The sequence below is a fragment of the Streptomyces tibetensis genome (assembly GCF_040647715.1).
In the GTDB taxonomy this organism is placed as follows: domain Bacteria; phylum Actinomycetota; class Actinomycetes; order Streptomycetales; family Streptomycetaceae; genus Streptomyces; species Streptomyces tibetensis_A.
The window spans coordinates 398504-453771 of sequence record NZ_JBEZCR010000001.1; the positions used below are offsets into that span (position 1 = coordinate 398504).

Annotated in this window: 57 protein-coding genes (2 of these 57 running past the window's edge); 24 read left to right on the forward strand and 33 right to left on the reverse strand. The window is 71.4% G+C overall.

Features of this window, described 5'->3' with window-relative positions; all coding sequences use genetic code 11:
* Positions 1-1041, reverse strand: partial view of a glycine--tRNA ligase gene (locus AB0B29_RS01785; RefSeq protein WP_362232584.1) — the 5' portion only. 342 nt of this gene lie to the left of the window's left edge; only the first 1041 of its 1383 coding nucleotides appear in the window; it begins with the start codon at positions 1039-1041; its stop codon lies off the left edge, out of view.
* 228 nt (positions 1042-1269) lie between these two features.
* Between AB0B29_RS01785 and AB0B29_RS01790 the strand changes: the two genes are divergently transcribed.
* Genes AB0B29_RS01790 through AB0B29_RS01805 form a run of 4 tightly spaced genes read left to right on the forward strand, consistent with a single transcriptional unit; the run spans position 1270 to position 4394 of the window.
* On the forward strand, positions 1270-2229 hold the full coding sequence (locus AB0B29_RS01790; RefSeq protein ID WP_362232586.1) for a metal ABC transporter substrate-binding protein: 960 nt from the start codon (positions 1270-1272) through the stop codon (positions 2227-2229).
* A gap of 20 nt (positions 2230-2249) precedes the next feature.
* A complete protein-coding gene (locus AB0B29_RS01795; protein ID WP_362232589.1) occupies positions 2250-3017 on the forward strand; it encodes a metal ABC transporter ATP-binding protein in 768 nt (255 codons plus the stop codon).
* A complete protein-coding gene (locus AB0B29_RS01800; protein WP_362232592.1) occupies positions 3017-3916 on the forward strand; it encodes a metal ABC transporter permease in 900 nt (299 codons plus the stop codon). Before AB0B29_RS01795 ends, AB0B29_RS01800 begins: the two co-directional genes overlap by 1 nt.
* A gap of 58 nt (positions 3917-3974) precedes the next feature.
* The gene (locus AB0B29_RS01805) at positions 3975-4394 is read left to right on the forward strand and encodes a Fur family transcriptional regulator (RefSeq protein ID WP_362232594.1); all 420 of its coding nucleotides are present in this window, start codon (positions 3975-3977) and stop codon (positions 4392-4394) included.
* A 95-nt stretch (positions 4395-4489) separates the two neighbouring features.
* Here the strand turns inward: AB0B29_RS01805 and AB0B29_RS01810 are convergent, their stop codons facing one another.
* The 5 genes from AB0B29_RS01810 to AB0B29_RS01830 form a co-directional block, all read right to left on the reverse strand.
* Positions 4490-4762: a hypothetical protein gene (locus AB0B29_RS01810; RefSeq protein WP_362232597.1), complete on the reverse strand. Its 273-nt coding sequence runs from the start codon at positions 4760-4762 to the stop codon at positions 4490-4492.
* 147 nt (positions 4763-4909) lie between these two features.
* Positions 4910-5743 carry an isoprenyl transferase gene (locus tag AB0B29_RS01815; protein ID WP_362232599.1) on the reverse strand — a complete coding sequence of 278 codons (834 nt, stop codon included), beginning with the start codon at positions 5741-5743 and terminating at the stop codon, positions 4910-4912.
* Between the two features lie 112 nt (positions 5744-5855).
* Positions 5856-6602 (reverse strand): DNA repair protein RecO, encoded by a 747-nt coding sequence (gene recO / locus AB0B29_RS01820; RefSeq protein WP_003990109.1) that lies wholly within the window; start codon positions 6600-6602, stop codon positions 5856-5858.
* Between the two features lie 26 nt (positions 6603-6628).
* On the reverse strand, positions 6629-6844 hold the full coding sequence (locus tag AB0B29_RS01825) for a hypothetical protein (protein ID WP_030836519.1): 216 nt from the start codon (positions 6842-6844) through the stop codon (positions 6629-6631).
* Positions 6841-7047, reverse strand: coding sequence for a hypothetical protein (locus AB0B29_RS01830; protein WP_362232601.1), 207 nt, complete (start codon positions 7045-7047; stop codon positions 6841-6843). The genes AB0B29_RS01825 and AB0B29_RS01830 overlap by 4 nt, the downstream gene beginning before the upstream one ends.
* Positions 7048-7163: 116 nt before the next feature.
* On the opposite strand from AB0B29_RS01830, the gene AB0B29_RS01835 reads away from it, so the two are divergent.
* The 4 genes from AB0B29_RS01835 to AB0B29_RS01850 all read left to right on the forward strand — a co-directional run bounded on the left by AB0B29_RS01835 (position 7164) and on the right by AB0B29_RS01850 (position 10621).
* Positions 7164-7994: a helix-turn-helix domain-containing protein gene (locus AB0B29_RS01835; RefSeq protein WP_362232604.1), complete on the forward strand. Its 831-nt coding sequence runs from the start codon at positions 7164-7166 to the stop codon at positions 7992-7994.
* Positions 7976-8209 carry a DUF397 domain-containing protein gene (locus tag AB0B29_RS01840; protein WP_362232607.1) on the forward strand — a complete coding sequence of 78 codons (234 nt, stop codon included), beginning with the start codon at positions 7976-7978 and terminating at the stop codon, positions 8207-8209. Before AB0B29_RS01835 ends, AB0B29_RS01840 begins: the two co-directional genes overlap by 19 nt.
* Positions 8210-8446: 237 nt before the next feature.
* Positions 8447-8899 (forward strand): GNAT family N-acetyltransferase, encoded by a 453-nt coding sequence (locus AB0B29_RS01845; protein WP_362233878.1) that lies wholly within the window; start codon positions 8447-8449, stop codon positions 8897-8899.
* Between the two features lie 234 nt (positions 8900-9133).
* On the forward strand, positions 9134-10621 hold the full coding sequence (locus AB0B29_RS01850) for an alpha/beta hydrolase (protein WP_362232610.1): 1488 nt from the start codon (positions 9134-9136) through the stop codon (positions 10619-10621).
* Between the two features lie 67 nt (positions 10622-10688).
* Here AB0B29_RS01850 and AB0B29_RS01855 read toward each other — a convergent pair whose 3' ends face one another.
* Positions 10689-11126 (reverse strand): protein-tyrosine phosphatase family protein, encoded by a 438-nt coding sequence (locus AB0B29_RS01855; protein ID WP_362232613.1) that lies wholly within the window; start codon positions 11124-11126, stop codon positions 10689-10691.
* A 298-nt stretch (positions 11127-11424) separates the two neighbouring features.
* Here AB0B29_RS01855 and AB0B29_RS01860 point away from each other — a divergent pair, with 298 nt between their 5' ends.
* The 6 genes from AB0B29_RS01860 (at position 11425) to AB0B29_RS01885 (ending at position 18519) form a co-directional block, all read left to right on the forward strand.
* Entirely contained in the window at positions 11425-13053 is a 1629-nt protein-coding gene (locus tag AB0B29_RS01860; protein WP_362232616.1) for an ABC transporter substrate-binding protein, read from the forward strand.
* A 4-nt stretch (positions 13054-13057) separates the two neighbouring features.
* Positions 13058-14020 carry an ABC transporter permease gene (locus AB0B29_RS01865; protein ID WP_362232619.1) on the forward strand — a complete coding sequence of 321 codons (963 nt, stop codon included), beginning with the start codon at positions 13058-13060 and terminating at the stop codon, positions 14018-14020.
* On the forward strand, positions 14017-15990 hold the full coding sequence (locus AB0B29_RS01870) for a dipeptide/oligopeptide/nickel ABC transporter permease/ATP-binding protein (RefSeq protein WP_362232622.1): 1974 nt from the start codon (positions 14017-14019) through the stop codon (positions 15988-15990). The genes AB0B29_RS01865 and AB0B29_RS01870 overlap by 4 nt, the downstream gene beginning before the upstream one ends.
* Positions 15991-16040: 50 nt before the next feature.
* Positions 16041-17060: an ABC transporter ATP-binding protein gene (locus AB0B29_RS01875; protein ID WP_362232625.1), complete on the forward strand. Its 1020-nt coding sequence runs from the start codon at positions 16041-16043 to the stop codon at positions 17058-17060.
* Positions 17057-17989: a dihydrodipicolinate synthase family protein gene (locus tag AB0B29_RS01880; RefSeq protein WP_362232628.1), complete on the forward strand. Its 933-nt coding sequence runs from the start codon at positions 17057-17059 to the stop codon at positions 17987-17989. The genes AB0B29_RS01875 and AB0B29_RS01880 overlap by 4 nt, the downstream gene beginning before the upstream one ends.
* 140 nt (positions 17990-18129) lie before the next feature.
* On the forward strand, positions 18130-18519 hold the full coding sequence (locus AB0B29_RS01885) for a VOC family protein (protein WP_362232631.1): 390 nt from the start codon (positions 18130-18132) through the stop codon (positions 18517-18519).
* A 71-nt stretch (positions 18520-18590) separates the two neighbouring features.
* Here AB0B29_RS01885 and AB0B29_RS01890 read toward each other — a convergent pair whose 3' ends face one another.
* Both AB0B29_RS01890 and leuA read right to left on the reverse strand, forming a co-directional pair.
* A complete protein-coding gene (locus tag AB0B29_RS01890; protein ID WP_362232634.1) occupies positions 18591-19286 on the reverse strand; it encodes a TerB family tellurite resistance protein in 696 nt (231 codons plus the stop codon).
* A 211-nt stretch (positions 19287-19497) separates the two neighbouring features.
* Complete coding sequence (leuA, locus tag AB0B29_RS01895) at positions 19498-21219, reverse strand: 2-isopropylmalate synthase (RefSeq protein ID WP_362232637.1); 1722 nt, start codon at positions 21217-21219, stop codon at positions 19498-19500.
* A gap of 335 nt (positions 21220-21554) precedes the next feature.
* Here leuA and AB0B29_RS01900 point away from each other — a divergent pair, with 335 nt between their 5' ends.
* The 3 genes from AB0B29_RS01900 to AB0B29_RS01910 all read left to right on the forward strand — a co-directional run bounded on the left by AB0B29_RS01900 (position 21555) and on the right by AB0B29_RS01910 (position 24374).
* Complete coding sequence (locus AB0B29_RS01900; RefSeq protein ID WP_362232640.1) at positions 21555-22616, forward strand: M4 family metallopeptidase; 1062 nt, start codon at positions 21555-21557, stop codon at positions 22614-22616.
* Between the two features lie 20 nt (positions 22617-22636).
* Positions 22637-22903, forward strand: coding sequence for a protealysin inhibitor emfourin (locus AB0B29_RS01905; RefSeq protein WP_362232642.1), 267 nt, complete (start codon positions 22637-22639; stop codon positions 22901-22903).
* 136 nt (positions 22904-23039) lie between these two features.
* Positions 23040-24374: a GH1 family beta-glucosidase gene (locus AB0B29_RS01910; RefSeq protein WP_436845767.1), complete on the forward strand. Its 1335-nt coding sequence runs from the start codon at positions 23040-23042 to the stop codon at positions 24372-24374.
* On the opposite strand, the gene AB0B29_RS01915 is transcribed toward AB0B29_RS01910, so the two are convergent.
* Genes AB0B29_RS01915 through AB0B29_RS01925 form a run of 3 tightly spaced genes read right to left on the reverse strand, consistent with a single transcriptional unit; the run spans position 24364 to position 26346 of the window.
* On the reverse strand, positions 24364-25176 hold the full coding sequence (locus AB0B29_RS01915; RefSeq protein ID WP_362232648.1) for an SAM-dependent methyltransferase: 813 nt from the start codon (positions 25174-25176) through the stop codon (positions 24364-24366). The genes AB0B29_RS01910 and AB0B29_RS01915 overlap by 11 nt on opposite strands.
* Before the next feature lie 49 nt (positions 25177-25225).
* Positions 25226-25477 carry a DUF397 domain-containing protein gene (locus AB0B29_RS01920; protein WP_104780661.1) on the reverse strand — a complete coding sequence of 84 codons (252 nt, stop codon included), beginning with the start codon at positions 25475-25477 and terminating at the stop codon, positions 25226-25228.
* Positions 25474-26346, reverse strand: coding sequence for a helix-turn-helix domain-containing protein (locus AB0B29_RS01925; RefSeq protein WP_362232650.1), 873 nt, complete (start codon positions 26344-26346; stop codon positions 25474-25476). The genes AB0B29_RS01920 and AB0B29_RS01925 overlap by 4 nt, the downstream gene beginning before the upstream one ends.
* Before the next feature lie 248 nt (positions 26347-26594).
* Between AB0B29_RS01925 and AB0B29_RS01930 the strand changes: the two genes are divergently transcribed.
* Complete coding sequence (locus AB0B29_RS01930; protein WP_362232653.1) at positions 26595-27041, forward strand: ATP-binding protein; 447 nt, start codon at positions 26595-26597, stop codon at positions 27039-27041.
* A 79-nt stretch (positions 27042-27120) separates the two neighbouring features.
* On the opposite strand, the gene era is transcribed toward AB0B29_RS01930, so the two are convergent.
* Positions 27121-28083, reverse strand: coding sequence for a GTPase Era (gene era, locus AB0B29_RS01935; RefSeq protein ID WP_362037733.1), 963 nt, complete (start codon positions 28081-28083; stop codon positions 27121-27123).
* Positions 28084-28236: 153 nt separating this feature from the next.
* Here era and AB0B29_RS01940 point away from each other — a divergent pair, with 153 nt between their 5' ends.
* Together AB0B29_RS01940 and AB0B29_RS01945 are read left to right on the forward strand one after the other, a co-directional pair.
* Positions 28237-29547 (forward strand): ammonium transporter, encoded by a 1311-nt coding sequence (locus AB0B29_RS01940; RefSeq protein ID WP_362232657.1) that lies wholly within the window; start codon positions 28237-28239, stop codon positions 29545-29547.
* On the forward strand, positions 29544-29882 hold the full coding sequence (locus AB0B29_RS01945; RefSeq protein ID WP_362232660.1) for a P-II family nitrogen regulator: 339 nt from the start codon (positions 29544-29546) through the stop codon (positions 29880-29882). The genes AB0B29_RS01940 and AB0B29_RS01945 overlap by 4 nt, the downstream gene beginning before the upstream one ends.
* A 25-nt stretch (positions 29883-29907) precedes the next feature.
* Here the strand turns inward: AB0B29_RS01945 and AB0B29_RS01950 are convergent, their stop codons facing one another.
* The 8 genes from AB0B29_RS01950 to AB0B29_RS01985 all read right to left on the reverse strand — a co-directional run bounded on the left by AB0B29_RS01950 (position 29908) and on the right by AB0B29_RS01985 (position 37082).
* Positions 29908-30384, reverse strand: coding sequence for a hypothetical protein (locus AB0B29_RS01950; protein WP_362232663.1), 477 nt, complete (start codon positions 30382-30384; stop codon positions 29908-29910).
* A 173-nt stretch (positions 30385-30557) separates the two neighbouring features.
* Positions 30558-30911, reverse strand: a complete 354-nt coding sequence (locus AB0B29_RS01955; RefSeq protein ID WP_362232665.1) for a cytidine deaminase — start codon at positions 30909-30911, stop codon at positions 30558-30560.
* A 37-nt stretch (positions 30912-30948) separates the two neighbouring features.
* On the reverse strand, positions 30949-31308 hold the full coding sequence (locus AB0B29_RS01960) for an MmcQ/YjbR family DNA-binding protein (RefSeq protein ID WP_362232668.1): 360 nt from the start codon (positions 31306-31308) through the stop codon (positions 30949-30951).
* Positions 31305-32612: a hemolysin family protein gene (locus AB0B29_RS01965; protein WP_362232671.1), complete on the reverse strand. Its 1308-nt coding sequence runs from the start codon at positions 32610-32612 to the stop codon at positions 31305-31307. The genes AB0B29_RS01960 and AB0B29_RS01965 overlap by 4 nt, the downstream gene beginning before the upstream one ends.
* A 9-nt stretch (positions 32613-32621) precedes the next feature.
* Positions 32622-33119 carry an rRNA maturation RNase YbeY gene (gene ybeY, locus AB0B29_RS01970; protein WP_362232673.1) on the reverse strand — a complete coding sequence of 166 codons (498 nt, stop codon included), beginning with the start codon at positions 33117-33119 and terminating at the stop codon, positions 32622-32624.
* A gap of 14 nt (positions 33120-33133) precedes the next feature.
* On the reverse strand, positions 33134-34201 hold the full coding sequence (locus AB0B29_RS01975; RefSeq protein WP_362232676.1) for a PhoH family protein: 1068 nt from the start codon (positions 34199-34201) through the stop codon (positions 33134-33136).
* A gap of 319 nt (positions 34202-34520) precedes the next feature.
* Positions 34521-35657, reverse strand: a complete 1137-nt coding sequence (locus tag AB0B29_RS01980) for a carbohydrate kinase family protein (RefSeq protein ID WP_362232679.1) — start codon at positions 35655-35657, stop codon at positions 34521-34523.
* 135 nt (positions 35658-35792) lie between these two features.
* Positions 35793-37082 carry a glucarate dehydratase family protein gene (locus AB0B29_RS01985; protein ID WP_362232681.1) on the reverse strand — a complete coding sequence of 430 codons (1290 nt, stop codon included), beginning with the start codon at positions 37080-37082 and terminating at the stop codon, positions 35793-35795.
* Between the two features lie 95 nt (positions 37083-37177).
* Here AB0B29_RS01985 and AB0B29_RS01990 point away from each other — a divergent pair, with 95 nt between their 5' ends.
* Complete coding sequence (locus AB0B29_RS01990) at positions 37178-37960, forward strand: IclR family transcriptional regulator (RefSeq protein ID WP_362232684.1); 783 nt, start codon at positions 37178-37180, stop codon at positions 37958-37960.
* A gap of 225 nt (positions 37961-38185) precedes the next feature.
* Entirely contained in the window at positions 38186-39499 is a 1314-nt protein-coding gene (locus AB0B29_RS01995) for an MFS transporter (protein ID WP_362232686.1), read from the forward strand.
* 12 nt (positions 39500-39511) lie between these two features.
* Here the strand turns inward: AB0B29_RS01995 and AB0B29_RS02000 are convergent, their stop codons facing one another.
* The 10 genes from AB0B29_RS02000 to hrcA all read right to left on the reverse strand — a co-directional run bounded on the left by AB0B29_RS02000 (position 39512) and on the right by hrcA (position 51084).
* Entirely contained in the window at positions 39512-40504 is a 993-nt protein-coding gene (locus tag AB0B29_RS02000) for an adenosine deaminase (RefSeq protein WP_362232688.1), read from the reverse strand.
* A gap of 20 nt (positions 40505-40524) precedes the next feature.
* Positions 40525-41430 carry a ribonuclease Z gene (locus AB0B29_RS02005; RefSeq protein ID WP_362232691.1) on the reverse strand — a complete coding sequence of 302 codons (906 nt, stop codon included), beginning with the start codon at positions 41428-41430 and terminating at the stop codon, positions 40525-40527.
* A 6-nt stretch (positions 41431-41436) separates the two neighbouring features.
* Positions 41437-41790 (reverse strand): histidine triad nucleotide-binding protein, encoded by a 354-nt coding sequence (locus AB0B29_RS02010; RefSeq protein WP_362232694.1) that lies wholly within the window; start codon positions 41788-41790, stop codon positions 41437-41439.
* A 93-nt stretch (positions 41791-41883) separates the two neighbouring features.
* Complete coding sequence (locus AB0B29_RS02015; RefSeq protein WP_362232697.1) at positions 41884-42558, reverse strand: hypothetical protein; 675 nt, start codon at positions 42556-42558, stop codon at positions 41884-41886.
* A gap of 273 nt (positions 42559-42831) precedes the next feature.
* Complete coding sequence (locus tag AB0B29_RS02020) at positions 42832-46059, reverse strand: S41 family peptidase (protein ID WP_362232700.1); 3228 nt, start codon at positions 46057-46059, stop codon at positions 42832-42834.
* Positions 46060-46104: 45 nt separating this feature from the next.
* Positions 46105-46650 (reverse strand): hypothetical protein, encoded by a 546-nt coding sequence (locus AB0B29_RS02025; RefSeq protein WP_362232702.1) that lies wholly within the window; start codon positions 46648-46650, stop codon positions 46105-46107.
* Between the two features lie 255 nt (positions 46651-46905).
* Positions 46906-47646, reverse strand: coding sequence for a 16S rRNA (uracil(1498)-N(3))-methyltransferase (locus AB0B29_RS02030; RefSeq protein WP_362232705.1), 741 nt, complete (start codon positions 47644-47646; stop codon positions 46906-46908).
* Positions 47643-48716: a nitronate monooxygenase gene (locus AB0B29_RS02035; RefSeq protein ID WP_362232708.1), complete on the reverse strand. Its 1074-nt coding sequence runs from the start codon at positions 48714-48716 to the stop codon at positions 47643-47645. The genes AB0B29_RS02030 and AB0B29_RS02035 overlap by 4 nt, the downstream gene beginning before the upstream one ends.
* A 212-nt stretch (positions 48717-48928) precedes the next feature.
* Positions 48929-50068 (reverse strand): molecular chaperone DnaJ, encoded by a 1140-nt coding sequence (gene dnaJ / locus AB0B29_RS02040; RefSeq protein ID WP_362232711.1) that lies wholly within the window; start codon positions 50066-50068, stop codon positions 48929-48931.
* Positions 50068-51084: a heat-inducible transcriptional repressor HrcA gene (gene hrcA / locus AB0B29_RS02045; RefSeq protein WP_033306349.1), complete on the reverse strand. Its 1017-nt coding sequence runs from the start codon at positions 51082-51084 to the stop codon at positions 50068-50070. The genes dnaJ and hrcA overlap by 1 nt, the downstream gene beginning before the upstream one ends.
* 172 nt (positions 51085-51256) lie before the next feature.
* Here hrcA and AB0B29_RS02050 point away from each other — a divergent pair, with 172 nt between their 5' ends.
* Together AB0B29_RS02050 and AB0B29_RS02055 are read left to right on the forward strand one after the other, a co-directional pair.
* A complete protein-coding gene (locus AB0B29_RS02050) occupies positions 51257-51988 on the forward strand; it encodes an MBL fold metallo-hydrolase (protein WP_362232713.1) in 732 nt (243 codons plus the stop codon).
* Positions 51989-52019: 31 nt separating this feature from the next.
* Positions 52020-52823, forward strand: a complete 804-nt coding sequence (locus tag AB0B29_RS02055) for a DUF3097 domain-containing protein (RefSeq protein WP_362232715.1) — start codon at positions 52020-52022, stop codon at positions 52821-52823.
* 148 nt (positions 52824-52971) lie between these two features.
* On the opposite strand, the gene hemW is transcribed toward AB0B29_RS02055, so the two are convergent.
* Together hemW and AB0B29_RS02065 are read right to left on the reverse strand one after the other, a co-directional pair.
* Positions 52972-54204 carry a radical SAM family heme chaperone HemW gene (gene hemW / locus AB0B29_RS02060; protein WP_362232718.1) on the reverse strand — a complete coding sequence of 411 codons (1233 nt, stop codon included), beginning with the start codon at positions 54202-54204 and terminating at the stop codon, positions 52972-52974.
* A gap of 27 nt (positions 54205-54231) precedes the next feature.
* Positions 54232-55268: the final stretch of a SpoIIE family protein phosphatase gene (locus AB0B29_RS02065; RefSeq protein ID WP_362232721.1), read on the reverse strand. Its footprint extends 1267 nt past the window's final position; only the last 1037 of its 2304 coding nucleotides appear in the window; its start codon lies beyond the right edge, outside the window; its stop codon occupies positions 54232-54234.

The following is a 55268-nucleotide window of genomic DNA, read 5'->3' on the forward strand; positions in this document are numbered from 1 at the left end:
CTTGGCGTTGGGGGCCTCGTCCTCGATGTAGGCGTCCAGGAGGAACGCCAGCATCGCGCGGCCGACACCGGCCGCGGGCTCGATGACGTAGGGGGTCCAGCGCTCGCCGGCCTCCTGGTCGAAGTAGGTGAGGTCCTGGCCGGAGGCCTTGGAGTGAGCGCCGAGGTCGTAGTCCGTGCGGTTGGCGACACCCTCGAGCTCGCCCCACTCACTGCCGCCGAAGGAGAAGCGGTACTCGATGTCGGCGGTGCGCTTGGAGTAGTGGGAGAGCTTCTCCTTCGGGTGCTCGTACCACCGCATGTTCTCCTCGCGCAGGCCGAGACCGGTGTACCAGTTCCAGCGCTGCTCCATCCAGTACTCCTGCCACTTCTCGTCCTCGCCCGGCTTGACGAAGAACTCCATCTCCATCTGCTCGAACTCGCGGGTGCGGAAGATGAAGTTGCCGGGCGTGATCTCGTTGCGGAAGGACTTGCCCATCTGGGCGATGCCGAACGGCGGCTTGCGGCGCGAGGTGGTCTGCACCTGGGAGAAGTTGGTGAAGATGCCCTGGGCGGTCTCGGGACGCAGGTAGGCGACGGAGCCGGAGTCCTGCGTGGGGCCGAGGTGGGTGGACAGCAGGCCCGAGAACTGCTTGGGCTCGGTGAACTGGCCCTTGTTGCCGCAGTTGGGGCAGTTGATGTCGGTCAGGCCGTTCTCCGGGGCGCGGCCCTTCTTCTCCTCGTAGGCCTCCTCCAGGTGGTCCGCGCGGAACCGCTTGTGGCAGGAGGTGCACTCGGTCAGCGGGTCCGTGAAGGTGGCGACGTGACCGGAGGCGACCCAGACCTCGGGGGCCAGGATCACGGACGAGTCGATGCCCACGACGTCCTCGCGCGACGTCACCATGTAGCGCCACCACTGGCGCTTGAGGTTCTCCTTGAGCTCGACACCCAGGGGGCCGTAGTCCCAAGCGGCGCGCTGACCGCCGTAGATCTCACTGCAGGGGAATACGAAGCCACGGCGCTTGCTCAGGCTGACGATGGTGTCGATCTTGTCGGCGGCCACGGTGCTCTCTTCATTACGACGACTGTTACTGGCGGGGGCGGCGCGGAAGCGGCTCGACGAGGGGTGGTGGTCGGGAGACGGGCGGGCGGAGCGAGTTGCTTCCAGCGAATGCTTCAGGTTACCGGCGGGGACGCCCCCTCAATCAAATCGCTCCCCCTTCAAGGACCTCAAGGCCCTGCTCGGACGCTTTGTTGACAACGGTTTCCATATTTGTTGAAAATGAGTGTCATGAACGTACGACGACGCCTCATACCCGCCGCCGCGGCCGCCTCTCTCGGCCTCGGCGCCCTGACCGCCTGCTCCAGCGACAGCGCGGCGACGGGCAACACGGACAAGTTCGACGTCGTCGCCTCGTTCTACCCCATGGCGTTCCTCGCCCAGCAGATCGGCGGCGACCACGCGAACGTCACCAGCCTGACCGAGCCCGGCCAGGAGCCGCACGACCTGGAGATCAGCACCAAGCAGCGCGCGCAGCTGGAGGAGGCCGACGCGGCGCTCTACCTCAAGGGCCTCCAGCCCGCCGTCGACGAGGCCGTCGGCCAGACCGGCATCAAGACCAAGATCGACGCGGCCACGCTGACCCACCTCGAGGACCACGGCACCGGCGGCCACACCCACGAGGGCGAGGAAGGCCACTCCGAGGAGCACTCCGAGGAGGACGAGCACGGCCGCGACCCGCACGTCTGGCTCGACCCGGTGAAGTACGCCGAGATCGCCCAGGGCGTCGGCAAGGCCTTCGAGAAGGCCGACCCGGACCACGCGGCCGACTACAAGAAGAACACCCAGGCCCTGGTCACGAAGCTGAACGCGCTGAACAGCGACTTCGAGAACGGCCTGAAGGACACGAAGACCAAGGTCTTCTTCACCAACCACGCCGCCTTCGGCTACCTCGCCGAGCGCTACGGCCTCACCCAGGAGGCCATCTCCGGCGTCGACCCCGACAGCGAGCCCAGCGGCGCCCGGGTCCGGGAGCTCCAGCAGGAGGCGAAGGCCGACGGCGTCACCACCGTCTTCTACGAGACACTGGTCTCCGACAAGACCGCGAAGACCCTGGCCCGCGACGCGAAGCTGAAGACGGACGTCCTCGACCCGCTCGAGGGCATCACCGACACGTCCCGCGGCGACGACTACTTCCAGGTCATGGAATCCAACCTCAAGGCCCTGCAGACGGCCCTGGGAGCCAAGTGATCGACCCATCGGAGGACGGTATGACCGAGCCCGTCGTATCCCTGCGCGGCGTCCGCGCGGACCTGGGCTCGCGCCCCGTGCTGCGCGGCATCGACCTCACCGTGCACCGCGGCGAGGTCGTCGCGCTGCTCGGCGCGAACGGCTCGGGCAAGTCCACGGCCGTGCGCAGCGTCATCGGCCAGGTACAGACCGGCGCCGGCGCCATCGAGCTGTTCGGCACGGACCGCAGGCGGTTCCGCGACTGGCACCGCGTGGGCTACGTCCCACAGCGCACCACGGCCGCCGGCGGGGTGCCCGCCACGGTGACCGAGGTGGTCTCCTCCGGCCGCCTGTCCCGGGCCCGCTTCGGCGTGCTGCGCAAGGCCGACCACGCGGCCGTACGACGCGCCCTGGACCTCGTCGGCATGGCCGACCGGGCCAAGGACCCGGTCGACGCCCTCTCCGGCGGCCAGCACCAGCGCGTCCTGATCGCCCGCGCGCTCGCCTCCGAACCCGAGCTGCTGATCATGGACGAGCCGATGGCCGGGGTCGACCTCGCCAGCCAGGAGGTCCTCGCCGACACCCTCACCGAGCAGGTCTCCCAGGGCGCGACCGTGCTGCTCGTGCTGCACGAACTGGGCCCGCTGGAGCCGCTGATCGACCGGGCGGTCGTGCTGCGCGACGGCTGCGTCGTCCACGACGGGCCGCCCCCGAAGGCCGTCGGCCAGCACGCCCTGCCCGGCCACGACCACGTACACCCGCACGCACCCGCGGGCGCCGAACCGATCCGCACGGGACTGCTGAGCTGATGGACTTCCTCGACTACGCCTTCATGCAGCGGGCCCTGCTCGCCGCCGTCCTCGTCGGCATCACCGCCCCCGCGGTGGGCATCTACCTGGTCCAGCGCCGTCAGGCCCTGATGGGCGACGGCATCGGCCACGTGGCGATGACCGGCGTCGGCCTGGGCTTCCTGCTGACCTGGTCCCCGGTGTGGATGGCGACCCTGGTCTCCGTCCTCGGCGCGGTCCTCATGGAGCTGATCCGCTGGTACGGCAAGACCCGCGGCGACATCGCCCTCGCGATGCTGTTCTACGGCGGCATGGCCGGCGGTGTGATGTTCATCAACCTCGCGCCGACGGGCTCCAACGCCAACCTGACGTCGTACCTGTTCGGCTCCCTGTCGACGGTGTCCCAGTCGGACGTCACGGCGATCTGCCTCCTGGCCGCGTTCGTCGTCCTGGTCACCCTCGGCCTGCGGCGGCAGCTGTTCGCGGTCAGCCAGGACGAGGAGTTCGCCCGGGTGACGGGGCTGCCGGTGCGCGTGCTGAACCTGCTGACGGCCGTCACCGCGGCCGTCACGGTGACGGTGGCGATGCGGGTGGTCGGGCTGCTCCTGGTCAGTGCGCTGATGGTGGTGCCCGTCGCGGCCGCCCAGCAGATCGCCCGCAGCTTCGCCGCCACGTTCGTGATCGCCGTCGCCATCGGCGTGAGCGTGACGATCGGCGGCACCGTCACCTCGTACTACCAGGACGTGCCGCCCGGCGCGACGATCGTGCTGCTGACCATCGGCGCGTTCATCGCCCTGACGGCGCTCGCGGCACCGCTGGCCCGCCGCGCCCGGGCCCGGGCGGCAGCGGACGGCGCGGCCGACCCCGGAGACTGCACGATCCCGGGCAGCCGCCGGGCGACCGACGAAGTCGGCGTCTGACCGCCGTCACCCCGGGCTGGCACAATGGCCCGGGCAAGGCAGACGTGAGGAGGCAACGGTGACGACCGCTGGACCGTCCGTGAAGGGCCGCGCCACCAAGCAGCGGGCCGCTGTGGCGGCGGCCCTGCAGGAGGTCGACGAGTTCCGCAGCGCGCAGGAACTGCACGACATGCTCAAGCACAAGGGCGACTCGGTCGGGCTCACCACGGTCTACCGCACGCTGCAGTCCCTCGCGGACGCCGGTGAGGTCGACGTCCTGCGCACGGCCGACGGCGAGTCGGTGTACCGGCGTTGCTCCACGGACGACCATCACCATCACCTCGTGTGCCGTGGCTGTGGGAAAGCCGTCGAGGTGGAGGGGCCGGCTGTGGAGAAGTGGGCCGAGTCCATCGCCGCGGAGCACGGGTATGTGAACGTGGCTCATACGGTGGAGATTTTCGGGACCTGCGCGGAGTGCGCTGCGGCGCCTGGCGGATGAGCGGGAGATCGCCGTGGGGGGTGCGTCCGGTCCCGACTGCGGGTGCGATGTGGTTGCTCGCGCAGTTCCCCGCGCCCCTTTCAGGGGCGTGACCGTCAAGCCCGGTTGAAGCAGCGCTCCAGTTCCTTGAGGTCGTAGAACTTGCTGACCTCGGCCGGCTGGATGTCGGCGGCGACGGCGAGCATGTACGCGGACAGCGTCCACTGCGCCGCGGAGACGGTCGTGTCCAGCTCGTCGGAGATCCCGGGGATGGCCAGGTTGAGCGCGAAGAAGTCCAGCTGGATGCAGAACAGGGCCAGCGAGGACGCGATGAAGATCCCAGCCCGTTGCGGGGCCCGGCGGGGTGCGCTGACGGCGGTGGAACCCATGCCACCAGCACATCGCCGCCCTGGCCCGACTGCCACCGGAAGGCCGCCCGGCCTCTGCCCGGCAGGCTGAGGCCACCGGGCCCTGCCCGCCAGGGCTGAGGCCACCGGCCCTGCCCGCCAGGGCTGAGGCCGCCGGGCCCCTGCCTGCTACGGCTGGTCGCCCTCCATGGCGAGCAGCTCCTCGTTGGGGATCGCACCGCCGAAGCGGCGGTCCCGCGAGGCGAACTCCAGGCAGGCCCGCCACAGGTCGCGCCGGTCGAAGTCCGGCCACAGCACGTCCTGGAAGACCATCTCGGCGTAGGCGCTCTGCCAGATCAGGTAGTTGGAGGTGCGCTGCTCACCGCTGGGCCGCAGGAACAGGTCCACGTCCGGCATGTCCGGGTAGTACATGTACTTCGCGAAGGTCTTCTCGTTGACCTTCGACGGGTCGAGCTTGCCGGCCTTCACATCCGCCGCCAGCGCCTGCGCCGCGTCGGCGATCTCGGCCCGCCCGCCGTAGTTCATGCAGAAGTACAGCGTGAGCTTGTCGTTGCCCTTGGTCTGCTCCTGGGCGACCTGGAGCTCCTTGGCCACCGAACGCCACAGCTTCGGCATGCGCCCGACCCAGCGCACCCGGATGCCCAGTTCGTCGAGCTGGTCCCGGGTCTTGCGGATGAAGTCCCGGTTGAAGTTCATCAGGAAGCGCACCTCGTCGGGCGAGCGCTTCCAGTTCTCGGTGGAGAAGGCGTACAGGGAGATGGCACCCACGCCCATCTCGATGGCCCCCTGGAGCACGTCCAGCACGCGCTCGGCGCCGACCTTGTGCCCCTCGGTGCGCGGCAGGCCCCGGTCCTTGGCCCAGCGCCCGTTGCCGTCCATGACGATCGCCACATGCTGCGGTACGAACTCCCCGGGAATCTTCGGGGGCCGCGCGCCGGACGGGTGCGGCTCCGGCGTCCTGTACTCCCGGCGCTGGCGCCCCAGGATCCCGCGTACGGCCATGTGTTTCTCGTCTCCTCGTGCTCGCTGTTTCTGTGCTGCTCTGCTTCTGTGCTGCTCTGGCTCGGGCTGCCCTGTTTTTGCCTCGGGCTGCCCTGTGTTTGCGCTGCTCGGGCTACTTCTCGACGTAGCGCAGGGAACGCAGCCCGCGCTCCATGTGCCAGTGCAGATACGCGGACACCAGCCCGCTGCCCTCCCGGACGTAGCGCGCCTCGCACGCGTCCGCTGTCTCCCAGTCTCCCGTCAGCAGGGCGCCGAGAAGCTCCAGTGCCTGGGGTGAGGGTACGACGCTGCCGGGGACACGGCAGTCCACGCAGACGGAACCGCCCGAGGCGACCGAGAAGAACCGGTTGGGTCCGGGCATCCCGCACTTCGCGCAGTCGGTGAAGCTCGGGGCGTACCCGTTGACGGCGAGGGAGCGCAGCAGGAACGCGTCGAGCACCAGATGGGGTGCGTGCTCCCCCCTGGCGAGGGTCCGCAGCCCGCCGACCAGCAGCAGGTACTGCTGCACGGCCGGCTCCCCTTCGTGGTCGGTGAACCGCTCGGCGGTCTCCAGCATGACGGTCCCGGCCGTGTACCGAGCGTAGTCGCTGACGATGCCGCCGCCGTACGGGGCGATGGTCTCGCTCTGTGTGCACAGCGGCAGACCGCGCCCGACCAGCTCGCTCCCCTTGGCGAAGAACTGCACGTCGACGTGGGAGAACGGTTCGAGGCGCGCACCGAACTTCGACTTCGTCCGGCGCACGCCCCGGGCCACGGCGCGTACCCGTCCGTGACCGCGCGTGAGCAGCGTGATGATCCGGTCCGCCTCACCCAGCTTCTGGGTGCGCAGCACGATGCCGTCGTCGCGGAACAGACTCATGGCGCCATTCTCGCAGGGTCACCGCCTCACGGGACCTCGCCCCTGCTGCGTGCGTTGGCGTACGCCGTCGCCGCGCGCAGCCGCTCGGCCGGGGTGGCGTGCCGGACGGCACCGGGGTCGGCGTCCCACTCCCTGCCGCCCCCGTACGGCCTCAGCTGCACGTAGGGCCCCTCATGCCCCATGACGATGCCGATGCGGCCGCTGCGGGTGTCCACGACGTAGGCGCCGACCGGTGGCTTCATCGCAGCACCGCCGCGAGCCGCCGGGCGGTCTCCACGGAACACCGGCCCAATTCCACGAGCGGACAAGGTGCTTCCCGCGCAAGACTCACCGGGTCGAGCCCCAGTGACGGCAAGGTAATTCCCGCCTCGGCGAGTTCCGCCCGCAATTCTTTCACCACGTCCTCCGCTTCTTCGACGCAGAGCGCCGAGTGTCGTGCCTTCACCGTGCTCCCCTTCCTTTCGGGATTTCACTCTTCGCGTCCCTACGGTGACGCTCCGCTTCTACACTCGGGAAGGGTCTGTGCCCTACAACTTCGGGGCAGCACAGAGGGGTTCGGTAATGGCCAACGGTTCTCGGCAGGCGGCATGGGAGTTCTTCGGCGCGGAGCTCAAGCGACGGAGGGAGGACGCGGGAATCACCCAGGTGGAGCTGGGATCGCGGGTTTTCGTCTCCGGTGGATACATCGGCCAGTTCGAACAAGCCATTCGCAAGCCACAGTTGGATGTGGCCCAGCGGATCGACGGGGTCCTGCAAACCGACGGTATTTTCGAGCGGCTGTGCAGGAAGCTGATCGACGACAGGCGGTATGCGGATTACTTCGCGGGGGTTGTGGAGCTGGAGGGGCTGGCTACGCAGATCTGTGAGTTCGAGCCGACCGTGGTGCCGGGACTCCTTCAGACGCCGGCATACGTAAGGGCACTGACTCTGGCGACGCATCCATTCGCAGCGGACGAGTTCATCGAGGACCGGGTCGCCGCCCGCGTGGAACGCGCCCACATCCTCGACGACGCTACAAGGCCGGTGTATTGGGTGATCGTGCACGAAACCGTGCTCCGGGTTCCGGTCGGCGGTCCTGACGTCACGGCTCAGACCCTGGACCACATGGCCGAGCTCGTGAGCACACGCAAGGTGGTGCTGCAGGTGTTCCCGTTCTCCGCGGGGGCTCCCGCGAACAACGGCTCGCTACGGCTCATGGACTTCGACGAAGCGCCGCCCGTCGCCTATACGGAAACGTCGTATTCGGGAACGTTGGTCGACGACCCGGCCATGGTGAAGCGGGCACAGCGCGCCTACGATCTGCTCAGGGGCGCCGCGCTGTCGCCGGAGGCGTCCCTCGCCCTGGTCCGATCGGCGGCTGAGGAATTCAGACGATGCACTCCTACGACCTGAGCGACGCCCGCTGGCGCACGAGCAGTTACAGCAACGGCGATGGCGGCAACTGCGTCGAGGTCGCCGACGGCATACCCGGGGCCGTACCCGTCAGGGACAGCAAGCTGGCCGACGGCCCCGTGGTCCTGGTCGGGGCGGACGCGTGGAGGGCGTTCCTCGGCCCGGTCGGGGCCGCCCGCTTCCCCGGCAGTGTCGTGCTTCCACGAGCCGAGTAAAGGGCGCTGCGCGTCGGCTGCGCCGATCGGCCTGCGGCCGACCCTTGACTCGGCTCGTTCCAGCACGGGAGAGAAGCGAGCGAACGGCCCGGAAGAACGGGTGGCCGGCGGCGCTGTTCCCTGGGCCCGTGCCAGGGCTGCTCGGCGATGCGCGATGATCCCACCGTGGATGCGAGCACGGAGGCGAAGAGGACCCAGCCGGGTCACCAGCACACCGGACCGGGGCCGGCATGGTCGATGCGTCCGGCACGGCCGACGGATGTCGACGCGATAGCGGAACTGCGAGCGACAGTGATGCGCCCGGACCTGGAGCGTCTGGGCCGCTACGACGAGCACCGGGCGAGGCAGCGTCTGCGGGACGGCTTCTCCCCGCAGCACACGTCGATCATCACGGCCGCCGGCTCCTTCGCGGGCAGCGTGACCCTGCGCCCGGCCGAGGACTGCAACTGGCTGGAGCACTTCTACCTCAGGCCGGACGTCCAGGGCCAAGGCCTGGGATCGGCGGTCCTCCGAACCCTCCTGGCCAGGACGGACACAGCCGCCGAACCCGTCCGCCTGAACGTCCTCCAGGGCAGCCCCGCCCGCCGTCTCTACGAACGCCACGGCTTCACGGTGGAATCCCAGGACCCGGTCGACGTCTTCATGCTGCGCCTGCCCTCGACGACTCCAACGCGCCAAAGGCCCCGGTAGGCCCAGCTGGAGCATTCGGGCCGATGCCGGGCAGGAAGTCGCAGGTCAGCCCGTGGCCGATCCGGCCTTCACCGCCCGAACGCTCCATGTCCCCCTCCACGCTCACCGTTGACGCCGACCCGGGGAAGCGGGCGGCCGCAAGCTCGGTCCTTCACTTGGGGTGGGGTAAGCCCCATGATCAGTACGGCAGTTGACCGGATGGGGGCAGGGTCGGTAAGCCGTCAGGCTCGTCCCATGAAGCAGATCAAGCGCTACGCCTCCCTGATCGCGGCCTCCGCCCTCCTGTTCGGACTCGCCGCCCCGCTGACCGCTTCCGCCGCCGATACCGCCGATGCAAGGCCTCTCGAATGGACCAAGTGCGAGGGCACCGGCCTCGACCCCCGGCAGCAGTGCGCGACGCTCTCCGTGCCGATGAACTACGCCGATCCGGGCGGCCGGAAGATCGACATCGCCCTTTCCCGCCTTCCCAGTGAGAAGCCCTCGGCCCGCAGGGGCGCTTTACTGATGATCCCCGGCGGGCCCGGCGGGGACAGCCTCGCCGCCCCCTCCGAGCAGGGCGGGCAGCTGCCCCGGTCGGTACGCGACACATACGACCTCATCGGCTTCGCCCCGCGCGGCAACTCCCCCTCCACGCCCGTGAGCTGCGCATTCGACCACTCCGACCTCGCCCGCACCAAGCTGCTGCCCTGGCCCGCACCGAGCGGATCCGTCGCTGAGAACATGGCCACCGCCCGCCGGCTGTCGGACGCCTGCGCCCGTGACGGCGACGAACTGCTGCGGCACGTCAGCACCAGGAACAACGCCCGCGACATCGACCGCATCCGCGCCGCCCTCGGCGAGAGCAAACTGTCGGCCTGGGGCGTCTCGTACGGGACATACGTCGGCGCCGCCTATCGGGAGATGTTCCCGCGGCACACCGACCGCATCGTGCTCGACAGCAACGACCACCCCGACCCGGTGCGGGCCCAACGCGCCTGGCTCGCCGCGTTCGAGGTCGGTGTCGAGGACAACTTCCCCGAGTTCGCCAAGTGGGCCTCCCGGCCCGGCAACCCGTACCGGCTGGCCCGCACGGCGGCCGAGGTGCGCCCGCTCGTCCTGCGCCTCGCCGCCCGCCTGGACCGGACACCGATCCCCTGGCCGGGCGCCAACCCCGAGGAGCTGAACGGCAATGTCCTGCGCCAGACCATGCTGGACGGCTTCTACGACCCCGCCGACGGCTACCCCGCCGTCGCAGGGCTGATCCTGGCGGCGGAGAAGGGCACGGTGCCGCCCGCGCCCCAGGCCCCGCCGGACCCGGTGTTGCGGAACTACGCCGCGGTCGTCGCCGCCACCGTCTGCAACGACGCCGCCTGGCCCCGGTCGGCCGCCGTCTACCGCGAGGACGTCGCCGCCGGCCGCCTGGAGTACCCGCTGACCGCGGGCATGCCGAGGAACGCGATGGTGTGCGCCGCCTGGCCGTGGCAGCCGAAGGAGCCGCCGCTGCGCGTCACCGGCAGGGGCCCGTCCGATGTCCTGCTCATCCAGAACGAGCGGGACGTGGCGACCCCTCTCAGCGGTGCGCTGAAGCTGCGCGAGGCCCTGGGCCGGCGAGCCGTCATGGTCACGAACGACGCCACCGGCCACGGCGCCTACCTGGACAACGGCACCGCGTGCGGCGACACCCTCGTCACCCGCTTCCTGGCCACAGGGGAACGGCCCCGTCAGGACACCTACTGCCGCTGACCGGCCCGGCACGCCCTGGCGTACCTGCGCGCCAGGGCGTGGAACGCCTTCTTCGCCGAGGCCGGACTCACCCCTCGCCGAACCCCCGTACGTACCGTCGCTGCCAGGGCGTCTCCACGGCGTGACGGTCGTAGTGCCGCCGGACGTACTCCACCGCCTCCTCCCCCGGCACCCCGTCCAGCACCGCCACGCAGGCCAGGGCCGTGCCGGTGCGGCCGCGGCCGCCTCCGCAGGCGAGCTCCACCCGCTCCCCGGCGGCCCGTTCCCACACCTCGGCCAGTACCGCCCGGGCGGCCGCCCGGTCCGCCGGGAGCCGGAAGTCGGGCCAGCGGATCCAGCCCGACGCCCAGGGGACCTCGGGCGGCCGTCGGCCGAGCAGGTAGACACCGTAGGAGGGGAGGGGCGCCCCGGGGTCCAGGGGGCGGCGCAGGCCTCGGCCCCGTACCAGTCGGCCGGACGGCAGTCTCAGGACGCCGGCGTCACTCTCGCTCCACAACTCGGTCATGCCCCTCATCATGGTCCGCTCCCGCCCGCCCGGGGCCGGATACGGAGAGGCGACAGGACCGGACCCGGACGTCTCGACGTCCCGCCTCCGGGCACCGGACCGGTGCTGTGGCAGGTCCTGTGCGCCGTCAATCCCGTAGTCAGGCGACGTCATCGATACGGCCGTCGGCGGATGCGCCATTCGTGTGCGATCCCTTGACCGCCCCCACGGCCCCTCCTATGGTCACGCTGTCCACAGGACGTAGGACGTCGTATCTCCGCTGCCAGTCCCCCTCCCCCCAGACCTCGCTGGAGGACCCGTGCGCGATGTGACCCCCGATGTGCCGGCGGTGCACCGCCGGTCGTTCCTGAAGTACACCGGCGCACTGGGCGCGGCCGCCGCCGTCTCCCCGTCGCTGTCGGCCTGTTCGTCGGGTCCGGAGTCCACCAACGACACCGGCAGCGGCGGCGGCCGGGACCGGACGCTCACCGCGGTGATCGGCTACGGCAACGACGGCAGCTGGGACCCGACCCAGACGGCGTCCGCGTTCTGTATGGCCGCCAACCACCACATCTACGAGGGCCTGCTGGACACGGACCCGATCTCCCGCGAGCCGTACGCCGCGCTCGCGACCGAGGTACCGAAGGACCCGGACAGCACGTCGTGGAAGTTCGCTCTGCGGGAGGGTGCGACGTTCCACGACGGCGAGCCCGTCACCGCCGACGATGTCGTCTTCGTCTTCGAGCGGATCCTCGACCCGGACACCCAGACCCTCGCCAAGGGCTTCTTCGCGAGCTGGCTGAAGGAGGTCCGGAAGATCGACGCGCGCAACGTCGAGCTCGTGCTGAAGTTCCCCTTCCCGGACGGGCTTTCACGGCTGACCCTCGCCAAGATCATGCCCAGGCACGTGTTCTCCCGGCCCGGGGCATGGGACGACGCCATCAAGGGCAAGGCGATCGGCTCGGGGCCGTACCGGCAGACCGCGCACCACCCGAAGTCGAACACGACCTTCGAGGCGTTCGACGCCTACAACGGCCCCCGCAAGCCCGCCTTCCGGAAGATGAACTGGCTGACGATCGTGGACGCCGCCCCTCGGGTCGCGAAGATCTCGGGGTCGAGCGCGGGCGCGCAGATCGCCGACAACATCCCGTACGCCAACATCGGGCAGCTGGAGAGCGGGGGGATGACCGTCGCCGGCGGGGCCGGGATGAACAACCTGTTCCTGATGTTCAACACCGCGCACAAGCCCTTCGACGACGTGCGGGTGCGCCAGGCGCTGCACTACGCCATCGACACCGAGAAGATGGTGGAGGTGGCTCTCAAGGGTCACGGGAAACCGTCGAGTTCCTTCCTCGACGAGGCCAACCCGGCCTACCGTCGGGCGAAGACCGTCTACGACCACGACCCCGACAAGGCGAAGGCGCTGCTGAAGGAGGCCGGGGTCAAGGGGCTGAGCATCGAGATCCTGGCCGTGAACGTCAGCTGGGTCGTCGACTGCCTGCCGACCGTGAAGGCGTCCTGGGACGCGATCGGGGTGAAGACGACCCTGTCGCCGCAGGAGACCACGGCCGTGTTCACGAAGCTGGACCAGAAGCGGGACTACCAGGTCGTGGCCGCCGCCTCGAACCCCAACCAGTTCGGCCTCGACGCCGACCTGATCATGCACTACAACTACGGTCCCGAGAACCTCTGGATGCAGTACGCCCGCTGGGCCGCCGACCCCGTCGCCAGGCAGCTCTTCAAGGACATGGACCGGGCCACCCGGGAGCCCGACCCGGCGCGGAAGAAGGCGATCGTCCAGGACTACCTCGATGTCGTCGCCGAGCAGGCCGTGCTCTACCCGGTCGTCCACAACGAGCTGATGACGGCCTGGGACCCGGCGCGGCTCAGTGGGATAAGGGCCCAGCCGTACCCGGGCATCAACCTCCTGACGGCCAAGTGGGCCTAGCGGTATGACGGCCGTCCTGCGGATCCTGCTGCGCCGTGTCGCCCTCCTCGTGCCGCTGATGCTCGGCATCGTGCTGTTCGTGTTCCTGGTGATGCGGTTCTCGGACGTCGACCCGGCGTCCGCGTTCTTCCAGGGCGCCAACCCGACACCGCAGCAGCTGCACGACTTCCGTGCGGAGCACGGCCTGCTGGATCCGCTGCCGGTGCGCTACGCCGACTTCGTCGCCGACCTGCTGCACGGCGACCTGGGTACGAGCGCGCTGACCCGGGCGCCGGTGATCGACCAGGTGACGACCGCGCTGCCGCTCACCCTGCAACTGACCTTCCTGGGGCTGGGCATCGCGGTCGTCCTGGCCCTGCTCGGCGGTGTGACCGCGGCGATCCACCGGGACCGGCTGCCCGACCAGATCATCCGGGTCGTGTCGCTGACCGGCGTCGCCGCGCCCGGCTTCTGGCTGGCGCTGCTGATGATCCAGTATCTGGCGGTCGACCTCGGCTGGTTCCCGACCGGCGGCTACATCAATCCGGCCGACTCCTTCACCGGCTGGCTGAGGACGATGACGCTCCCCGCCCTTGCCCTCTCCCTGCCGGTGGCGGCGCAGCTGACCCGGATCGTGCGGACGGCCGTCGTGGAGGAGCTCGACAAGGACTACGTACGGACGGCGATCGGGAGCGGGCTGCCGCCCCGGGTGGTCGTGGGGCGCAACGTCCTCAGGAACGCGTTGATCAATCCCCTCACCGTGCTCGGTCTGCGCGTCGGCTATCTCCTCGGCGGGGCGGTCGTCATCGAGACGATCTTCTCGCTGCCGGGCATGGGCAAGTTGATGATCGACGCCGTGAAGAACGGCGATCCGGCCGTCGTCCAGGGCGTCGTACTGACCACGGCGGCCGGGTTCGTCGTGGTGAACCTCGTCATCGACGTCCTCTACCTGCTGGTCAACCCGCGACTGAGGGACGCCGCCCCATGATGACCCGCAAGAACCTCACCGCGGCGCTGGCGCGGCCCGGCGTACGGCTGCGCGGCCTGCGCCGGCTGCCGCTGCTGTCGAAGGTCGCCGTCTGCTTCCTGGCCGTCGTCGCCCTGATGGCGCTGCTCGCGCCGCTCCTCGCCCCGCACGACCCGCTCGACCAGCAGCCCCCGGTCGACGGCACCGGGTACCCGTCCGCCGCGCACTGGATGGGCCAGGACAGCCTCGGCCGGGACATCCTCAGCCGGCTGATGTACGGGGCGCGCTGGTCGCTGGCGATCGGGCTCGGCGCGACCGGGCTCGCCCTGGTGGCCGGTGCGCTGCTCGGGGCGGTCGCGGCGACCTCGCGCAAGGCGGTCGACGAGACGCTGATGCGCTGCCTGGACGTCGTGATGGCGTTCCCGGGCATCGCGCTGGCCGCGGTGCTGGTGGCGGTGTTCGGCGGTGGCATCACGGTGCTGATCTGCGCGATCGCGTTCCTGTTCACCCCGCCGGTGGCGCGGGTGGTGCGGGCGAACGTCCTCGACCAGTTCGGCGAGGACTATGTGACGGCGGAACGGGTGATCGGCGCGCGCACCCCGTACATCGTGCTGCGGCACGTGGCGGTCAACTGTGCCGCTCCGGTCCTGGTGTTCTGCACGGTCCAGGTGGCCGAGGCGGTCGTGTTCGAGGCGTCGCTGTCGTTCATCGGGGCGGGTGTCCGGCCGCCGGACCCGTCCTGGGGCAGTGTCATCGCCGACGGCAAGAACATGGTGCTGACCGGCGGCTGGTGGGCGACGGTGTTCCCCGGTCTGCTGATGCTGGTGACGGTGCTGTCGCTGAACATCCTGTCCGAGGGGGTGTCGGACGCCTGGGCGGCCCCCTCGGCACGGGAGGTGGACGCACCGGACGACGACCGGCTCAAGGAGCCGGAGCCCGGCGGAGGGGAGGTCGTGCCGCTGCCCGGACTGGCGGAGGCCGCGCGACGGCTGCGGGCCCGGGCGCGCCGAGTGCCCCGGGACGGGCAGCCGGTGCTCGCGGTGGAGAACCTCGTCATCGGCTTCGACCGGCGGCACGGCGGCGTCGACATCGTGGACGGCATCAGCTTCGAGGTGCATCCCGGGGAGGTGCTCGGGCTGGTCGGCGAGTCGGGCTGCGGCAAGTCGCTCACCGCCCTGGCGATCATGGGCCTGGAGCCGAAGGGGGCGCGGGTCGGCGGCCAGGTCCGGTTCCACCAGCGGGACCTGCTCGCCGAGCCGATGCGTGTACGCCGCAGGCTGCTCGGCCACGAGATGGCGATGATCTACCAGGACGCGCTGTCGTCGCTGAACCCGGCGATGACGATCCGCGCGCAGCTGAAGCAAATCGTGCGGCGCGGCGGGCACCGCGGTCCCGCCGAGCTGCTGACGATGGTCGGCCTGGACCCCGGGCGGACCTTGCGCAGCTACCCGCACGAACTGTCCGGCGGGCAGCGCCAGCGCGTCCTGATCGCCATGGCCCTGTCCCGCGACCCGAAGCTGATCGTCGCCGACGAGCCGACGACCGCCCTGGACGTGACGGTGCAGGCGCAGGTCGTGGAGCTGCTGCTACGGCTGCGTGAGGAGCTGGGCTTCGCGCTGATCCTCGTCTCGCACGACCTGGCGCTGGTCGCGGACGTCACCGACCGGGTGGTGGTGATGTACGGCGGGCAGATCGTCGAGACGGGCGTGACCGCCGACCTGGTGGAGGCGCCGGCGCACCACTACACGCGCGGCCTGCTCGGCAGCGTGCTGTCACTGGAGTCGGCGCAGGAGCGGATGACGCAGATCAGCGGCGTCGTGCCGGCCCCGGCCGACTTCCCCGCGGGGTGCCGCTTCGCCGACCGGTGCCCGCGCGCGAGCGGGGTCTGCCGTACGACGGCTCCGGTCCTGGCCGGCCCTCCCGAGCACACGGCGGCGTGTCATCACCCGGCCGTGGAACTGTCGGCCACCGAGACCGAGGCGGTGTCGTGAGGGAGGCGGTGTCATGAGCGGGGTGGTGTACTCATGAGCGAGGCGGTGTCATGAGCGCGCTGGTGGAGCTGGCGGGCACGCACGTCGTCCACAAGGCCCGCAGTGGCGGCCTGTTCACCCGCGACCGGGTGTACGCGCTGACCGGCGTCGATCTGGCCGTGGCGCCCGGCGAGACCGTCGGTGTGGTCGGTGAGTCCGGCTGCGGGAAGTCGACGCTGGCCAAGGTGCTGGTCGGGGTGCAGCGGCCGACACGGGGGACGGTGTCGTTCCGGGGCCGGGACCTGTGGGCGATGCCGGCCGCCGAGCGCAGGCGGGCCGTGGGCGGCAGCACCGGCATGATCTTCCAGGACCCGTCGACGGCCCTGAACCGCCGCCTGACCGTCCGGCAGATCCTGCGGGACCCGCTCGACGTGCACGACCGCGGCACGAGAGGCCGACGCGAGGATCGGGTGCGGGAGTTGATGTCCCTCGTAGGCCTCCCCCAGGCCCTGGCCGACGCCCTGCCCGGTCAGCTGTCGGGCGGGCAGCGGCAGCGCGTCGCGATCGCCCGGGCGCTCGCGCTGGACCCGGACCTGGTCGTCGCGGACGAGCCGACGAGCGCCCTGGACGTGTCGGTCCGGGCGCAGATCCTCAACCTCCTGCTCGACCTGAGGGAACGCCTGGGCCTGGCCCTGGTGTTCGTCTCGCACGACATCCAGACGGTACGGCGGATGAGCGACCGAGTGATCACCATGTACCTGGGCCGGATCGTGGAGGAGTCCCCGGCCGCCCTGGTCACCGACCGGGCCCGGCATCCGTACACCCGCGCCCTGTTCTCCGCCACGCCCGGCCTGCTCCACCCGATCGACCCGATCCCGCTGGTCGGGCCGGTGCCGTCGGCGACCCGCCCGCCGAGCGGCTGCCCGTTCCGCACGCGCTGCTGGAAGGCGGACGGGACCTGCGCGGAGCGGATGCCGGGCTTCTCGGCCGCGTCGGCGCCCGCACACCGCTTCCGCTGCCACCATCCTGTGCGGGAGGACGAGTCGACCCGCGACCTCGTCCACCGGCGCGACCCGATGGAGGCTCCATGACTCTCGCCCCGCTGACCGGCGTCATTCCGCCCGTCTGCACGCCGCTGACACCGGACGGCGAGGTGGACGTCCCCTCGCTGCTCTCGCTCGTCGACCATCTGGTGGCGGGCGGGGTGCACGGGCTGTTCGTGCTCGGCTCGACCTCGGAGGCGGCGTTTCTGCCGGACCGGCAGCGCAGGCTGGTCGTCGAGTCGGTCACGGGCCATGTGGGCGGTCAGCTCCCGGTGCTGGCCGGGGCGATCGACATGACGACGCCCCGGGTGCTGGACCATGTCGCGTCGGTGACGGCGGCGGGCGCGGACGCGGTGGTGGTCACCGCCCCCTTCTACACCCGCACCCATCCCGCGGAGATCGCCCGCCACTTCCGCGCGGTGGCCGCCGCGAGCCCGGTCCCGGTCATCGCCTACGACCTTCCCGTCGCCGTCCACACGAAGCTGCCGGCCGACGTCGTCGTGGAGCTGGCCGTCGACGGGGTCGTGGCCGGGCTCAAGGACTCCAGCGGGGACCTGGCCGCCTTCCGCCAGGTGGTGACCGGTGTCCGGGACCGCGGGGGCGTCACGGGTTTCAGCGTGCTGACCGGGTCCGAGCTGGTCGTCGACGCGGCCCTCGCGATCGGCGCGGACGGCACGGTGCCGGGCCTCGGCAACGTCGACCCGCACGGCTACGTCCGCCTGGACCGGCTGTGCCGCGCCGGGGACTGGGACGGGGCCCGTGCCGAACAGGAGCGCCTGTGTGCCCTGTTCGGCATGGTGACCGTCGGCGATCCGGCCCGCATGGGTCCGAACTCCTCGGCGATCGGGGCGTTCAAGGCGGCGCTGCACCTGCGCGGCGTCATCGCCTGCCCGGCGACTGCACAGCCCCAGATCCCGCTGGCGCCCGGAGAGGTCGAGCAGGTCGGCAAGTACCTCGCGGCAGCCGGGTTGCTCTGAACATCGTCACATCTACCCCTTCTCGACTACCGCCGACTCACTTCACAGACGACAGCGACTAGGATCTACGGCGACATCGCGTGTCGGTCACCGGCCGGGTGAGACATGGAGGTGTCAGGACATGCCTTCGGAGGCATTCCTTGTCAGTCGAGTTGAACCACACGATCATCCACGCCCGGGACAACCGGGAGTCCGCAGAATTCTTCGCGAGCCTGCTCAACCTTGAGATCACCGCCGAGTGGGGCCCGTTCATCGCGGTCGATCTGAGCAACGGCGTCACGCTGGACTTCGCCACGATCCCCGCCGACAGCATCACCCCCCAGCACTACGCCTTCTTGATCTCCGAGGAGGAGTTCGACGCGGCGTACGCACAGATCCGACAGCGCGGCATCGAGCACTACGCCGACCCCCACCGGAAGCAGCCCGGCACCATCAACCACAACGACGATGGCCGCGGCGTGTACTTCATGGACCCGGCGGGCCACGCCATGGAACTCATCACCGTGCCGTACGGCGGCTGGACCTCGTAACCACATGCATCGAGGGCCGCACCCCCAGCGCGGAGTGCGGCCCTCAACCGCTCGAGTAACGGCAGGCGTGCCTACGAAGGCGTGCGCGCCGCCGCGAGCAGCCGGGTCACGTCGTCCGAGCAGATGGTGAGCGCCGCCCCCACCGTCGCCAGCACGTCCCGTTCGGCCGTGGTGTACGGGCCGTCCGCCAGGGCGATGCGGGCGCCCTGCAGCAGGATCGATTCGCGGCCGAGGGCGGCGAGGTGCGGAGTGAGCGGGTCCAGCGCCTCGTGGAGCTCTATGGCCAGCCCCGCGCCGCAGGGTTCGCCGGCGATCCGGCCGGTGTCGGCCTCCAGCGCCTCGACGAGTGCGGCCAGCTGCTCCTCGGTGCAGTCGTCGAAACCGGCCGCGCGGACGGCGAGGACGGCGGCCTCCAGTGCCGAACGGGACCCGGCGCCGCCCGCCGCCAGCACCGCGAGGGCGACGGTGTGCACGGCGTCGCGGAGCATCGCGGAGAAGCGGGTGGTGGTCGGATGGTCGAGGACGTCGGTGCCGAAGTGGCGGCGGCAGGCCGCGCACTCCACGACCGGACCGGTCTCGCCGCGCGGCAGCACGGGCAGGCCGAGCAGGGTGAAGCGGCGTTGCCCGGTCAGCCGCTGGTAGTTGCGGTCGCCACCGCAGCCGGGGCAGAAGAACTCCCCGTCACCGGCGGCCGTCCACGCGGTTCGGGTGCCCAGGATGCGCGAAAGCCTGGCGGCATGGCCGTTTCGTCCCCGTCCTGGCAGCACGTCGCACCTCCGTCACGCCGCACGGCAACGTCGCCGCGCTTGCGTGATGTTAGCCACATCCAAGACGAGGAGTCAGCACCCCGGAGGAGACCTTTCCGTGACCTCCACAGCAAATGGCCGGTATGCGACGGGGCTCCGCCCGCCGGAGATCGGCGGACGGAGCCCCTGAGGCGTCCGTGAGCGGCCTGGCGCCGCAGACCCGTACGGCCGATCAGCGAGCCGCGCGGTTGACGGCCGAGACGACGGCCTTCAGCGAGGCCCGGGTCGTGTTGGCGTCGATTCCGATGCCCCACAGGACCTTGCCGTCGATCGCGCACTCGATGTAGGAGGCGGCCTGCGCGGAGGCTCCCTCGCTCATCGTGTGCTCCTGGTAGTCCAGCAGGCGTACGTCGATGCCGACGGACTGCAGGGCGTCGAAGAAGGCCGAGATCGGACCGTTGCCCGTACCGGTCAGGACGGTGTCCTGACCGTCGACCGTGGCCTCCACCGTCAGCGTGTCCACGCCGTCGGTGTCGGTCGTCGACTGGCCGTTGCGCACCTGGATGCGGCCCCAGGGGTTCTCGGGGTTCGGCAGGTACTCGTCCCGGAAGACCGCCCAGATGTCCTTCGGCGTGACCTCGCCGCCCTCGGCGTCCGTCTTGGCCTGGATGACCTTGGAGAACTCGACCTGCATGCGGCGCGGCAGGTCCAGGCTGTGGTCGTTCTTCAGGACGTAGGCGATACCGCCCTTGCCGGACTGCGAGTTGACCCGGATGACCGCCTCGTAGGAGCGGCCGACGTCCTTGGGGTCGATCGGCAGGTAGGGGACGGCCCACTCGATGTCGTCGACGGTGACGCCCTTGGCGGCCGCGTCGGCCTCCATGGCGTCGAAACCCTTCTTGATGGCGTCCTGGTGGGAGCCGGAGAAGGACGTGTAGACCAGGTCGCCCACGTACGGGTGGCGCGGGTGGACCTCCATCTGGTTGCAGTACTCCCACGTGCGACGGATCTCGTCGATGTCGGAGAAGTCGATCTGCGGGTCGACGCCCTGCGAGAACAGGTTCATGCCCAGGGTGACCAGGTCGACGTTGCCGGTGCGCTCGCCCTGCCCGAACAGGCAGCCCTCGACACGGTCGGCGCCGGCCATCAGCGCCAGCTCGGCGGCGGCGACGGCGGTGCCGCGGTCGTTGTGGGGGTGGATCGACAGGCAGACGTGCTCGCGGCGGGAGAGGTTGCGGCCCATCCACTCGAAGCGGTCGGCGTGCGTGGAGGGCGTGGAGCGCTCCACGGTGGCCGGCAGGTTCAGGATGATCTCGCGGCCCGGGCCGGGCTGCCAGACGTCCATGACCGCCTCACAGACCTCCAGCGCGAAGTCCAGCTCGGTGTCGGTGAAGATCTCGGGGCTGTACTGGTAGCCGAACTCGGTTTCCGGGCCCAGCAGCTTCTCGGCGTACTCCATGACCAGGCGCGTGCCGTCGACGGCGATCTGCTTGATGTCGTCCTTGGAGCCGCGGAAGACGACCCGGCGGAAGACGGGGGCCGTGGCGTTGTACAGGTGGACGGTGGCGCGCTTGGCGCCCTTCAGGGACTCCACCGTGCGCTCGATCAGGTCCTCGCGGGCCTGGGTCAGTACGGAGATGGTGACGTCGTCGGGGATGGCCCCGGGCTCCTCGATGATGGAGCGCACGAAGTCGAAGTCGGTCTGGCCGGAGGCGGGGAAGCCGACCTCGATCTCCTTGTAGCCCATCTTGACCAGCAGGTCGAACATGGCGCGCTTGCGGGCGGGCGACATGGGGTCGATCAGGGCCTGGTTGCCGTCGCGCAGGTCGGTGGAGAGCCAGCGGGGGGCGGTGGTGATGCGCGCTTCCGGCCAGGTGCGGTCCGGGATGTCGACCTGCTCGTAGCGGCCGTACTTGTGGATCGGCATGGAACTGGGCTGCTGGCGGTTCGCCATGATGCTTAGGGCTCCTCAGAGGGTGTCCGGAAGGACGGCCGACGACGCAGCACCAAGCTCCGCGGGGAGGGAGTCGGCCTCGACTACAGGCCCTCGCCGCGGCAGCTAAGGAGAAGCAGCCCGAAACGCATGATGCGCAGCATGCTAGCCGAGCCGCCCCCCGGCGCGTGGGGTCGTATCAGTATGCGGGACCGGACGCCCAAACGGGACAAAAAGTGCGCCATGCCACTTCGCCATAGCACTCGACACGGAGCGTGAAGGGCGTTGTCCCGGTATTTCACCAATCATGGTGGCGACTAGTGACAGTCTCGTCACTCAGTGCAAAGGTGCCGGGCATGACGACTCACGGGGGCTTCGAGCCCGTCTTCTGCACCATCGTTCCGCCCCACGTCCTCGACCGGCTCGCCCAGGCCGAGGACCCCGCGCTCGCCGGTCCCGCCCGCCGCACCCTGCAGCGCGACGCCTTCGAGCGCACCCAGCGCCGCCTGACCACGGTCATCGGCGCGAGCGCCGTCGCCGCGGTCGCCGACGGCACACCGCGGCGCACGGTCCACGACGCCCGGCACGGCACCGACCTGCCCGGCCACAAGGTCCGCGGCGAGGGCGACAAGCCCGGCAAGGACGCCACCGTCAACCGCGCCTACGCGGGCCTCGGCGCCACCTTCGAGCTGTTCCTCCAGGCCTACCGGCGCGACTCGATCGACGGCAGCGGACTCCCGCTGAACGCGACGGTGCACTACGACCGCGACTACAACAACGCGTTCTGGAACGGCGAGCAGATGGTCTTCGGCGACGGGGACGGGGAGATCTTCCTCGACTTCACCATCCCGATCGACGTCATCGGCCACGAACTCGCGCACGGCGTCACGCAGTACACGGCCAACCTCACCTACTTCGGCCAGCCCGGCGCGCTCAACGAGTCCCTGTCGGACGTCTTCGGCGCCCTGATCAAGCAGTACACGCTCGGCCAGACCGCCGCCGAGGCCGACTGGCTGATCGGCGCGGGCCTGCTCGCCCCGCGGGTGACGGGCGTGGCGCTGCGCTCCATGAAGGCGCCGGGCACGGCGTACGACGACGACGTCCTCGGCAAGGACCCGCAGCCGGCGACGATGGACGACTTCGTGCGCACCGGCCGGGACAACGGCGGTGTCCACATCAACTCGGGCATCCCGAACCACGCCTTCTACCTCGCGGCCACGGCCCTGGGCGGCCACGCCTGGGAGCGGGCCGGGCAGGTCTGGTACGACGTGCTGACCGGCGGCGAACTGCGGCAGGACGCGATGTTCACCGACTTCGCGACGCTCACCGTGAAGGCCGCCCGGGAGCGCTTCGGCGACGGGGAGGAGCTGGACGCGGTGTCGAAGGGCTGGGAGCAGGTCGGGGTGCGGACCCTGTAGTTCCGTACTAGACAGGTGCCATGCGGATTCAGGTGAGGCGCACGGGCGGGTTCGCGGGCATCGAGCGGTTTGCCGAGGTGGACACCTCGGACCGGCCGGATGCCGCCGAGTGGCATGCCCTGGCCGAGCAGGCGGTGGCCGCCGGCCGGGGCACTCCGCCGGTCGGGGTGCCGGACGGTTTCAGCTACCAGATCACGGTGGACGGGAAGACGGTGTACTGCGCGGACCCCCGGCTGACGGACGAGCAGCGCAGGCTGATCTCGCGGGTGCTGAAGGAAGGGGCGTAGCGGCGGGCGTGTGACGGCAGCGGTTTGGCGGCGGCGCGCGAACGGCAGGGCGTAGCGGCGGGCGGGTGGCGGGTGGCGGCCCGGGCGTAACAGCTCCTTCCCGCCCGGGCGTTGACTTCCGTTACCGCCGGTACGGATGATCCAGCGCATGGCGACTGACGCAGGCAACCCGATCCCCCGCTTCCCGGCCGGCTTCCTCTGGGGCGTGTCCACCTCCGCGCACCAGATCGAGGGCGGCGTGAACGAGCGCGAGCCGTCCGTGTGGGACGCCTTCACCGCCGAGCCGGGACGGGTGAAGGACGGCTCGACGGCGGCGGTGGCCTGCGACCACGTCCACCGCCACCCCGAGGACGTGGCCCTCCTGACGGGCCTCGGCGTCAACGCCTACCGCTTCTCGATCTCGTGGCCGCGGGTGCGCTCCGAACAGGGACTGGACTTCTACGACCGGCTGGTCGACGACCTGTGCGCGGCGGGCGTGCGCCCGGTGCCGACGCTGTTCCACTGGGACCTGCCGGCGGACCTGGACTGGCTGGAGCGGGACACGGCCGAGCGCTTCGCCGAGTACGTGGCCCTGGTCGCGGGCCGTCTCGGCGACCGCGTGACGAAGTGGATCACCCTGAACGAGCCCGCCGAGCACACCCTGCTGGGCCACGCCCTGGGTGTGCACGCGCCGGGGAAGCGACTGCTGTTCGACGCGCTGCCGACCGCCCACCACCAGCTGCTCGCCCACGGCCTGGCCGTCCGGGCCCTGCGCGCCTCGGGCGCCACCGACATCGGCGTCGCCAACTCGCACGGCCCGACCTGGGCGGCGTCGGCCGAGGCGCCGGACGTGGAGGCGGCGGACTTCTACGACCTGCTGCTGAACCGCCTGTTCGCGGACCCGCTGCTGCTGGGCCGCTACCCGGACGGCATCGGCGAGCTGATGCCGGGGGACGTCGAGGCGGACCTGAAGGTGATCGGCGAGCCGCTCGACTGGTACGGGATCAACTACTACGCCCCGACCCGGGTGGGTGCCCCGCAGGGTGCGGAGATCGAGTTCGGCGGCATCACCATGCCAGCCGAACTGCCCTTCTCAGTCCGGGAGATCGAGGGCTACCCGGTCACCGACTTCGGCTGGCCGGTCGCCCCCGAGGGCCTCACCGAAGTCCTCACCACCTTCCGCGACCGCTACGGCGACCGGCTCCCGCCCGTGATCATCACCGAGAACGGCTGCTCGTACCCGGGCGTCGACGACCAGGACCGCATCGCCTACCTGGACGGCCACGTCCGGGCCCTGCACCGGGCGGTGGAGGCGGGCGTCGACGTGCGCGGCTACTTCGTGTGGTCCCTGCTCGACAACTTCGAGTGGGCGGAGGGCTACGCACGCCGCTTCGGCCTGGTCCACGTCGACTTCGACACCCTGGAGCGGACCCCGAAGGCCTCGTACGACTGGTACCGGGAGCTGCTGCGGTCGCAGCGGCCTACGGCTTGATGCCCACCCCGGTCCACAGGCTGACCTCGGCGTCCGTCGGGGCGTCGCCCTCGGCGGGGTCGGGGCGCCAGCGGTGGCCGACGGTGACGCCGGGCTCCAGCAGGTCCAGGCCGTCGAAGAAACGGGTGACCTCCTCCCGCGAGCGGAACTGCACCGGCGTGCCGGCCGTGGTGTAGATGTCGGTGACCTTCTGCCAGGTCGCCGGGTCGAAGTCGGGCGTGCAGTGGCTCAGCGCCAGGGCGCTGCCCGACGGCAGCACGTCCAGCAGGCGGCGCACGATGCCGTAGGGGTCCTGGGCGTCGGTGACGAAGTGCATCAGGGCGTTGAGGGACAGTGCGACCGGCTGCTCCAGGTCCAGGATCTCGGCCAGCTCGGGTGCGTTCAGCAGCGACTGCGGGTCGTTGACGTCCGCCTCGATGTACGTGGTGCGGCCCTCTGAGGTGCTGCGCATCAGACGCTCGGCGTACTTGAGGACGAGCGGGTCGTTGTCGGCGTAGACCACCCGGGCGTCGGGCACCACCGACTGGGCGACCTGGTGCAGGTTGGGCTCGGTGGGGATGCCGGTGCCTATGTCCAGCCACTGCCGGATGCCGTGCTCGCGGGCGAGGACGCGGGTGGCGCGGTGCATGAAGGCCCGGTTCTCACGGGCGCACACGAAGATGGCGGGATAGGCCTCGGCGACGCGCTCCGCCGCCAGCTTGTCGACCTCGAAGTGGTCCTTGCCGCCGAGGTAGTAGTCGTACATGCGGGCGGAGTGCGGCCTGCTGGTGTCGATGTCCCGTGCGGTGTGCGAGGTGCTCATGTGGTGCCTCTCGGTGGGGAGTTGGTGGTGCGCCCGGCTCGCCGGAGTGTCAGCGGGCCGTCAGATGGTCGGCGAGGCCCTGCTTGACCCCCGCGACGAAGGCGGTGATCTCCTCGGGCGTGTAGATCAGCGCGGGACCGGCGGGATCGGCCGACTGGCGCACCGCCACGCGGCCGTCGGCGAGCTGCTTCGTCTCCACGCACTGGCCCCCGTTGGGGCCGCTCCACGGACGTTCCCAGCCCTGCTCGCCGAGATCCGAGGCGGGCATGCCGTTGTAGACGACGCCCTCGGTGACGGTCATGAGTACTCCTTCCGCATGCGGTTCAGCAGCGCCCTGCTGTCCGCCGACGAGGTCTTCAGCGACAGCCGGTTGTGCGCCTCCAGATGGGCCACGACGTCCGCGCGCTGGTCGAGGTAGACGGAGGCGGAGAGGATCTCGCTGTAGACGATGTCGGGCAGCTCCCGCTCCTCGAACCGGAAATAGGTGAACGGCGCGCAGGCACCGACGTGGGCCCCCGCGGCGAAGGGCACGATGTCGACGCTGACGTGCTCCAGCTCGGACGCCTCCAGGAGCCGGTCGATCTGCTCCCGCATCACCTCGGGGCCGCCCACCACCCGGTGCAGCACGGCCTCCTCCATCACCACCCACAGCGTGGGCGCGTCCTGCTTGGTGAGCAGGCTCTGGCGGCGCAGCCGCAGCTCCACGCGCCGGTCGAGGTCGTCCTCGCCGTCGTTCGGGAAGCCGCCGCGCAGCACGGCACGCGCGTACCCGGGCGTCTGGAGCAGGCCCGTGACGTACTGCGGCTCATAGGTGCGCAGGGTTCTGGCGCCGGTCTCCAGGCTCACGTAGGCCGTGAACCAGGACGGCATCACATCGCGGTAGGGGTGCCACCAGCCGGGCTCGTTGGCCCGCTCGGCCAGACCGACGAACTCCTCGATCTCCTGGCCGTCGGCCCCGTAGGTCTCCAGGAGCTTCTCGACGTAGAGGATCTTCAGGCCGACCTCGGCCTTCTCCAGACGGCGGATGGTCAGCGGCGTGACGCGCAGGGCCTTGGCGGCGTCGTCGAGGGACAGGCCCGCGCTCTGCCGGGCCTCCTGGAGGCGGCGGCCCAGGATCATGCGCAGAACGGTGGGGGCGCCGGCGCCGGTGCCCGGCCGGGCGTCGTTCACGCCGTGCCTCCTGAGGGGTCGTCACGGCCGCCGACTGTGTGAGGTCTTGAACGTCTCACCGGACCGTTCGGCCCGGGCGATACCGTCCATCTGAAATTATCAGGCAGATGGTTGCAGCGTGAACTGCTCTCCGAGCATAGTTACTTGTGTGACCAGGGTTCCGGAAGCAGTAACTCCCCCAGCCGGCCGGTCCGTTGTCCGCTCGCCCCTTCCTTGACTGCGCCCACTCCCCACGGAAGGCGATCGCCGTGTCCCCCCACACGACATCCACTCCCCGGTTCCTGGACGCGGTGCGCCCGGACCGCACCGACTGGCTGGAGCTGCCCCCGCAGCGGACCAGCGTCAGAGCCGCCCGCCACGCCATGCGCGCACGACTGGACGCGTGGCAGGTGCCCGACGAGGTGTGTGCGAACGCCGTGCTGCTCGTCTCCGAGCTGGTGACCAACGCCGTGCTGCACACGCTCAGCGAACGGATCCTGTGCGGCGTCCAGCTGATGACGGGCGCGGGCTTCCGGCTGGAGGTCCACGACGGCGACCTCACGGGCCGCGGCATCCCCGACCGCTGCCCCGGCCCCGACGACGAGGGCGGCCGCGGCCTGCTGCTCGTCCGCGAGATAGCCGACAGCTGGGGCATCACCCGCTCGACCCTCACGGGCGGCAACGCGGTGTGGGCGAGCCTGGGGACCGCTTCGTAACGCGGCGCGGGGACGTCACGGGGCCAAGGCTTGAGCAATGGCCCCGCCGGACGTCAGAACCCCAACAACTGCCTGCGCCTCAGAACCCCAGCTTGCGCAACTGCCTCGGATCGCGCTGCCAGTCCTTGGCGACCTTCACGTGCAGGTCCAGGAAGACCGGTGTGCCGAGCAGCGCCTCGATCTGCTTGCGGGACTTGATGCCGACCTCCTTCAGGCGCTTGCCCTTGGGGCCGATGATGATGCCCTTCTGACTGGGGCGCTCGATGTAGACGAAGGCGTGGATGTCGAGGAGGGGCTTGTCGGCAGGGCGGTCCTCGCGGGGGAGCATCTCCTCGACGACGACCGCGATGGAGTGGGGCAGCTCGTCGCGCACGCCCTCCAGCGCCGCCTCGCGGATCAGCTCCGCGATCATGACCTGCTCGGGTTCGTCGGTGAGCTCCCCGTCGGGGTAGAGCGCCGGCCCCTCCGGCAGCAGCGGGACGATCAGGTCGGCCAGCAGACCCACCTGCTTGTCACCGACCGCCGACACGGGCACGATCTCCGCCCACTCGAAGCCCAGCTCCTTGCCGAGCTGGTCGATCGCGATGAGCTGCTCGGCGAGCGTCTTGCCGTCCACCAGGTCGGTCTTCGTGACGATCGCGATCTTCGGCGTCTTCTTGATGGACGCCAGTTCCTTCGCGATGAAACGGTCACCCGGACCGAGCTTCTCGTTCGCCGGCAGGCAGAAGCCGATCACGTCGACCTCGGCCCACGTCGTGCGCACCACGTCGTTGAGCCGCTCACCCAGCAGTGTGCGCGGCTTGTGGAGCCCGGGGGTGTCGACCAGGATCAGCTGGGCGTCCGGGCGGTGCACGATGCCCCGCACGGTGTGCCGGGTCGTCTGCGGCTGGTTCGCCGTGATCGCCACCTTCTGGCCGACCAGAGCGTTCGTGAGGGTGGACTTGCCCGCGTTGGGACGGCCCACGAAGCAGGCGAAGCCGGCGCGGTGGACGGTCTCGCCCGACTCTTCGGATGACTGCATACGAACGCTCATGCCGCCCATTCTCCCTGATCCCCGAAGCCGCCCCGCACCGGACGTGTCCGGTGAGCTTTCCGAAACCCTCACGCAACGAAACGTCACGGAAACACACCCGTACGCAACCGGAAACGAGGGCCGGTGAACCTCTGACGAGCCCCCGCACCGTTGGAGACGACCGTGACCCTCGCCGCCGCAAGCGCCGACACCGGTGACACCGCCTGGCTGCTCGCCGCCACCGCTCTCGTCCTGCTGATGACCCCGGGCCTGGCCCTCTTCTACGGCGGCATGGTCCGCACGAAGAGCGTGCTCAACATGCTGATGATGAGCTTCGTGTCGATCGCCCTGGTGACGGTCGTGTGGCTGGCGGCCGGATACTCCCTCACCTTCGGCGAGGACGCCGCCGGGGGTCTCATCGGCGGGCTGGAGCACGCCGGCATGAGCGGCCTCGGCCCGGACAGCGTCCAGGGCACGGTCCCCACCCTCCTCTTCGCCACCTTCCAGCTCACCTTCGCGATCATCACGGCCGCGCTGGTCAGCGGCGCCGTCGCGGACCGGGCGAAGTTCGGCGCGTGGCTGGTCTTCGTGCCGGTGTGGGCGCTGCTCGTATACGTTCCGGTCGCGCACTGGGTGTGGGGGCCGGGCGGCTGGATCCTGGAGAAGCTGGGTGCCCTGGACTTCGCCGGCGGGCTGCCCGTGGAAATCGTCTCCGGCGCCTCGGGGCTGGCACTGTGCCTGGTCCTGGGCCCACGCATGGGCTTCAAGAAGGACGCCATGCGCCCGCACAACCTGCCCATGGTGATGCTGGGCGCCGGTCTGCTCTGGTTCGGCTGGTTCGGCTTCAACGCGGGCTCGGCGCTCGGCGCCAACGGGCTCGCGGCCGCCGCGTTCCTCAACACCCTCGCCGCGGGCTGCACCGGCCTGCTCGGCTGGCTCTTCGTGGAGCAGAAGCGCGACGGCCATCCGACGACCCTGGGCGCCGCGTCCGGGGCGGTCGCGGGGCTGGTCGCCATCACCCCGTCCTGCGGGTCCGTCTCGCTGCTCGGCGCACTGGTCGTGGGCCTGGCGGCCGGTGTCGTCTGCTCGTACGCCGTGAGCTGGAAGTTCAAGCTGAACTACGACGACTCGCTGGACGTCGTCGGCGTCCACCTGGTCGGCGGGATCATCGGCACGCTCCTCATCGGCGTCTTCGCCGTCGAGTCGATGACGGGCGGCGCCGAGGGCCTCCTCTACGGCGGTGGCCTCGGCCAGCTCGGCAAGCAGCTGGTGGCCGTGGTCGTGGTGGGGGTGTACGCCTTCGCCGTGACCTACGGGATCGGGCGGCTGATCGACGTCACGATGGGCTTCCGGGCGAGCGAGGAGCAGGAGCAGACCGGCCTGGACCTTACGGTGCACGCCGAGACGGCCTACGATCACGGGGTCCTGGGCCACGGCGCCCCGGTCTCCTCCTCCGTCGTCTCCCCCGCCCAGAAGGTCACCCCCCAGGCATGAAGCTCATCACCGCGATCGTCAAGCCGTACCGCCTCGACGAGGTCAAGAACGCCCTGCAGGAACTCGGCGTGCACGGCCTGACCGTCAGCGAGGCCAGCGGCTACGGCCGGCAGCGCGGCCACACCGAGGTGTACCGCGGCGCCGAGTACCGGGTCGACCTGGTGCCCAAGGTACGGATCGAGGTCGTCGTCGAGGACGCGGACGCCGAGGCGGTCATCGACGCGGTCGTGAAGGCCGCGCACACCGGCAAGATCGGCGACGGCAAGGTGTGGGCGCTGCCCGTCGACACCGTCGTGCGGGTGCGGACGGGCGAGCGCGGCCCCGACGCGCTCTGACACCGGGGCCGCGCCGCTTTCGTTCTCAGTCGAACACGAACGGGCCCGGTGACTGCGGCCCGGCCGCCGTGCAGGTGATGGTGATGCCGAAGACGGTCATCCTCAGCGAGCCGCCGAAGGCCTCCAGGCTGTCGCCGGAGGCCACGGTGCCGCCGAGGGGACCGACCTCGACCGGGGCCCCGGCGGCTATCGCCGGGTTCTCCGTGCCGCTGAAGTCGACGGTGCCGCCGCCGCTCTTCACCAGGGTGAGGGTGGACGAGATCGAGTCCTCTCCCAGCGCGATGGGCGCCGTGATCGCGGAGGACCTGAGGGTGAGGGCGGCGGCGGTGCCGTCCTGCGTGGCCGTGAGGGTGGCCTCGCCGCTGCCGAAGGCACCGCAGTCCGCGCTGATCGTCGCCGTCTGGGGGGTGACGGCGAGGGCCGCGGGGGCGAAGGCGAGCCCCGTGGCCGCGAGGGCCCCGGCCGCCAGTGCCGCACCTGCTCCGATTCGCTTGCATCTCATGGGATTCCGGCTCCCTTTCCATGTGGGGGGGGACCGCTCGGCAGGTGAGTGCGGGCACGCTGCGCGAGAGCCGAACCTGACGGTCCGTCGGAACTTACGGTTCCATTGATGCGCGTGGGGCAGAGGGCGGCAAGGTTGAAAACTGGCCTAATTACCAGCGGTTACAACGGGATTCAGCCAGCGGTGACGGTGGTCCGGACCGTCCCGTCGGGTGCCGCCACCAGCACGGGCGTCCCCGCGCCGCCGAGGTCCCGTACGGCCGCCCGGTCCGCGTCGGACGCGGTGTCCGCCTCCGTCACGACGGCCGCCGCCTCCAGGGACGTCGCGCCCGAGGCCACCGCCATCGCCACCGCCGTCTGCAGGGCACTGAGCTTCAGGGAGTCGAGGGCCACGGTGCCCGCGACATAGGTGCGTCCGGTCTCGTCGCGCACGGCCGCCCCCTCGGGCACGCCGTTGCGGGCCCGCGCGGAACGGGCCAGGGTGACGATCTTGCGGTCCTCGGGGTCGAGCGCGCTGCTGTCGGTCATGATCCGAGCATACGGAGCGACCGCCCCGCCCCCCGTCTCAGGGCCGGTCGAGACGCAGGCGGTCCGCCCGGGGCAGGCCCGCGACGACCAGGTCGTACGAGTCCTCGATGAGCTCGCGGACGAGTTGGTCGGGCAGTCCGCCGTCCACCGTCACCGTGTTCCAGTGGCGCTTGTTCATGTGCCAGCCGGGGACGATGAGGCCCTCGTACTCGCCACGGAGGCGGACCGCGTCGTCCGGGTCGCATTTGAGATTGGCCGTCAGGGGCCTCGCGTCGAGAGACGACAGGGCGAAGAGCTTCCCCAGCACCTTGAAGACCGAGATCTCCGGGCTGAACGGGAAGTCCTCCACCGCCGCGTTGAAGGAGAGACAGAACGCGCGCAGCTCCTGGGGGGTCACTCCGGCTTCTCCTCCTCCGAGGGCGGTTCCGCCGGGCCCAGCGGCTCCGCCAGAACCGTCACGATCTTGTTCCGGCGCCCGGCCGCCGCCTCCGCGGTCAGGCGCAGCTCCCGGCCGTCGGGCAGGCCGACGACGGACGAGGCACCGGCGATGGGGACGCGCCCCAGCGCCTTGGCGAGCAGCCCGCCGACCGTCTCGACGTCCTCGTCGTCGAACTCCTCCAGGCCGTACAGCTCGCCCAGGTCGCTGATGTCGAGGCGGGCCGTGACGCGGAAGCGGTCGTCGCCGAGCTCCTCGATGGGCGGCAGTTCGCGGTCGTACTCGTCGGTGATCTCGCCGACGATCTCCTCGAGGATGTCCTCGATGGTGACGATGCCGGCCGTGCCGCCGTACTCGTCGATCACGACGGCGACGTGGTTGCGTTCCTTCTGCATCTCGCGCAGCAGGTCGCCGGCGTTCTTGGTGTCGGGCACGAAGAACGCCGGGCGCATGGCCGTGGACACCTGCTCGGACTCGGCGTCGCGGCTGATGTGCGTCTTGCGGACCAGGTCCTTGAGATACACGATGCCGACGATGTCGTCCTCGCTCTCCCCGGTGACCGGGATGCGCGAGAAGCCGGAGCGCAGGGCGAGGGTGAGGGCCTGGCGGATGGTCTTGAAGCGCTCGATGACCACCAGGTCCGTGCGCGGGACCATGACCTCGCGCACGAGGGTGTCGCCCAGCTCGAAGACGGAGTGCACCATGCGGCGCTCCTCGTCCTCGATGAGGGACTCCTTCTCGGCGAGGTCGACCAGGGCGCGCAGCTCCGCCTCGGAGGCGAAGGGGCCGCGGCGGAAGCCCTTGCCGGGGGTGAGCGCGTTGCCGATGAGGATCAGCAGCGACGGGATCGGGCCCATGATCCGGGCCAGCGGCACCAGGACGTACGCCGAGACCGTCGCGGTGTTCAGCGGATGCTGGCGGCCGATGGTGCGCGGGGACACCCCGACGGCGACGTACGACACCAGGACCATCACCGCGATGGCGACCAGCAGCGCCTCGGTGGTGCCGTCGAACTCCTTCAGACAGCCGTAGGTGATCAGCGCGGCGGCGGCCATCTCGCTGGCGACGCGGACCAGCAGCGCCACGTTCAGGTAGCGGGTCGGGTCGGCGGCGACCTGGGAGAGCTTGGCGCTGCCGCGGCGGCCGGAACGCACGGCCTCCTCGGCGCGGAAGCTGGAGACGCGTGCGAGGCCCGCCTCCGCACAGGCCGCGAGCCAGGCCACGACGACCAGGGCGATGGCGCCCAGGGCGAGTTGAGGACTCATCGGCGGGCGTTACGAGACCGTCGGCGCCGGGGACGGGCCGGTCAGGCCCCGCTCCGCGCGCCAGCCGTCCACGATGGCCGCCTGGAGGCCGAACATCTCGGCCTTCTCGTCGGGTTCCTCGTGGTCGTAGCCCAGCAGGTGCAGCACGCCGTGGACGGTGAGCAGTTGGAGCTCCTCGTCCATGGTGTGCTGCGTCTCCGCTTCCTTGCCCTGCTTCAGTGCGACCTCGGGGCACAGCACGATGTCGCCGAGGAGCCCCTGCGGGGGCTCGTCGTCGTCCTTGGAGGGCGGGCGCAGCTCGTCCATGGGGAAGGACATGACATCCGTCGGGCCGGGGAGGTCCATCCACTGGATGTGGAGCTGCTCCATGGCGTCGGCGTCCACGACGATCACCGAGAGCTCGGAGAGCGGGTGGATGCGCATCCGAGCGAGCGCGTAGCGGGCGATGTCGAGGATCGCCTGCTCGTCGACCTCGGTGCCGGACTCGTTGTTGACGTCGATCGACATGGTGCTGTGTGTGTCTACTTCCCCTTGTGCCCGGACTTGCCCCGGCTCTTGTGCGTGCCGTTCTGGGTGCCGTGCGTGGTGTCGTACTTCTCGTACGCGTCGACGATACGGCCCACCAGCCTGTGCCGGACCACGTCCTGCGACGACAGCCGGGAGAAGTGGACGTCGTCCACGCCGTCCAGGATGTCCTGCACCTGCCGCAGACCGCTCTTCGTCCCGTCGGGGAGGTCGACCTGCGTCACGTCACCCGTGATCACGATCTTCGAGTCGAAGCCCAGGCGGGTGAGGAACATCTTCATCTGTTCGGGGCTGGTGTTCTGGGCCTCGTCCAGGATGATGAAGGCGTCGTTGAGCGTACGGCCGCGCATGTAGGCGAGCGGCGCGACCTCGATGGTGCCCGCCGCCATCAGGCGCGGGATCGAGTCCGGGTCGAGCATGTCGTGCAGCGCGTCGTAGAGCGGGCGCAGGTACGGGTCGATCTTCTCGTAGAGCGTGCCCGGGAGGAAGCCGAGCCGCTCGCCGGCCTCGACCGCCGGGCGGGTCAGGATGATGCGGTTGACCTGCTTGGACTGCAGGGCCTGCACGGCCTTGGCCATGGCCAGGTACGTCTTGCCGGTGCCCGCCGGGCCGATACCGAAGACGATCGTGTGCTTGTCGATGGCGTCGACGTAGCGCTTCTGGTTGAGCGTCTTGGGGCGGATGGTGCGGCCTCGCGAGGACAGGATGTTCTGCGTGAGCACCTGGGCCGGGGTCTCCTGGCCGTCGCTCTCGCCGTTGTCGCTCGCCTTGAGCATGGCGATCGAGCGTTCCACTGCGTCCTCCGTCATCGGCTGCCCGGTGCGGAGCACCAGCATCATCTCGTCGAACACGCGCGAAATGAGGGCGACGTCCTTCGGGTCGCCGACCGCGCTGATCTCGTTGCCCCGGACGTGGATGTCGGCCGCCGGGAAAGCCTTCTCGATCACGCGCAGGAGGGAGTCGCCGGACCCCAGGACGGTCACCATGGGGTGCTGGGCGGGGACGGTGAGCTGCGCTCTCGCCTGCTCCTGCGCGGGGGTGTGAGCTGTCGATGATTGAGTCATGGGCCGGCGCTGAAGGCCTGCGGTTCCTCCTCGTCACGGCCGCACAGCTGAGGGCGGCCTCGCGATTCCCAGGGTACGACGGGGGACTGACAACGCCGTAGGGGTTTTGGGGACGGGGCCGGAAAGGGGAGACCCCGACGGCCCCCGACCGAGAGCTTCGGAGGCGAGGACACTTCCCGGCCGACAGCTACGGGCGGCGACATCGCATCTTGGCCGGCAGTTTCGGGCGGCGATATCGCATCTCGGCCGGCAGTTTCGGGCGGTGGGTGGGCGTAGGCCGGGGGTCCAGGGGGCGGAGCCCCCTGGCGGGCCAGGAGGGTCACGCCGAGCGCCGGAAACCGATCGTGGGGACGGCACGCCGCAACGGCCAGGGCCGAACCAGCTCCTCCGACACGAGCCCCGCCAGGAACCCGTACCTCTCCAGCGCCGCAGGCGACTGCTCCTCCACCGACTGCACCTCCCGCCACCACGCCGCGATCTCCGACCACCCCGGAGCCGACAGCGACCCCCCGAACTCCTGCACCGACAGCGCCGCCGTCAGCCCGGCGAAGGCCAGCCGGTCGGCGAGCGGCCAGTCCGCCAGGGTGCCGGTCACGAACCCGGCGACGAACACGTCTCCGGCCCCGGTCGGATCGAGCGCCTCGACGGCGATGGCCGGCACTTCCGCCGTCTCCCCCGTCCGCCGGTCCACCGCGTACGCCCCGTCCGCGCCGAGGGTGACCACGGCGAGCGGCACGTACTCGGTCAGGGCGTGCGCGGCGTCCCGGGGGCAGCCCGCGCCCGTGTACCGCATGGCCTCCTCCGCGTTCGGCAGGAACGCCTCGCAGTGCCGCAGGTCGGGCAGGCCCGCCAGGTCCCACGCACCGGTGTCGTCCCAGCCGACGTCGCCGAACACCCGGGTGCCGTTGCTCGCGGCCTGGGCGATCCAGGGCGCGCTCACGCCCGGTGCGAGGGAGGCGACGGCGGCACGCGCGCGGGGCGGGCACGCGGGCGCGGGCTCCTCGGGGGGTGGCTCGTGGCCGTGCGAGACCATCGTGCGCTCCCCCTCGTAGGCCATGGAGACGGTCACCGGGGAGTGCCAGCCGGGCACGGTGCGCGACGGGGAGAGGTCGATGCCCTCGCCGTGCTCCAGGGCGTCCCAGCAGTAGTCGCCGTAGTGGTCGTCGCCGAAGGCCGCCGCGAGGGACGTGCGCAGGCCGAGCCGGGCCAGGGCCGTCGCCATGTTGGCGACGCCGCCGGGGCTCGACCCCATCCCGCGCGCCCAGGACTCCGTCCCGCGCACCGGGGCGGAGTCGAGGCCGGTGAAGACGATGTCCAGGAAGACGGTGCCGGTGAGGTAGACGTCCCAGGGCGGGTCGTCCGGTGTGCGCAGGGGGGCGAGGGGATCGACCTGGCTCTGGCGGTGCGATGCCTTTCCGGCCGGTCCCTTTCCGGCCGGGGCGGTGGACGCGGTCACGATGCGCTCCCTGACGTGGTGCGGATCAGGCCAGTCTGCACCACATCACCGACGACGTGACGCCGATCACGCCGGACCCACCTGTCCCACGAGCCCACCCCGGGCCCCTCGCGCCCTGGCCACGGCCGACGCGGACTACCAGCGAGGCATCGCGGGTGTCACCCACTCCGGGTCGGCGATCCGCATCGCCGCCGCGTCGTCGCGGTCCCGCAGGGCGCCGTCGTCGTCCAGCCACCGCCGGTGCAGCGCGGCCAGCCGCTCGTGGTCGAGCTCCACGCCGAGGCCTGGCGCGTCGGACACGGCGACCTGGCCGCCCTCGAAGACGAGCCGCTCGGTGAGGACGTCCTCGGACTGCCAGGGGTAGTGGGAGTCGCAGGCGTGGTGGAGGTTCGGGACGGTGGCCGCGACGTGGGTCATCGCGGCGAGCGAGATGCCGAGGTGGGTGTTGGAGTGCATCGACACGCCGACCCCGAAGGTGCGGCAGATCGCGGCGAGCTGCTGGGTGTTGCGCAGTCCGCCCCAGTAGTGGTGGTCGGAGAGGACCACCTGGACAGCACCCCGGGTGAAGGCCTCCTCGATCTCGGCGAACGTCGTGACGCACATGTTGGTGGCGAGCGGCACGCCGGTGCGCCGGGCGACCTCGGTCATGGCGGGTGTGCCGAGCGCCGGGTCCTCCAGGTACTCGAGGACGTCCCCGAGCTCCTGGGCGACCTTCACGGACGTCTCCACGGACCAGGCGCCGTTCGGGTCGAGCCGCAGCGGGTGTCCGGGGAAGGCCTCGGCGAGGGCCTTGATCGCGGCGATCTCCTCGTCGGGCGGGAAGACGCCGCCCTTGAGCTTGAAGGAGGTGAAGCCGTAGCGCTCCGTGAAGCGGCGGGCCTGCTCCACGACGCCCGCCGGGTCGAGGGCGGCGCCCCAGTCGTCCTTCTCGGCCGGGACGCCCTCGGGGTGGCCGGCCCACTTGTAGAACAGGTAGGCGCTGTACTCGACGGCGTCGCGCACCTTGCCGCCGAGCAGCGCGTGCACGGGCAGTCCGAGCGCCTTGCCGAGGGCGTCCAGGCAGGCGACCTCGAAGCCGGAGACGACGGACAGCCGCAGCTTGTCGGCGGTCTGGACCCCGCGCAGCCCGCCGACGTCGACGGCGTTCTCGACGCGGGAGGCGTCCACCGCGACCTGGTCCGCGACCGTGAACAGGCCGTTGAGATCGCTGACCTGGCGTCCCTTCAGCCGCTCGGCGAAGGGCCGGGCCAGCTCCAGGTACTTGGCGTCGCCGTAGGTCTCCCCCACGCCGGTGATCCCGTCGGCGGTGACGACCTCGACGATCAGCCGGGGGGTGTACGGCTGGTGCACACCCTGGGTGTTCAGCAGCGGCGGGTCGGCGACCAGGATCGGCGTGAGCCGTACGTCGGTGATGGTGAGGTCCACGAAGTCGTCTCCTCATGTAGATGTTATCCATGTATGAGAATGTGGGTCCGGTGGGAGAACGTCAACCGTCCGGGCGGCCCGATTACCATCGGCGCATGTCAGACACAGGGGGCGTCCGCGAGGTGAAGTCCGCGGCGCGCACGGTCGAGCTGCTGGAACTCCTCGCCGCGCGCGGCGACCGCCCGGCCCGGCTCCAGGAGCTGGCCGACGAACTCGGCGTGCCGCGCAGCTCGATGTACGCGCTGTTGCAGACCCTGATCTCGCGCGGCTGGGTCCGCACCGACATCACCGGCTCCCTGTACGGCATCGGCATCCACGCCCTGCTCACCGGCACGAGCTACCTCGACTCCGACCCCCGGGTCCGGGCGGTGCGGCCGTTCCTCGACGAGGCGTCCGAGGCGCTCGGCGAGACCATCCACATGGGGCGGCTGGACGGCCGGGACGTGGCGTACCTGGCCACGCGGGAGTCGCACGAGTACCTGCGCACGATCAGCCGGGTGGGACGGCGCCTGCCCGCGCACGTCGGAGCCCTCGGCAAGGCGCTGCTGGCGGAACGCCCGGACGGCGAGCTGCCCGAGGGACCGTACGAGGCGCTCACCCCGAACTCGCACACGAGCAGGGAGTCCCTGGCGGCCGACCTCGCGGAGATCCGGTCGCGCGGCTGGTCCGTGGACCGCGAGGAGGGCGTGCCCGGCATCGTCGGCTTCGGATTCGCCCTGCGCTACGACACCCCGGCGCAGGACGCGATCAGCTGCTCGGTGCCGGTCGTCCGGCTCACACCCGCGCACGAGGAGCGGATCGTCGCCGTGATGCGGGAGGTCCGGGCGAAGGCCGAGACGACCGTTCCCGCGGGGCCCGGAGCGGTGCACTGGCGTTAGCCGGAGTGCCCACGAGCGTCGGCGAAAACGGCCTCGGCATCTGAGGAAAGGCGCTCGTTTACCCGGGCTTCACTGCCCCAAACGCAACGTGCCCCAGATCACATGCCCCGGGCTCCCGTGGGTGACTACGTGCTTGATACAAATTGCTCGCGCGTTCCTGTCCGTCGACGGTCGTCGCCCAATCCCCCCTTTCTTCCGCTCCTTTCGCATGCCCTGGGAACGCCCGTGTTCGCCCCCCGCACCACTCCCTGGCCCCTCGTCGCCCTTTTCACGGCCGGGTACCTCGCTCCGTATCTGCTGCCCACCACCGTCGGCAGGCTCGACTCGGGTCTTCCGCTCTCCGCCACCCAGGCCGGTGCCGTCGGCAGCGCCCTGCTTCTGAGTTCCGCCGCCGCCGGATTCGTCCTGGCCTCCCGGGTCGAGCGGGTCGGAGCCCGCACCCTCGCCCGGCTCGGCCTCGCCCTGGCCCTGCTCGGCTACGGCGGTGCCGCCCTGACCACCGCGATCCCCGCCGTCGTCGCCGGTGCGATCGTCGGCGGGTTCGGCTCCGGCACGGCCACCACCGTCGCGGCCACCCTCATCGCCGGTGAGCACGATCCGCACCGGGCCTCCACGGCCGGGCTGCTCAGCGTCTCCGCCCTCGCGGGTGCCGTGTATCTGACGGTGCCGCACCTCGGCCCGGGCCACGGTCTGCCGCTGGCCGCGATCGCCCTCACCGCCCTGGCGGTCTGGCCGCTCACCGGCCGGCTGCCCGTCGGCACGCCCGTCGCGCCCACCCGGCACGACAACGCGCGGCTGCCGCATGCCCGTTCGGGACTGCTGCTGGCCGCCGCGATGGTGTGCTGGTCGCTCGCCCAGAACTCCCTGTGGGGCGTGAGCGGCCGGATCGGGCTCGAGCAGGTGCACCTCGGTGAGGCGACCGTCGGCGTGGTCTTCGCCCTGGGCCTCGGCGCGGGGCTGGCCGGGGTCCTCGCGGCGGGTGCCCTCGGGGCCCGCCTCGGGCGCGCGATACCCATCGGCGGCGGCACCGTCCTCATCGCCGCCTGCATCGCGCTCAGCGCCTCCGCGACCGACCTGGGGAGCTTCGCGGCCGGCGAGATCGCCTGGAACACGCTCTACCCGGTGGTGCTGTCGTACCTCATCGGGCTCGCCGCCTCACTCGACCCGCGCGGCCGCTGGGCGGTGCTGGTCGGCTCGGCGTCCTCACTGGGCACCGCCGCTGGGCCGCTGACCGGCAGCGTGCTGTCGGCACAGGCCGGGTTCCCGGTCATGGGCGCGGTCCTCGGCGCGGGCCTGCTGGTGATCGCCCTGCCGATGACCGCCGTCGCCCTGCACACCGGCGGACGGCCGCTGCTGCCCGGTGCGATCCGCCGCCGCGGCGGGCACCCGGGCGCCCTGGTCGCCGCCGCCCCGGGTGCGCCCACCGGTGCGGTCCCCGAGATCGGCGCCCCGGAACAGCCGGTGGTGGAGATCGAGGTGGAGACCCCGGCCGTCCCCGCCCAGCGTGCCTACGGCAAGGCGGGGTCGGAGGTCTACTGAGGCCCGCCCGGACTATCCGAAGTTGTAGGCCTCCACCTCGGCGAGATACCGCGCCCGCAGCTCCTCGTCGTCCTCCAGGAAGGAGGCGAGGAAGGAGTTGCGGGCGAGCTCGCGCAGCCGCTCCTCGGTGAGGCCGAGGGTGGCGCGCACGGCGTCGAAGTTGTCGCCCGCGTAGCCGCCGAAGTAGGCCGGGTCGTCGGAGTTGACCGTGCACATGAGGCCCGCGTCGAGCATGGCGGGCAGCGGGTGGTCGGCGAGGGTGTCGACCGTGCGCAGCCGGACGTTGGACAGCGGGCACAGGGTCAGCGGCACCCGGTCGCGCACCAGCCGCTCCACCAGCGCCGGGTCCTCGACACAGCGCAGCCCGTGGTCGACGCGCTCCACGCCGAGGAGGTCCAGCGCCTCGGTGATGTACTCCGGCGGACCCTCCTCACCGGCGTGCGCGACCCGCCGCAGACCGAGCGCGGCGGCGGCCTCGTAGACCTCGCGGAACTTCACCGGCGGGTGCCCGACCTCGGCGGAGTCGAGGCCGACGCCGGTGATCCGGTCCAGGTACGGCTTGGCGGCGTCCAGCGTGGCCAGGGCCGACTCGGCGGACTCGTCACGCAGGAAGCACAGGATGAGCCGGGTCGAGACGCCGTGCTTGGCCTCGCTGCTCCCGAGCGCCCGCCACAACCCCTCGACGACGGTGCCCATCTCGAGACCGCGACTGGTGTGGGCCTGCGGGTCGAAGAAGATCTCCGCGTGCCGCACGCCCTGCGCGGCGGCCCGGGCGAGGTAGGCGTTCGCCAGGTCCTCGAAGTCCCGCTCGGTGCGCAGGACTGCCATGAGCTCGTAATACAGGTTCAGGAAGGACTGCAGGTCCTCGAACCGGTAGGCCTCGCGCAGCTCGTCCGTGTCGGCGTAGGGCAGCGTGACGCCGTTGCGCGCGGCGAGCTCGAAGGCGAGTTCCGGTTCCAGGGTGCCTTCGATGTGAAGGTGCAGTTCGGCTTTGGGGAGGGACATCAACTCATCGTACGGCCGTTTCACCGACGCTTCGGAACCGGCACCCTGAGTAGATCGTGCGCCACCGTCAGCTCACCGTCGTACCCGGCGGCGCGGGCCTGCCGCTCGAACTTGTCGGGGTCGGTATAGCGCTGACTGAAGTGGGTCAGCACGAGGTGTCGCACCCCGGCGTCCCGGGCCACCCGAGCTGCCTGACCCGCCGTCAGGTGGCCGTGCTCCACGGCGAGTTCCTCGTCCTCGTCGAGGAACGTCGACTCGATGACCAGCAGGTCGCAGCCCTCGGCCAGCGCGTGCACGCCGTCGCACAGCCGGGTGTCCATGACGAACGCGAACCGCTGCCCGCGCCGCACTTCGCTGACGTCCTCCAGCGAGATGCCGCCGAGCGAGCCCTCGCGCTGGATGCGGCCCACGTCCGGGCCCTTGATGCCGTGCGCGGCGAGCCGCTCGGGCAGCATGCGGCGGCCGTCGGGCTCCACGATCCGGTAGCCGTACGACTCCACCGGGTGCGACAGCCTCCGGGCTTCGAGCGTGTAGCCGTCCGTGCGGGCGAGGGGACCGTCGGCGGCGACCGGGGCCTCGGTGATGCCGACGGTCTCTCGGTAGGCGGTGGCGTACCGGAGCCGGTCGAAGAAGCGCTGCCCGGAGCGGGGGTAGTGGGCGGTGATCTCGTGCGGGACCTTGTCGAGGTTGATGCGCTGGATCACACCGGCGAGGCCGAGGGAGTGGTCGCCGTGGAAGTGCGTGACGCAGATCCGGTTCAGGTCGTGCGCGGCGACCCCGGCGCGCAGCATCTGGCGCTGCGTACCCTCGCCGGGGTCGAACAGGATGCCCTCGCCGTCCCAGCGCAGCAGGTAGCCGTTGTGGTTGCGGTGCCGGGTCGGGACCTGGCTGGCGGTGCCGAGGACCACGAGTTCACGTACGGACAAGGCGGACTACCCGGGGGGCCATTCGAGGCCGCGGCCGCCGAGCACGTGGCCGTGCACGTGCCAGACGGTCTGGCCGGCGCCGCTGCCCGTGTTGAAGACGAGGCGGTAGCTGTCGAGCTTTTCCTCGTCGGCGACGGCCTGGGCCTCGCGGAGCACGTCGGCGGTGAGGGCCGGGTCGGCGGCGGCGAGGGCGGCGGCGCTCTCGTGGTGCGCCTTGGGGATGATCAGGACGTGGGTGGGGGCCTGGGGGTTGATGTCGCGGAACGCGATGGTCGTCTCCGTCTGGCGGACGATCGTCGCCGGGATGGTGCCTGCGACGATCTTGCAGAACAGGCAGTCTTCCTGGGGTTCTCCTGCCATGGCTCCTCCGGGGGTTGGGCCGTGCGGTGCGACGTGGGCATCGTATCGTCGTCGGGTGCGGGCGCCGGCCGGCTGGAAGAGGCCCGCGCGCATTCAGTCGGCGGCAGTACCGGGTATGTGCTTGGCGACCTGGTTGATCGGCCCGATGAGAAGCCAGAGCGCGGCTGCACCGGCGAGTGCACCCGTCCAGGGGGCGTGCAGACCGGACAGCCACGGCATGGCGAGCAGAAAGGGCACCGCGTACACCAGTAGCCGCCGCGCGGCACCGCGCGGCGTCCAGCACTCCTCGCCGGAGGCCACCAGGCCGAGGGCCAGAGCACCGATGATCCCGCCCATGAGCCCGGTCATCAGCAGGCTGAACCCCGAGATCCCCCACCGTACCCAGCCGGACCACGCTCCCGCCTCCTCGGGCATCACCGCGCTCACCAGCGCAAGCACCAGCCCGGCCAGCGGGACACACAGCAACACCAGGTGCGCCAGCCGCAGTACGTCCCACAGCCAGTCGGGCTCCCCCTGGTTGTCGGGCTCCAGCCCGGCCACGGCCTGCGGCTTGCTTCCCGTGTCGGCGATCATGCCGCGTCTCAGCCAGCATGCCGCGCGCCATACCACCGTCACCCACAGCACCCCGCAGCCCAGCGCCGCGCTGCCGACGGCCAACGCCTGCTCCTGCCCTGTCCGGTCGGGCCGCCACCACAACAACGCCCCGGCCAGTAGCCCCAGCAGCACCGCGGCGCCCGCGACGAGCCGGGCGGCCGCGATGTAGCACACCCCGACCCGCCGGGCACGACCTCTGTCGGCGTGAAGCCGGTCTACCCGGTAGAGGCTGACCAGCTCGCCTCGCTCCCGCCGACGCCGCCCGTGCAACCGCACTCTCACATCACCCCGTCCCCTCCACGCAGGTGATCGGCCACGTGGAGCCGGGCGCGTTCCGCCCGGGGGGAGTCACGGCTCCTTCTCCGGCAGCTCCTTCTCCGGCAGTGGGTCGATCGGGCTGGTCGCGCCCACGCGGCGGAGCCGCACGTCGACACAGCCGCGCGCCCCTCAAGTCGGCAGGCCCGGGGGCGTTTTCGCGGGTGCTGTCTCCAGGCGCTCCAGTGCCAGTCGGATCGCCTCGTCCAGTTGGGTGTCCCTGCCCGCCGCGTAGTCCTGCGGGCGTTGGACGATCTCCACGTCCGGGTCCACGCCGTGGTTCTCCACCCCCCACTCGTAACCCTCCAGCCAGAAGGCGTACTTGGGCTGGGTGACCAGGGTGCCGTCGACCAGGCGGTAGCGGCTGTCGATGCCGATGACGCCGCCCCAGGTGCGGGTGCCGACGACCGGGCCGAGGCCGAGGGCCTTGATCGCCGCGTTGACGATGTCGCCGTCGGAGCCGGAGAACTCGTTGGCGACGGCCACGACGGGGCCGCGCGGGGCGTCCTCCGGGTAGCTGTAGGGGCGCATGCCGCGCGGGACGGCCCAGCCGACGATACGGCGGGCCAGTTTCTCGACGACCAGCTGGGAGGTGTGGCCGCCGCGGTTCTCGCGCACGTCGACGACCAGCCCCTCGCGGGCCACCTCGACGCGCAGGTCGCGGTGGATCTGCGCCCAGCCGGGTGCCTGCATGTCGGGGACGTGGAGGTAGCCGAGGCGGCCGCCGGACTTCTCGTGGACGTAGGCGCGGCGGTCGGCGACCCAGGCGTGGTAGCGCAGGGGTTCCTCGTCGGCGACCGGGACGACGACGGCGTGCCGGGGGTCGCCGCCGCCGGACGGGGAGACGGTCAGTTCCACCGGCTTGCCGGCCGTGCCGATCAGCAGCGGGCCGGGGCCGAGAACGGGGTCGACCGGCTGTCCCGCCACCGCCACCACGGCGTCTCCGGGGCGCACCGCGACGCCCGGAGCGGCCAGCGGGCTGCGGGCGTCCGGGTCGGAGGTCTCGGAGGGCAGGATGCGGTCGACCCGCCAACTGCCGTCCTCGTGGCGGGAGATGTCGGCACCGAGCAGGCCCTGCCGGGGGCCGCCGCCGTGTCCGCCGCGCGGGATGACGTAGGCGTGCGAGGTGCCGAGCTCGCCCTGGACCTCCCACAGCAGGTCGACCAGGTCGTCGTGGGTGGCGACCCGCTCCACGACGGGGCGGTAGCGGGCGAGGACGCCGTCCCAGTCGACACCGCTCATGTCGGGCCGCCAGAAGTGGTCGCGCATGATGCGGCCGTTCTCGTCGAACATCTGGCGCCACTCGGCCGCCGGGTCGACGAACTGGCGTACGCGGCCCAGGTCGACGGTGATGTTGGAGTCGCTGTCGTCGTCGCCGGAGGCGCGCCGGTCGCTGGGGACGACCTTCAGCCGCCCGTCGGTCCACAGCAGCACCCGTTTGCCGTCGCCGCTGACCGCGAAGTGGTCGGCGTCCACGGCGAGATGTTCCAGGCGCTGCTGGGCGAGGTCGTAGCGCTCCAGCTCGGACTTGGGGTCGGGATCGTCCGGGGTGGCCCGGGACGCGCCGAGGACCCCGGCGACCGGGTGGCGCAGCCACAGGACGCCGTCCTTGGCGGCCCGCAGGTTGGTGTAGCGGGCGGCCTCGACCGGGAAGGGCACGATGCGGTCGGCGAGACCTTCGAGGTCGATGCGGGTGGTGGGGGTGCCCTCGCTGTCGGGGGTCTCCTCCCGGTCGGGCGTCTCGAAGGACCTGCCGTGCCGCTGCGGCCCGAACGGGGAGGGCGTGGTGGCCGCGAGGGTGATCAGATGCGGCCGGGCGCCGACGACGAAGGCCAGGTCGAAGACGTGCTCGTCGTAGACGGGGTCGAAGGAGCGGGTCGACAGGAACGCGAGGTGCTTGCCGTCCAGGGTGAACGCGGGCGCGAAGTCCTGGAAACGCAGCGGGGTGGCCTCGGTGACCGACAGGTCGGTGGTGTGGGCGAGTTTCAGCTGGCACAGCGGCCGGGGGCCGGGGTGGGACCAGGCCAGCCAGGACGAGTCGGGCGAGAAGACCAGGCCCGACACGTCGCCGTCGTCGCTGCGGTCGACCTCCCGCACCTCGCCCGTCTCCCGCTCCACCAGCAGCAGGCGCCCGTCGTGGCAGGACACGGCGGCGCGGCTGCCGTCGGGGGCCATGGCGAGGTCCACCACCCGGCCGAGCTGCCCGGCGGCGATGCGGCGGGGTGTAGCGCCGGGGGCGAGTCCGGTGGCGGGCGCGAACTCCAGGGCGTCATCGCCCTCGGCGTCCGTCACCCACACCACCCACTGCTCGCCGTCCGCGCGGAACGTGCGCGGCAGCCGGGCCCGTACGCCCGGTGTCGCGGCCAGCGCGCGGGCCGGGCCGGAGCGGTGGGTGACCCAGTGCACGGAGCCGCGCACGGCGACCGCGCTGCCGCGTGCGGTGTGGTCCGGGGACGCCGAGCCGAACCACCGGGAGGCGTTCACCGGGAACGGCTGGAGATCGGCACGCTGTCCGCCCAGCCGCACGTCCAGCCGCCGCGGCTCGGCGTCCTCCAGGTCGTCCAGCACCCACAGTTCACCGGCGCTGGAGTAGACGACGCGGGTGCCGTCGGTCGCGGCGTGCCGGGCGTAGAAACCTCCCTCACTCTCGGCTGCGCTCGAGCGGGCGGTGCCCCCATGAGCGGTATGCCGGCGCAGGTCGGAGCCGTCGGCGAGGGAGGAGTAGAGCGCTCCGGTGCCCTCGTGGTCGGAGAGGAAGCCGATGCGGTCGCCCACCCACAGCGGGTACTCGATGTTGCCGTCGAGGTCCTCGTGCAGCCGCACGAACTCCCCGTCGTCCTCGCGGTCGATCCACAACTTGCCCGCCGTGCCGCCGCGGTAACGCTTCCACCAGGCCGCCTCACGCCCCATCGGAGCCGACAGCAGCACGGTGTGCGGGCCGTAGGCGACGTCGCCGACGGGCCCGTACGGCAGAGTGGTGGCCGGGCCGCCGTCGAGCGGGACGGCATGCGCCCAGGTGCGGCGCAGGCTCGCCTGGCCCTGGCTGCTGATCGCCAGGACCTCGCCGTCCGGGGTCCAGCCGCGCACCTGTGTCTTGAGACTTCCCCAGTACGTCAGCCGCTTGGCCGGACCGCCGTCGACCGGGGCGATGAACACCTCGGGGGCACCGTCCCGGCTGGAGGTCCAGGCGACGGTGGTGCCGTCGGGCGAGATGCGGGGCTGGGTCACCGGCATGTTGTCGGCGCTGACCCGCCAGGCCCGGCCGCCGTCGAGTGGAGCGAGCCACACGTCGTCCTCGGCGGTGAAGGCGACCAGGTCGCCGTGCACATGGGGGAACCGGAGGTAAGCAGGCGATGTCACCCGATCACCCTATGCAGGGACGACGCCGCGCGGACAGGGTTCGGATCACTTGCCCTCGACGGGGCGGCAGTCCGGGTACCGCTCACACCAGATGGTCTGGGTGACGGTCACGGTGACCGTCGGCCCGGGCTGCCCGTTCGGGGGTCCGCCGACGGGCGGCGGGCTGGTGGAGTCGCAGTCGCCGAGGCCGTCGACCTCGAACCACACCTTGCCGTCCACCTTGGCGGTGATCTTCCCGCGTACGCAGGCGCCGTCCACCGCGTGGGTCACCTTTCCGTCGACGGTGATGTCCTTGCCGTCGTCGGTCTCGCCCTCGCAGTCGACGGTGGCGACGGTCCGCTCACCCGCCGAGGGTGACGGTTTGGTGCCGTTCTTCCCGTAGGAGGCGGTGCACGTGAGCCACCGCACGTCCGCCTTCTGCCGTTCGAGCTCTTTGGTCACGGTCTGGTCGGTGGTGTACGCGACGGACGCGGTGCTGACGCTGCCGGGCTCGCAGGCGACGGCGCCGCCCACGGCCACGACGGCGAACGTCGCCGCGACCGCCACCCGCCGCCCGCGCGGCCCCAGTCGATTCCTCGTCGAAGCCCCCATGGAGGGGAGCCTGCCACTGTCGGCGGCCGTGCGGTAGGGCGCAAAGGCGTCAGCCGCGCAGCAGCAGCCACTCCTGAAGCTCCCCCAAGTCGCCCTCGGGGTCCTTGAGATGGGGGACCACAACGCCCGACATTGTCCGGCGCGTTCGGCGCGCTCGGCGCGTTCGGCGCGTTCGGCGCGTTCGGCGCGTTCGGCGCGTTCGCCGAGCATGAGTCCTGGCAACAGGACTCATGCTCACTCAGCCTCTGGGAACGGTCAGGACCAGCGTCCGGTGCGTGCCAGGAGTACGGCCGCGGCGGCCGTCCCGGCGGTCGATGTGCGCAGCACACTGCGCCCGAGGCGGTACGCCCGCGCCCCCGCCTCCTCGAACAGTGCCAGCTCCTCCGGCGCCACGCCCCCTTCGGGCCCCACGACCAGCACGATCTCACCGGTGGCCGGAAGGCCGGCGGTGGCCAGGGGAGTGTCCCCGCTCTCGTGCAGCACGGCGGCGAAGTCCGCCCCCGCCAGCAGGGCGGCGACCTGCCTGGTCGTGGCCGCCTCCGCGACCTCCGGGAAGCGCACCCGGCGGGACTGCTTGCCGGCCTCCCGGGCCGTCGCCCGCCACTTGCCCAGGGCCTTCGCCCCGCGGTCGCCCTTCCACTGCGTGATGCAGCGCGCGGCCGCCCACGGCACGATCGCGTCGACCCCGACCTCGGTCATCGTCTCGACGGCGAGCTCGCCCCGGTCGCCCTTGGGCAGGGCCTGGACGACGGTGACCCGGGGCTCCTCGGCCGGCTCCTCGTGCACCGAGTCGAGCTGCAGGATCAGCCGGTCCTTGCCCTCGGTGTCGAGCACGACGCAGTCCGCCCAGCGGCCGGCCCCGTCCGTGAGGACGACGTCCTCACCGGCGCGCAGCCGCTTCACGGAGACGGCGTGCCGCCCTTCCGGCCCGTCGAGGACGTACCGGCCGCCGCCGCCCGCGTCGAAGTGCTCGACCACGAACACCGGCGCGGTCACAGCACGCCCCCGCCCGTCAACGAGGCCCGGGCGGCGGCCAGTTCACCGGCCAGCACCTCGACCAGCTGCCCGGCGGGCAGCTCCCGCGCCATCCGGTGCCCCTGCCCGGCCCACAGCGCCATGCCCTGCGCGTCCCCGGCCTTGGCGGCGGCCTTGCGCAGCGGCGCGGTGAGGTGGTGGATCTCGGGGTAGGCGGCGGGCGCGTACGGGCCGTGCTCGCGCAGGAACCGGTTGACGAGCCCGCGCGCGGGGCGGCCGGAGAACGCCCGGGTCAACTCCGTGCGCACGAACAGGGGGTTGGTCAGCGCCTGCTTGTGCAGGGCGTGCGCCCCCGACTCGTGGGTGGCGAGGAAGGCGGTGCCCAGCTGGGCCGCGCTCGCGCCCGCGGCGAGGACACCGGCGATCTGGCCGCCGCGCATGATGCCACCGGCGGCGACGATCGGGATGCTCACGGTTTCCCGGATCTGGGCGACCAGCGACAGCAGCCCGATGCCGGAACCGTCCAGCTCCGGGACGTCCCGGTGGGTGCCCTGGTGACCGCCGGCCTCGACGCCCTGGGCGATGACCCCGTCCGCGCCCGCCCGTTCGACGGCCCGGGCCTCGTCGGCGGTGGTCGCGGCGGCCAGGACGAAGGTGCCGACGCGGTGCAGGGCGTCGACGGTCTCGCGGCTCGGGACACCGAAGTGGAAGGACACCACCGGTACGGGGTTGTCGCGCAGCACCACGAGCTTGGCCTCGAAGCCGTCGTCGCGTCCGCTGTCCGGGTCGCCGAGCTCGGCCTCGTACCAGGTGGCCTCGCCGGCCAGCTGGTGGGCGTAGACGTCGACGGCGGCCGGGTCGGCATACTCCGGCTGCGGCATGAAGACGTTGACGCCGAAGGGCCTGCCGGTGAGGCTCCGGAGCTGCTTGATCTCCTGGTACATCCCGTCGGCGGTCTTGTACCCGGCGGCGAGGAACCCGAGCCCGCCCGCCTCGCACACGGCGGCGGCGAGCTGCGGTACGGAGACGCCGCCCGCCATGGGGGCCTGCACGATCGGGAGGGGGAAGAGATCGGTCAGTGCGGAGGACATGACCGCATGTTGTCACGTCCTCCGAACAACTCCGAAACCGGCCTGCCGACTGGCATAGACCAGAGGAACAAGCACCCGCCGCGGCCGGAGACACCCCCGGTCAGCGCCCGTTGACGGCGTCCTTCAGCCGCGAGAACAGCCCCTGCCGACCCGGCCGACTGAGCCGGCCCGGGGGTGGCAACCCCCGGGCCCCCGGCGGGCAGCCGGACCACTCACGTCCGCCCGTTGAAAGCGTCCTTCAACCGCGAGAACAGCCCCTGCTGCCCCGGCTGGAACTGCCCCGTGGGGCGTTCCTCGCCGCGGAGTTTGGAGAGTTCGCGCAGCAGGCGTTCCTGCTCGGGGTCGAGCTTGGTCGGGGTCTGGACCTCGACGTGGACGATGAGGTCGCCGCGTCCGCCGCCGCGCAGGTGCGTGACGCCCCGGCCGTGCAGCGGGATCGACTGGCCGGACTGGGTGCCCGGGCGGATGTCGACCTCCTCCATGCCGTCGAGCGTCTCCAGCGGCACCTTCGTGCCGAGGGCCGCCGCCGTCATCGGGATCGTCACCGTGCAGTGCAGGTCGTCGCCGCGCCGCTGGAACGTGCTGTGCGGCAGCTCGTGGATCTCGACGTAGAGGTCGCCGGCCGGACCACCGCCGGGTCCGACCTCACCCTCACCGGCGAGCTGGATCCTCGTGCCGTTGTCGACACCGGCCGGGATCTTGACCGTGAGCGTACGGCGGGACCGGACGCGGCCGTCCCCGGCGCACTCCGGGCAGGGGGTCGGGACGACCGTGCCGAAGCCCTGGCACTGCGGGCACGGGCGGGACGTCATGACCTGGCCGAGGAAGGACCGGGTCACCTGCGAGACCTCACCGCGGCCGCGGCACATGTCACACGTCTGGGCGGAGGTGCCCGGGGCCGCGCCCTCACCGCTGCAGGTGTTGCAGACCACGGCCGTGTCGACCTGGATGTCCTTGGTCGTACCGAAGGCCGCCTCGTCGAGCTCGACCTCGATACGGATCATCGCGTCCTGGCCGCGGCGGGTGCGCGAGCGCGGTCCGCGCTGCGACGCCGTGCCGAAGAACGCGTCCATGATGTCCGAGAAGTTCCCGAAGCCGCCGGCTCCGAAGCCGCCCGCGCCGCCGCCTCCGGCCTGCGAGAGCGGGTCGCCGCCGAGGTCGTAGACCTGCTTCTTCTGCGGGTCCGACAGCACCTCGTAAGCGGCGTTGATCTCCTTGAACCGCTCCTGGGTCTTCGGATCGGGGTTGACGTCCGGGTGCAGCTCGCGTGCGAGCCGCCGGAAGGCCTTCTTGATCTCTTCCTGCGACGCGTCGCGGCGCACGCCGAGTACGGCGTAGTAGTCCGTGGCCACTACGACTCCGCCAGGATCTGTCCGACGTACCGTGCCACTGCGCGTACCGCTCCCATCGTTCCCGGGTAGTCCATGCGGGTCGGTCCGACCACGCCGAGCTTGGCGACTGCCTCGCCGCCCGAACCGTAGCCGACCGACACGACGGACGTGGAGTTGAGTCCTTCGTGGGCGTTCTCGTGACCGATCCGTACGGTCACGCCCGGATCCTTGGCCTCGCCGAGCAGCTTGAGGAGCACGACCTGCTCCTCCAGCGCCTCCAGCACCGGCCGGATCGTGAGAGGGAAGTCATGCCCGAAGCGGGTCAGATTGGCGGTGCCGCCGATCATCAACCGCTCCTCGTTCTCCTCGACGAGCGTCTCCAGAAGTGTGGAGAGCACCGTGGAGACCGTACCCCGGTCCTCGTGCTCGAACGCCTCGGGGAGATCCTCCACCAGACTCGGCACATCCGCGAAACGGCGGTTCGCCACACGGCTGTTGAGCCGCGCGCGCAGATCCGCGAGCGAGGCGTCGCCGAAGGGCGCCGGGCAGTCGACCACGCGCTGCTCGACCCGCCCGGTGTCCGTGATCAGCACGAGCATGACGCGTGCGGGCGCCAGGGAGAGCAGCTCCACGTGCCGCACGGTCGAACGGGTCAGCGACGGGTACTGCACGACGGCGACCTGACGCGTGAGCTGCGCGAGCAGCCGTACCGTACGCGCCACGACGTCGTCGAGGTCGACGGCACCCTCGAGGAAGTTCTGGATCGCCCGCCGCTCGGGCGCCGTCATCGGCTTGACGCCGGCGAGCTTGTCGACGAACAGCCGGTAGCCCTTGTCGGTGGGGATGCGCCCGGCACTGGTGTGCGGCTGGGCGATGTACCCCTCGTCCTCGAGGGCCGCCATGTCGTTGCGGACGGTGGCCGGGGAGACGCCGAGGCTGTGCCGCTCGGTGAGGGCCTTGGAGCCCACCGGCTCCTCGGTGCCGACGTAGTCCTGGACGATGGCGCGCAGCACCTGCAGCCTGCGTTCACTGAGCATCGCGCACACCTCCAGAAGTCTCCGCCTGCTTGCCCTGCCGGTTCGGCCTGGCACTCTGCGCGTGCGAGTGCCAGCATTCCCCGGCCCAGTGTACGGCGGTGGGGTACACCCCCGGCAAGGCTGGTCGTGCGGCGCCGCGCCCCGGGCGGGGCGCACCCGCTAGCGTCGCGGTATGACGGTGACTTGGGAAGACCTCGGGTGGGAGCGCGTGGCCGCCGGTGTGGGGCGGTGCCGGCTCCCGGTGTGGGACTGCACGGTCGGGCTGGTCGCCGGCGAGGGGGCGGTCCTCATGATCGACGCGGGGTCGAGCCTCGCCGAGGGCGCGAAACTGGGCGCGCAGGCGCGGGCCCTCACCGGTCACCGTGTGACACATCTCGCGCTGACCCACCCGCACTTCGACCATGTCTTCGGCGCCGCGGCGCTTGCGGACACCGAGGTGTTCGGCGCGGTGGGCGTGGACGCGCTGCTGACACGGGTGCGGGACCGCGAGGAACTGCGCGAGGACGGGGTGCGTCAGGGTCTGGCGGCGCCGGCGGCACAGGAGGCGGCGGAGCGGCTGACCGCGCCCGGCCACCTGGTCTCCGGTGAGTGGACACTCGACCTGGGCGGCGGCCGGCAGGTGCTGCTGGCGAACGTCGGCCCGGGGCACACGGCGCACGACCTGGCGGTGCTGGTGCCCGGTGATCCGGAGGTGGTGTTCTGCGGTGACCTGGTCGAGGAGTCCGGCGAGCCCCAGGCGGGTCCCGACGCGGTGCCGTCGCACTGGCCTGCCGCCCTCGACCGGCTGCTCGACCTGGGCGGTGAGGACGCGGTGTACGTACCCGGTCACGGAGCGGTGGTGGACGCGGCGTTCGTGCGGGCGCAACGGGACGCGCTGGCAGGGCGTTTCGGCGTGTCGCGGTGATCGCCGCCCGCCTTCTCCTATCGTCATTCGAATGCGCCAGTACTCCGCCGATCTGACCCCGCCGTGGAAGAAGCCGAAGCCGGTGCCCGAGGTCGCGGCGGAGCCCGGCCTGGTGGTGGAGGAGCCGGGGACCGGTTTCTGCGGTGCGGTGATCCGCTGCGAGGCGGGCACGGTGACGCTGGAGGACCGCTTCGGCAAGCACCGGGTGTTCCCGATGGAACCGCGCGGCTTCCTCCTGGAGGGCCGGGTGGTGACCCTGGTCCGCCCGGCGCCGGGCGCCCCCGCGCGTCCCACCCGCACCGCCTCCGGTTCGGTCGCCGTCCCCGGCGCACGCGCCCGGGTGGCCCGCGCCGGCCGCATCTACGTCGAGGGGCGCCACGACGCCGAGCTGGTCGAGAAGGTGTGGGGCGACGACCTGCGCATCGAGGGCGTGGTCGTGGAGTACCTGGAGGGCGTCGACGACCTCCCGTCGATCGTCGACTCCTTCGCGCCCGGCCCCGACGCCCGCCTCGGCGTCCTGGTCGACCACCTGGTCCCGGGCAGCAAGGAATGGCACATCGCCCAGTCGGTGGAGAGCGAACACGCGCTGGTCGTCGGCCACCCGTACATCGACATCTGGGAAGCGGTGAAACCGTCGTCCCTGGGTATCGGGTCCTGGCCCCGGATCCCGCGCGGCGAGGACTGGAAGACGGGCGTGTGCAGGGCCCTGGGCTGGCCGGACAACACAGGCGCGGCCTGGCAGCGGATCCTGTCGCACGTCCACACGTACAAGGACCTGGAGCCGGAACTGCTGGGCAGGGTGGAAGAACTGATCGACTTCGTGACGGCCCCCTGACCACCGAGCCGCGGGCATCCGCACCACCCCGACGGGAATGCGTGAGCTGCGGGCATGCGTGCCGCTGGGGGCGGCACGGGTGGGCGCAGCGGGACCCCGCTACGCCGGGCTGCGGAACCCCCCGGCTTCAGCACCGACGCCGAGCAGCTCAGTCCACGAGATCGCGCACTACCCCGTCCGCCAGCAACCGCCCGCGCAAGGTCAGCACAGCCCTCCCCTCCTCGTACGCAGCTTCCTGAAGCAGTCCGTCCGACAGGGCCTTGCGCGAGGCAGCCAGCCCCTCCGACCTCAGCAGCGACAACGGCACCCCCTCCCGCAGCCTCAGCTCCAGCAGAATCCGCTCGACCCTCCGGTCCTCATCGGACAGCAGCTCCCGCCCCGCCCCCGGCGACCTCCCCGCCGCCAGCGCGGCCGCGTACGCCCCCGGATGCTTCACGTTCCACCACCGCACCCCGCCCACATGGCTGTGCGCACCGGGCCCGGCCCCCCACCAGTCGGCCCCCCGCCAGTACAGCTCGTTGTGCAGGCACCGCCCGGCCTGCGAGGTCGCCCAGTTCGACACCTCGTACCACTCGAACCCGGCGCCCGAGAGCACCTCGTCCGCGATCAGGTACCGGTCGGCATGCACGTCGTCGTCGGTCATCGGCACCTCGCCCCGACGGATACGACGGGCGAGCTGCGTCCCCTCCTCGACGATCAACGCGTACGCGCTCACGTGATCCGGCCCGGCGCCCAGCACCGCGTCCAGCGAGGCCCGCCAGTCGTCGTCGGACTCCCCCGGCGTGCCGTAGATCAGGTCGAGGTTCACATGGTCGAACCCGGCCGCCCTGGCCTCCGCCACACACGCCTCGGGCCGCCCCGGCGTGTGGGTGCGGTCCAGCACCTTGAGCACGTGCTGCCGGGCGCTCTGCATCCCGAAGGAGATCCGGTTGAAGCCCCCCTCGCGCAGGGCGGCCAGGTACGCGGGATCGACCGACTCCGGGTTGGCCTCGGTCGTGACCTCGGCGTCCTCCGCCAGCCCGAACTCGTCCCGCACGGCCTTCAGCATCCGTACGAGGTCACCGGCGTCCAGCAGCGTGGGCGTGCCGCCGCCCACGAACACCGTCCGCACCGGCCGTGGATCGTCGCCCAGCACCTTGCGCGCCAGCCGGATCTCGTCGGCCAGCGTCTCGGCGTAGTTGTCGCGGGACGCCAGCACGCCGCCGGTGCCGCGCAGCTCGGTCGCGGTGTACGTGTTGAAGTCGCAGTAGCCGCAGCGGGTCGCGCAGTACGGGACGTGCAGGTAGAACCCGAGTGGGCGGTCGGCGGCCCCGGCGAGGGCGGACGCGGGCAGCGCACCGTCGTCGGGGACGGGCTCGCCGTCGGGGAGTGCGGAAGGCATGCCTTCCATTGTCCAGCACCCGGGCGGTCAGTCCGCCTGGAGCACCAGCAGCGCCAGATCGTCCGCCGGGGGCCGGGCCCCGAACTCGTGCACGAGGCGTTTGATCCGCTCGGCTATGAGCTCCGCGTCCAGCCCGGCGCACCCGGCCAGCGCCGTCGCGAGCCCGTCCCCGTCGTCGAACTGGCGGGAGCCCGAGCGGCGCTCGGTCACTCCGTCGGTGACGCACAGCAGGGTGTCGCCGGACCGCAGCTCGAAGGTGTCGCTGGTGTAGGTGGCGTCCTCGACGACGCCGAGGAGGGTCTGGGGCTGCGCGGCCGTGTGCACCTCGCCGCCGGCCCCCAGCAGCAGGGGCAGTGGGTGCCCGGCGGAGGCGACGGTGCAGCGGACACCGCCGTCGAAGGGGACGAGCTCGCCGTAGAGTAGGGACAGAAAGCGCGTCTGGGGACCGTCGCCCGGCGGTGTGGGTCGTGCGCCCGCGGCGACCAGCGCCCGGGCGGCCGCGTCGGCGGCCTCCGTGGCGTCGTCGAGCAGGAGCTGGTTGAGGCGGTCGAGTACGTCGGCGACCCGGTAGCCCTCGCGGGCCAGCAGCCGCAGCCAGGGCCGGGCCAGGCCGATCACGACGGCCGCCTCGGGGCCCTTGCCCTGGACGTCGCCGACGGCGAAGCACCAGCGGCCGTCGCCTGCCGGGAACAGGTCGTAGAAGTCGCCGCTGGGACCGCCCTTGTCGCACGGCTCGTAGACGAGCGCGCTGCGCACGCCGGGGATCTCCGCCACGGCGCCGGGCAGCAGCCCGCGCTGGAGGACGGCGCTGATGGTGGCCTGCCGGGCGTACTGGCGGGCGGCGCCGATGGCGAGGGCCACCCGGCGGCTGAGGTCCTCGACGAGGCCGGTGATCTCGTCGGGGAAGCCGGCCGGTCCGGACCGTCCGATGACGAGGGTGCCCAGCGGGCGTCCCCCGGCGACCAGGCGGTACGCGAGGGCCGCACCGGGCTCGCCGTCCTCGAGCGCCTCTCCGGGCCAGGGGCAGTCGACGGGCCCGGATCCGCCCTGGTCCCGGCCGCGTT

What these genes read in the sequence shown, in the direction of transcription:
- AB0B29_RS01790 (WP_362232586.1), top strand. Translation starts at nt 1,270, where the DNA reads ATGAACGTACGACGACGCCTCATACCCGCCGCCGCGGCCGCCTCTCTC.
- AB0B29_RS01795 (WP_362232589.1), top strand. Translation starts at nt 2,250, where the DNA reads ATGACCGAGCCCGTCGTATCCCTGCGCGGCGTCCGCGCGGACCTGGGC.
- AB0B29_RS01800 (WP_362232592.1), top strand. Translation starts at nt 3,017, where the DNA reads ATGGACTTCCTCGACTACGCCTTCATGCAGCGGGCCCTGCTCGCCGCC.
- AB0B29_RS01810 (WP_362232597.1), bottom strand. Translation starts at nt 4,762, where the DNA reads ATGGGTTCCACCGCCGTCAGCGCACCCCGCCGGGCCCCGCAACGGGCT.
- AB0B29_RS01815 (WP_362232599.1), bottom strand. Translation starts at nt 5,743, where the DNA reads ATGGCCGTACGCGGGATCCTGGGGCGCCAGCGCCGGGAGTACAGGACG.
- recO (WP_003990109.1), bottom strand. Translation starts at nt 6,602, where the DNA reads ATGAGTCTGTTCCGCGACGACGGCATCGTGCTGCGCACCCAGAAGCTG.
- AB0B29_RS01825 (WP_030836519.1), bottom strand. Translation starts at nt 6,844, where the DNA reads ATGAAGCCACCGGTCGGCGCCTACGTCGTGGACACCCGCAGCGGCCGC.
- AB0B29_RS01835 (WP_362232604.1), top strand. Translation starts at nt 7,164, where the DNA reads ATGGCCAACGGTTCTCGGCAGGCGGCATGGGAGTTCTTCGGCGCGGAG.
- AB0B29_RS01840 (WP_362232607.1), top strand. Translation starts at nt 7,976, where the DNA reads ATGCACTCCTACGACCTGAGCGACGCCCGCTGGCGCACGAGCAGTTAC.
- AB0B29_RS01845 (WP_362233878.1), top strand. Translation starts at nt 8,447, where the DNA reads ATGCGTCCGGCACGGCCGACGGATGTCGACGCGATAGCGGAACTGCGA.
- AB0B29_RS01850 (WP_362232610.1), top strand. Translation starts at nt 9,134, where the DNA reads ATGAAGCAGATCAAGCGCTACGCCTCCCTGATCGCGGCCTCCGCCCTC.
- AB0B29_RS01855 (WP_362232613.1), bottom strand. Translation starts at nt 11,126, where the DNA reads ATGACCGAGTTGTGGAGCGAGAGTGACGCCGGCGTCCTGAGACTGCCG.
- AB0B29_RS01865 (WP_362232619.1), top strand. Translation starts at nt 13,058, where the DNA reads ATGACGGCCGTCCTGCGGATCCTGCTGCGCCGTGTCGCCCTCCTCGTG.
- AB0B29_RS01870 (WP_362232622.1), top strand. Translation starts at nt 14,017, where the DNA reads ATGATGACCCGCAAGAACCTCACCGCGGCGCTGGCGCGGCCCGGCGTA.
- AB0B29_RS01875 (WP_362232625.1), top strand. Translation starts at nt 16,041, where the DNA reads ATGAGCGCGCTGGTGGAGCTGGCGGGCACGCACGTCGTCCACAAGGCC.
- AB0B29_RS01880 (WP_362232628.1), top strand. Translation starts at nt 17,057, where the DNA reads ATGACTCTCGCCCCGCTGACCGGCGTCATTCCGCCCGTCTGCACGCCG.
- leuA (WP_362232637.1), bottom strand. Translation starts at nt 21,219, where the DNA reads ATGGCGAACCGCCAGCAGCCCAGTTCCATGCCGATCCACAAGTACGGC.
- AB0B29_RS01900 (WP_362232640.1), top strand. Translation starts at nt 21,555, where the DNA reads ATGACGACTCACGGGGGCTTCGAGCCCGTCTTCTGCACCATCGTTCCG.
- AB0B29_RS01905 (WP_362232642.1), top strand. Translation starts at nt 22,637, where the DNA reads ATGCGGATTCAGGTGAGGCGCACGGGCGGGTTCGCGGGCATCGAGCGG.
- AB0B29_RS01910 (WP_436845767.1), top strand. Translation starts at nt 23,040, where the DNA reads ATGATCCAGCGCATGGCGACTGACGCAGGCAACCCGATCCCCCGCTTC.
- AB0B29_RS01915 (WP_362232648.1), bottom strand. Translation starts at nt 25,176, where the DNA reads ATGAGCACCTCGCACACCGCACGGGACATCGACACCAGCAGGCCGCAC.
- AB0B29_RS01920 (WP_104780661.1), bottom strand. Translation starts at nt 25,477, where the DNA reads ATGACCGTCACCGAGGGCGTCGTCTACAACGGCATGCCCGCCTCGGAT.
- era (WP_362037733.1), bottom strand. Translation starts at nt 28,083, where the DNA reads ATGGGCGGCATGAGCGTTCGTATGCAGTCATCCGAAGAGTCGGGCGAG.
- AB0B29_RS01945 (WP_362232660.1), top strand. Translation starts at nt 29,544, where the DNA reads ATGAAGCTCATCACCGCGATCGTCAAGCCGTACCGCCTCGACGAGGTC.
- AB0B29_RS01950 (WP_362232663.1), bottom strand. Translation starts at nt 30,384, where the DNA reads ATGAGATGCAAGCGAATCGGAGCAGGTGCGGCACTGGCGGCCGGGGCC.
- AB0B29_RS01955 (WP_362232665.1), bottom strand. Translation starts at nt 30,911, where the DNA reads ATGACCGACAGCAGCGCGCTCGACCCCGAGGACCGCAAGATCGTCACC.
- AB0B29_RS01965 (WP_362232671.1), bottom strand. Translation starts at nt 32,612, where the DNA reads ATGAGTCCTCAACTCGCCCTGGGCGCCATCGCCCTGGTCGTCGTGGCC.
- ybeY (WP_362232673.1), bottom strand. Translation starts at nt 33,119, where the DNA reads ATGTCGATCGACGTCAACAACGAGTCCGGCACCGAGGTCGACGAGCAG.
- AB0B29_RS01975 (WP_362232676.1), bottom strand. Translation starts at nt 34,201, where the DNA reads ATGACTCAATCATCGACAGCTCACACCCCCGCGCAGGAGCAGGCGAGA.
- AB0B29_RS01990 (WP_362232684.1), top strand. Translation starts at nt 37,178, where the DNA reads ATGTCAGACACAGGGGGCGTCCGCGAGGTGAAGTCCGCGGCGCGCACG.
- AB0B29_RS02000 (WP_362232688.1), bottom strand. Translation starts at nt 40,504, where the DNA reads ATGTCCCTCCCCAAAGCCGAACTGCACCTTCACATCGAAGGCACCCTG.
- AB0B29_RS02010 (WP_362232694.1), bottom strand. Translation starts at nt 41,790, where the DNA reads ATGGCAGGAGAACCCCAGGAAGACTGCCTGTTCTGCAAGATCGTCGCA.
- AB0B29_RS02025 (WP_362232702.1), bottom strand. Translation starts at nt 46,650, where the DNA reads ATGGGGGCTTCGACGAGGAATCGACTGGGGCCGCGCGGGCGGCGGGTG.
- AB0B29_RS02035 (WP_362232708.1), bottom strand. Translation starts at nt 48,716, where the DNA reads ATGTCCTCCGCACTGACCGATCTCTTCCCCCTCCCGATCGTGCAGGCC.
- hrcA (WP_033306349.1), bottom strand. Translation starts at nt 51,084, where the DNA reads ATGCTCAGTGAACGCAGGCTGCAGGTGCTGCGCGCCATCGTCCAGGAC.
- AB0B29_RS02050 (WP_362232713.1), top strand. Translation starts at nt 51,257, where the DNA reads ATGACGGTGACTTGGGAAGACCTCGGGTGGGAGCGCGTGGCCGCCGGT.
- AB0B29_RS02055 (WP_362232715.1), top strand. Translation starts at nt 52,020, where the DNA reads ATGCGCCAGTACTCCGCCGATCTGACCCCGCCGTGGAAGAAGCCGAAG.
- hemW (WP_362232718.1), bottom strand. Translation starts at nt 54,204, where the DNA reads ATGCCTTCCGCACTCCCCGACGGCGAGCCCGTCCCCGACGACGGTGCG.